General features: G+C 54.6%; 35 protein-coding genes, 1 tRNA gene and 2 pseudogenes. 19 read left to right on the top strand and 19 right to left on the bottom strand.

The window, feature by feature from the left end:
- Positions 1-4: 4 nt before the first annotated feature.
- Positions 5-91: transfer RNA gene (locus AYI87_RS19585), tRNA-Leu, on the top strand.
- A gap of 237 nt (positions 92-328) precedes the next feature.
- Here the strand turns inward: AYI87_RS19585 and AYI87_RS19590 are convergent.
- Positions 329-1,006, bottom strand: coding sequence for a TorF family putative porin (locus AYI87_RS19590; protein ID WP_144204313.1), 678 nt, complete (start codon positions 1,004-1,006; stop codon positions 329-331).
- Between the two features lie 556 nt (positions 1,007-1,562).
- Between AYI87_RS19590 and nrfD the strand changes: the two genes are divergently transcribed.
- From nrfD to AYI87_RS19605, 3 genes are read left to right on the top strand one after another with little or no spacing between them, the layout of a single operon-like run.
- Positions 1,563-2,459, top strand: coding sequence for an NrfD/PsrC family molybdoenzyme membrane anchor subunit (nrfD, locus tag AYI87_RS19595; RefSeq protein WP_144204314.1), 897 nt, complete (start codon positions 1,563-1,565; stop codon positions 2,457-2,459).
- Between the two features lie 9 nt (positions 2,460-2,468).
- On the top strand, positions 2,469-3,185 hold the full coding sequence (locus AYI87_RS19600) for a 4Fe-4S dicluster domain-containing protein (RefSeq protein WP_144204315.1): 717 nt from the start codon (positions 2,469-2,471) through the stop codon (positions 3,183-3,185).
- Between the two features lie 4 nt (positions 3,186-3,189).
- The gene (locus AYI87_RS19605; protein ID WP_144204316.1) at positions 3,190-6,264 is read left to right on the top strand and encodes a molybdopterin dinucleotide binding domain-containing protein; all 3,075 of its coding nucleotides are present in this window, start codon (positions 3,190-3,192) and stop codon (positions 6,262-6,264) included.
- Between the two features lie 174 nt (positions 6,265-6,438).
- Here the strand turns inward: AYI87_RS19605 and AYI87_RS19610 are convergent, their stop codons facing one another.
- Both AYI87_RS19610 and AYI87_RS19615 read right to left on the bottom strand, forming a co-directional pair.
- Complete coding sequence (locus AYI87_RS19610) at positions 6,439-7,404, bottom strand: LysR family transcriptional regulator (protein ID WP_144204317.1); 966 nt, start codon at positions 7,402-7,404, stop codon at positions 6,439-6,441.
- Between the two features lie 378 nt (positions 7,405-7,782).
- Complete coding sequence (locus AYI87_RS19615) at positions 7,783-9,621, bottom strand: TonB-dependent receptor plug domain-containing protein (RefSeq protein ID WP_186300682.1); 1,839 nt, start codon at positions 9,619-9,621, stop codon at positions 7,783-7,785.
- Positions 9,622-9,881: 260 nt separating this feature from the next.
- On the opposite strand from AYI87_RS19615, the gene AYI87_RS19620 reads away from it, so the two are divergent.
- The 7 genes from AYI87_RS19620 to AYI87_RS19650 all read left to right on the top strand — a co-directional run bounded on the left by AYI87_RS19620 (position 9,882) and on the right by AYI87_RS19650 (position 23,900).
- The gene (locus AYI87_RS19620) at positions 9,882-10,505 is read left to right on the top strand and encodes a response regulator transcription factor (protein ID WP_144204319.1); all 624 of its coding nucleotides are present in this window, start codon (positions 9,882-9,884) and stop codon (positions 10,503-10,505) included.
- A 398-nt stretch (positions 10,506-10,903) separates the two neighbouring features.
- Positions 10,904-15,511, top strand: a complete 4,608-nt coding sequence (locus AYI87_RS19625) for a Calx-beta domain-containing protein (protein WP_144204320.1) — start codon at positions 10,904-10,906, stop codon at positions 15,509-15,511.
- 69 nt (positions 15,512-15,580) lie between these two features.
- A complete protein-coding gene (locus AYI87_RS19630; protein WP_144204321.1) occupies positions 15,581-16,195 on the top strand; it encodes a hypothetical protein in 615 nt (204 codons plus the stop codon).
- Positions 16,196-16,377: 182 nt separating this feature from the next.
- Positions 16,378-20,916: a Calx-beta domain-containing protein gene (locus AYI87_RS19635; protein WP_144204322.1), complete on the top strand. Its 4,539-nt coding sequence runs from the start codon at positions 16,378-16,380 to the stop codon at positions 20,914-20,916.
- Between the two features lie 53 nt (positions 20,917-20,969).
- Positions 20,970-21,410, top strand: coding sequence for a hypothetical protein (locus AYI87_RS19640; RefSeq protein ID WP_144204323.1), 441 nt, complete (start codon positions 20,970-20,972; stop codon positions 21,408-21,410).
- 157 nt (positions 21,411-21,567) lie between these two features.
- Positions 21,568-23,064, top strand: coding sequence for an ATP-binding protein (locus AYI87_RS19645; protein WP_144204324.1), 1,497 nt, complete (start codon positions 21,568-21,570; stop codon positions 23,062-23,064).
- Positions 23,061-23,900 carry a LamG domain-containing protein gene (locus tag AYI87_RS19650; RefSeq protein ID WP_144204325.1) on the top strand — a complete coding sequence of 280 codons (840 nt, stop codon included), beginning with the start codon at positions 23,061-23,063 and terminating at the stop codon, positions 23,898-23,900. Before AYI87_RS19645 ends, AYI87_RS19650 begins: the two co-directional genes overlap by 4 nt.
- A 174-nt stretch (positions 23,901-24,074) precedes the next feature.
- Here AYI87_RS19650 and AYI87_RS19655 read toward each other — a convergent pair whose 3' ends face one another.
- From AYI87_RS19655 to AYI87_RS19670, 4 genes are all read right to left on the bottom strand, one after another.
- Positions 24,075-24,845 carry a Crp/Fnr family transcriptional regulator gene (locus AYI87_RS19655; protein ID WP_144204326.1) on the bottom strand — a complete coding sequence of 257 codons (771 nt, stop codon included), beginning with the start codon at positions 24,843-24,845 and terminating at the stop codon, positions 24,075-24,077.
- A 410-nt stretch (positions 24,846-25,255) separates the two neighbouring features.
- Complete coding sequence (locus AYI87_RS19660; protein WP_260865191.1) at positions 25,256-26,302, bottom strand: site-2 protease family protein; 1,047 nt, start codon at positions 26,300-26,302, stop codon at positions 25,256-25,258.
- A gap of 169 nt (positions 26,303-26,471) precedes the next feature.
- A complete protein-coding gene (locus tag AYI87_RS19665) occupies positions 26,472-28,142 on the bottom strand; it encodes a DUF342 domain-containing protein (RefSeq protein ID WP_144204328.1) in 1,671 nt (556 codons plus the stop codon).
- Positions 28,143-28,327: 185 nt separating this feature from the next.
- On the bottom strand, positions 28,328-29,356 hold the full coding sequence (locus tag AYI87_RS19670) for a class I SAM-dependent methyltransferase (protein ID WP_144204329.1): 1,029 nt from the start codon (positions 29,354-29,356) through the stop codon (positions 28,328-28,330).
- Positions 29,357-29,538: 182 nt separating this feature from the next.
- Between AYI87_RS19670 and AYI87_RS19675 the strand changes: the two genes are divergently transcribed.
- From AYI87_RS19675 to AYI87_RS19685, 3 genes are read left to right on the top strand one after another with little or no spacing between them, the layout of a single operon-like run.
- Positions 29,539-29,979, top strand: coding sequence for a hypothetical protein (locus tag AYI87_RS19675; RefSeq protein WP_144204330.1), 441 nt, complete (start codon positions 29,539-29,541; stop codon positions 29,977-29,979).
- On the top strand, positions 29,963-31,159 hold the full coding sequence (locus tag AYI87_RS19680; protein WP_144204331.1) for a hypothetical protein: 1,197 nt from the start codon (positions 29,963-29,965) through the stop codon (positions 31,157-31,159). Before AYI87_RS19675 ends, AYI87_RS19680 begins: the two co-directional genes overlap by 17 nt.
- A gap of 4 nt (positions 31,160-31,163) precedes the next feature.
- Positions 31,164-33,641, top strand: coding sequence for a putative bifunctional diguanylate cyclase/phosphodiesterase (locus AYI87_RS19685; protein WP_144204332.1), 2,478 nt, complete (start codon positions 31,164-31,166; stop codon positions 33,639-33,641).
- 418 nt (positions 33,642-34,059) lie between these two features.
- Here the strand turns inward: AYI87_RS19685 and AYI87_RS19690 are convergent.
- From AYI87_RS19690 to AYI87_RS19715, 6 genes and pseudogenes are all read right to left on the bottom strand, one after another.
- Positions 34,060-35,376, bottom strand: a pseudogene (locus tag AYI87_RS19690) (alkaline phosphatase); the annotation flags it as partial.
- Positions 35,377-35,388: 12 nt separating this feature from the next.
- On the bottom strand, positions 35,389-36,336 hold the full coding sequence (gshB, locus tag AYI87_RS19695) for a glutathione synthase (RefSeq protein WP_144204334.1): 948 nt from the start codon (positions 36,334-36,336) through the stop codon (positions 35,389-35,391).
- Between the two features lie 38 nt (positions 36,337-36,374).
- Entirely contained in the window at positions 36,375-37,106 is a 732-nt protein-coding gene (rsmE, locus tag AYI87_RS19700) for a 16S rRNA (uracil(1498)-N(3))-methyltransferase (RefSeq protein ID WP_144204335.1), read from the bottom strand.
- A gap of 3 nt (positions 37,107-37,109) precedes the next feature.
- The gene (locus AYI87_RS19705) at positions 37,110-37,844 is read right to left on the bottom strand and encodes an endonuclease (RefSeq protein ID WP_409928983.1); all 735 of its coding nucleotides are present in this window, start codon (positions 37,842-37,844) and stop codon (positions 37,110-37,112) included.
- 197 nt (positions 37,845-38,041) lie between these two features.
- Positions 38,042-38,653, bottom strand: a complete 612-nt coding sequence (locus AYI87_RS19710) for a SprT family zinc-dependent metalloprotease (RefSeq protein WP_144204337.1) — start codon at positions 38,651-38,653, stop codon at positions 38,042-38,044.
- A 72-nt stretch (positions 38,654-38,725) separates the two neighbouring features.
- A complete protein-coding gene (locus tag AYI87_RS19715) occupies positions 38,726-39,886 on the bottom strand; it encodes a hypothetical protein (RefSeq protein WP_144204338.1) in 1,161 nt (386 codons plus the stop codon).
- Positions 39,887-40,286: 400 nt separating this feature from the next.
- Here AYI87_RS19715 and blaOXA point away from each other — a divergent pair, with 400 nt between their 5' ends.
- Complete coding sequence (blaOXA, locus tag AYI87_RS19720) at positions 40,287-41,114, top strand: class D beta-lactamase (RefSeq protein WP_409928984.1); 828 nt, start codon at positions 40,287-40,289, stop codon at positions 41,112-41,114.
- A 43-nt stretch (positions 41,115-41,157) separates the two neighbouring features.
- Here blaOXA and AYI87_RS19725 read toward each other — a convergent pair whose 3' ends face one another.
- Positions 41,158-42,069 (bottom strand): LysR family transcriptional regulator, encoded by a 912-nt coding sequence (locus AYI87_RS19725; protein ID WP_144204339.1) that lies wholly within the window; start codon positions 42,067-42,069, stop codon positions 41,158-41,160.
- A 120-nt stretch (positions 42,070-42,189) separates the two neighbouring features.
- Here AYI87_RS19725 and AYI87_RS19730 point away from each other — a divergent pair, with 120 nt between their 5' ends.
- Positions 42,190-46,740 (top strand): biotin carboxylase N-terminal domain-containing protein, encoded by a 4,551-nt coding sequence (locus AYI87_RS19730; RefSeq protein WP_144204340.1) that lies wholly within the window; start codon positions 42,190-42,192, stop codon positions 46,738-46,740.
- Positions 46,741-46,815: 75 nt separating this feature from the next.
- Here the strand turns inward: AYI87_RS19730 and AYI87_RS19735 are convergent, their stop codons facing one another.
- The gene (locus AYI87_RS19735; protein WP_144204341.1) at positions 46,816-48,009 is read right to left on the bottom strand and encodes a cation:proton antiporter; all 1,194 of its coding nucleotides are present in this window, start codon (positions 48,007-48,009) and stop codon (positions 46,816-46,818) included.
- Between the two features lie 122 nt (positions 48,010-48,131).
- On the opposite strand from AYI87_RS19735, the gene AYI87_RS19740 reads away from it, so the two are divergent.
- Positions 48,132-49,004, top strand: a complete 873-nt coding sequence (locus tag AYI87_RS19740; RefSeq protein ID WP_144204342.1) for a universal stress protein — start codon at positions 48,132-48,134, stop codon at positions 49,002-49,004.
- Here the strand turns inward: AYI87_RS19740 and AYI87_RS19745 are convergent.
- Positions 48,970-51,576 (bottom strand): cation-translocating P-type ATPase, encoded by a 2,607-nt coding sequence (locus AYI87_RS19745; RefSeq protein WP_144204343.1) that lies wholly within the window; start codon positions 51,574-51,576, stop codon positions 48,970-48,972. The genes AYI87_RS19740 and AYI87_RS19745 overlap by 35 nt on opposite strands.
- A 121-nt stretch (positions 51,577-51,697) precedes the next feature.
- On the bottom strand, positions 51,698-51,958 hold the full coding sequence (locus tag AYI87_RS19750; protein WP_011867010.1) for a DUF5062 family protein: 261 nt from the start codon (positions 51,956-51,958) through the stop codon (positions 51,698-51,700).
- A 146-nt stretch (positions 51,959-52,104) separates the two neighbouring features.
- Here AYI87_RS19750 and AYI87_RS19755 point away from each other — a divergent pair, with 146 nt between their 5' ends.
- Positions 52,105-52,509 (top strand): VOC family protein, encoded by a 405-nt coding sequence (locus AYI87_RS19755; RefSeq protein ID WP_144204344.1) that lies wholly within the window; start codon positions 52,105-52,107, stop codon positions 52,507-52,509.
- A 153-nt stretch (positions 52,510-52,662) separates the two neighbouring features.
- Here AYI87_RS19755 and AYI87_RS19760 read toward each other — a convergent pair whose 3' ends face one another.
- Positions 52,663-54,630, bottom strand: a complete 1,968-nt coding sequence (locus AYI87_RS19760) for a hypothetical protein (protein ID WP_144204345.1) — start codon at positions 54,628-54,630, stop codon at positions 52,663-52,665.
- A 472-nt stretch (positions 54,631-55,102) separates the two neighbouring features.
- On the opposite strand from AYI87_RS19760, the gene AYI87_RS19765 reads away from it, so the two are divergent.
- Positions 55,103-55,507 carry a cation transporting ATPase C-terminal domain-containing protein gene (locus AYI87_RS19765; RefSeq protein WP_144204346.1) on the top strand — a complete coding sequence of 135 codons (405 nt, stop codon included), beginning with the start codon at positions 55,103-55,105 and terminating at the stop codon, positions 55,505-55,507.
- Between the two features lie 685 nt (positions 55,508-56,192).
- Here AYI87_RS19765 and AYI87_RS21475 read toward each other — a convergent pair.
- Positions 56,193-56,315 (bottom strand): annotated as a pseudogene (locus tag AYI87_RS21475) (IS110 family transposase); the annotation flags it as partial.

Here is a 56,315-nt window from a genome sequence, read left to right on the forward strand (position 1 = left end):
AGATGCAGATGTGGTGGAATTGGTAGACACGCTAGCTTCAGGTGCTAGTGGCTTAACGGCCGTGCGAGTTCAAGTCTCGCCATCTGTACCAACTTGTTGATGCACTCCTCTCTAGAAGAGATAATAACCTGCTTAATAGCAGGTTTTTTTATGTCTGAAATTTGTCTGTGTTTAATAATCTCGGCAGCATCTCCCCTTAATTGCCAGCTCTTAACAGCCTCCGCTGAGTTGCTAGTAATAGCAAGAAGTCGCAAGTCTCTAGCCTAAACAGCTGGAGCGCCTTCGGCGCCCCATCTCTTGCTTATTTTAACTCTGTGTATGACTGCAACTAGAAGTTGTAGGCGAGACCTATCATATAGTGGTCGTGTTCGAACTCCTGGTAGCTGGCCTCTAGCATGAGATCCAACTGAGATAGCAGTGGGTAGCGATAGCGCAATCCCACATCGTAAATGCTATCGGCCACCTTGCCATTGTCGAGATAGCCATAGTTTTCCGCATCGGTAAACAGGCCCACGTGCGCGACCAGTTGACTCTCGTTAAACAGATCTAAGCCATAGTTGACCTCTGTATACCAGGCTTCCACATCCTGATCGTAGTTCACCGTCAGATTGAGGGTCTTGTAGTCGATGCTTACTGCATACTCGACGCTGTAGCCACCGGCCCCATAGGTGTATTTCATGGCATTGAAACCCAGGCCCAGATCCTCGGTGACCATCTGGTAGTAGCCGCCGTAGTAATCGATCTCATAATCGTTGTAGATACTGCCTTCGTCTTCATATCGATAGGTCTCGAATGAGGTCCCTAGATAGAAGCCGCTTTCATGTTCCACCATGAGGTCGCCCTGCAGGGTGGGCTTGTTGTCGCTGATGGTTTGGCCGCGCCACAGGTAGTTGCTGAGGCCCATGAGTACGCCTGAGGCGGCGAATTGACTTTCTTCGGCCGCTAGAGGTTGGCTCATGGTGCAGGCGATGGCTAAGGCGCAAGAGGAGAGTATTAACTTATTCATTATCAACCCTTAAACTATTTTTAGTCTGTTCTAATAAACCTTGATATTAAACTTGTCTTAATTTATTTGATTGCCACTTTTATTGTGGTGCTTAGATTGTAATAAATAGATCTAAATAAAATAATCACCCTTTATTAAAATATTGTTTATTTGTGATTGAATGACTTTTTTCTATTTTGGTAAAAATGCAATTTGCATCTTGCAGGAGAATGATGAGGATAATAAATGTTCAATGGGTTATTGTTATATTGTTGATTTTAATTGCTTAAAGTATTGTTTGTGATGCTTGCGTACTTTGTGGGTTAGTCATAAAATGATTTCTCGGAAAGTGAAAATAACCACTTTCTTCAAATTCTCATCATAGAATAAACACGCTGAATAGTTAGTGTGATCTGGCTCCTTATTTATTTTATTTTGCTTTGTATGATTTTAATAAGGGTGAATAAATCTATTTCTCCCGTTTGGTCTGTTATACATCGTCTTAAATTTCTTTATGTCTACGCCAATAAATTAATCGGCTGGAATAAAGAGGTAAATAGAATAATAAGGAATGTCTATGAGCGAAGTGCATTGGGGGCTGTTGGTGGCAGCCTATCTGTTCTTGGCCGGTGCGGGAGCGGGGGCCTTGTTTATCAGTGGCGCCCTGGTTCTGTCCGAAAAGGTGGTTCACGCCCACCACTGGTCGACGGCGAAGTTTAGTGCCATCGCGGGTTTGTTACTCTTGATGCTGGGCACAGGGATGATCGTCTTCGATCTGACCTCGTTCCAGTACGGCATCTTCAATGGCGACATGAGTAAGCTGCTGCGCTTCTATCGTCTGTTTATGACCTTCGAGCCTAGCTCAATGATGAGTATAGGTACCTGGCTGCTGACCCTGGCGATCATCTTCGCGCTGCTGTTTTGCTTCTCCTTTAAGCGGCGTAATCAGGAGACCTTTACCAGCCGTGGCTATGCGCTGATCAATCTGATCCTCGCGGTCTGCGTTGCCTCCTATACTGCGCTGCTGATCGGTGACATCAAGCACAACATAGTTTGGTCTAATAGCATCTTGGTAGTGATCTTCCTGGTGTCTGCCATCTCCTCCGGCGCCGCCGTGGTGCTGATCGTCAAGACCTGGCTAAAGCAGAGCGACCCACATCATCACTTCGCCAAGGCAGATTCCATGGTGATGCTCATCGAGCTGTTTGTACTGGGTATCTTCGTTTACGCCATCGCCAATGTGAGCAAGTTCTATGGCTTAGATAACCTGCTGGGGATGGCGACATCGGCCGGTAAGATCTGGTGGCTCGGCGCCGTAGTGGTTGGCCTGTTGCTGCCACTGTTACTCAACCTTACCTCCATCATGGGCAGAGTCGGCGTGTCTCATGCTAAGGAGTATGGCATCGCCGCACTCACCTTAGTCGGCGCCTTCTGTTTACGTTATTCGGTGTTACTGGCCGGTCAGTCTTATTAGGAGCTAAAGATGTTAGATAGAAGAAGAACAATCAAACTCCTGGCTGGCGGCGCCATCGCAACCACAGGCATGATGTTTATCCCCGCCGATCCTGTGATCGCCGATATTCGTCGTCAGGGTAAGAAGCGTCTGGCTATGGTGATCGATCTCGGTCGTTGCAATGGCTGCAAGGCCTGCGTGGTCTCCTGTGGTATAGAAAACGGCAACCTGCCTGACGAGCACAGAACCCAGGTGCCGCAACACAGCGTGGATCTGAATGGTAAGCAGTATGTGTTTAACATGCCGGTCCTCTGCAACAACTGCGACAAGCCCTCCTGCGTGTCTGTCTGCCCGACGGGCGCCACCTTCAAGCGCGAGCAGGATGGCATAGTGGTGGTGGACTCAGAGCTGTGTATCGGTTGTAACTACTGCATCCAGGCCTGCCCCTACGATGGGGTGCGTTTCACCCACTCGGCCACGGGCACAGTGGATAAATGTAACTTCTGTATTCAGCGAACCAGCCGCGGCTTGCTGCCTGCCTGTGTCGAGACTTGTACCGGTGGTGCCCGTGTCTTTGGTGACATTAACGATCCCGAGAGCGAGGTCTCCAGGCTGATATGTCAGCACAGGCCGTTGGTGTTGCAGGCCGGTAAGCAAACCTCCCCCAATGTGTTCTATATCGGCTTGACCCAAGACGAGAGCAACAGGGCATACAGTATCAATTCTCCTCAAACCTGGCAGAGGTAGTAGCATGGATCGTAGAGATTTTTTAAAGGCGGGTTCGGTTGCCGCCGTGATGACAACTGGCGCGCTGGGCGTCAAGGCCGCAACAAAGGCGAGCACGAGCGACGCCGAGATCAGCCGCTATGCCCCGACCTCGCTGACTCCTGAGTACTATTTTGATCAGGACAAGCAACTGGTGGAAAACCCTGAGCAGCGTTTCGCCTTCTCCAAGTGTTTCGGCTGCTTTAACGTCTGCGGCGCTCGGGTCAGCATAGACAACAAGACAGACAAGGTGCTACGCGCCGTGGGTAATCCCTATACCCTGACCAATAACGCAGGCCAGCCCTTTACCATGGAGACGCCGCCTAAGGAGGCGATGTTACAACTCTCCGCCGTCAGCGGCCTGAGCCAAAGCAATCGCGCTACTCTGTGTGGCCGCGGTAATGCGGTGCCTGATGCGTTCGAGGATAAGCACCGTATCACCCAGTGCCTCAAGCGGGTGGGCAAGCGAGGTGAGAATCGTTGGCAGAGCATCTCCTATGAGCAGCTGCTCAAGGAGGTGATTGAGGGCGGCGATCTGTTCGGCGAGGGCAAGGTCGAGGGGCTGAGGGCGATTCATGATAATCCTGCGCTGGCCAATCCGCGTTATCCAGATTTTGGTCCGGTGAAGAATCAACTGCTGGTCTCTACCTCCTCTGAGCAGGGGGCTCGGGCCGATTTTTTACACCGCTTCGTCAAGGAGTCCTGGGGCACACCCAACATAGGCAATAAAGACTCCTACTGTGGTCACCAACAGGTGGCGGGTTGCGCCCTGGGCTGTTTTGATGCCGTCGACGAGATGGCCTTGCCTCAGGTGGACTATGAAGAGACCAAGTTTGCCATCTTCATCGGCACCAACCCTGGGCTCAGTGGCAACGGTCTCAACGTGGGCTCGCGCCGTCTGGCCAAGGCCCGTAGCGATCGCCCCGACTTTAAGTATGTGGTGGTGGATCCCATCTTGCGCTCCTTAACCTCTGAGGTGGATAACGGCCAAGGCGAGTGGTTGCCCATTATCTCGGGTGGCGATACCGCGCTGATGTTTGCCATGATGCAGTACATCATCAATCATGATCGCTATCGCCGCGCTTATCTTGAGGCGCCCAGCCAGGCCTGCGCCGACGCCATCGGCGAGATCAACTACACCAATGCCACCTATCTGGTGGTGAAAGAGCCTGGTCATCCCCTCTATAACCAGTTCCTCACCGCGGAAGCCTGTGGCGTGGGCGAGGCCGAGGTCAAGATGGTGATCGACAAGGCCACGGGTCAGCTGGTGACAGGCGAGAGCGAACAACCCGCCGAGCTCTTCTACAAGGGTAAGCTGGCGATCGGTAATGGCGTCGAGCTGCAGGTGGAGACAGCCTTCTCGCTGCTTAAGCAGAGGGTAAACGGCTATCCGATGCGCCTGCTCTCCGAGCGCTGCGGTATCTCGATAGTCAAGATAGAGGAACTCGCCAAGGAGTTCACCTCCCATGGGCGTAGTGTGGCTATTGAGACCTGTACCGGCTGTAATGCCTCAGACGGCGGTCAGTTTACCTTCGCCATGATCATGCTGGGAACCCTGGTTGGCGCCCATAACGCAAAGGGCGGCATGATGCACATGGGGGGCGTGGGTTACGCCGCCATGTATGACATCTACGATGGCCCTCTCTATAACCTGATGGATTTTGAGCACACCTCGCTGACTGGCTTTAACGCCGAGCGCTCCGGCGATTATGAGCTGAGCCATGAGTATCAACAGAAGCTGGCCAAGGGGATAAACCCTTACCCGGCGGAGCAGCCCTGGAACAATACCTTCGTGCAGGACAACAGCGGCGAGCTGCTGGTGGCCCATGCCAACAAGAATCCGTTCCAGTTCAAGGCCTGGATTACCTGGGCGACCAACCCTATCTATGGCTGCTCAGGCTTGCAGGATCAGGTGGAGGACTCCATCAGAGATCCTAAGCAGCTGGGGCTGATCATCGCCCTGGATCCCTACATCAACGAGACCAATGTGTTCGCCGATTACATTGTGCCGGACTCACTGCAGTATGAGCAGTGGGCCAACTCACGCATGTGGGGCAGCGAGTTTGTCGGCGATGTGGCCTGTGTGCCCGTGGTGGCTTCACGTAACGTCAAGACAGCCCTGGGCCAAGAGGTCAACATGGAGCAGTTCCTGATCGATATTAGCAAGGCGATAGGCTTGCCAGGCTTTGGTGAGAAGGCGTTTAAGGACGTCGAGGGACGCGACTTGCCGATTCATGAGCCGGCCGACTTCTATGTGCCGCTGTTTGCCAATATCGCCCATACAGGATCTGTGCTGCCATCGCCTACGGAGGAAGATATCGCCTTTACCAGCGTGGATCGCGTGCTGCCGCTGTTCAAGGCCAGACTCAAGCCCGAGGAGGTGGGGCCGACCGCCTATATGCTGACCCGTGGGGGGCGTTACGAGCGGGTGGATGAGCGTTACGAAGGGGAGTTTTTCAACCCCATGATGCGCATGGACACTCAGTTCCAGGTGTACAACGAGTCCCTGGCCCGGGTGAAAGACTCCTACAGTGGCGAGTATAACGACGGCCAACCCGTTTATGATGTGGACCGCTTCTGGGACGGCTCGGCGGTGCGTGCGCTGTGGAAGGTGAATGAGTATCCCTTCAACCTGTCGACCTTCAAGTTGCATCTTCGTAGCCCTTATTCTGTGGCGCTGCCGCGCATCACTGCCCTGGGTGAGACCAACTATATCCATCTGCATGAGGATGATGCCGCCAAGTTTGACATCAAGGATGGCGATAGGGCGCAGGTGTTGTCTCCTAAGGGGAAACATATCGAGGGGATAGTGCAGGCCGACAAGACGGTGGCCCGCAATACCATAGTGGTGGGCATGGGCTACGGCCACTGGTGCTTCGGCGCCAGCGATCTGGAGGTCGATGGTCAGTTGATCCCTGGCGTTCCATCGAGAGGAACGGGGGTCTGTCCTAACCCCTTCAACATAGTGGATCCTAGCCGTAAGGGCGCTAGCCTCTACCGTGACCGTACCTTTGGTTCGACCGCCAGACATGGTGTGCCTGTGGCGATCCGTAAGGTGTGACCCAAAGAAAGCGCCGCGTCATTTCGACGCGGCGCATCTTATTACGCTGTTGTTAGGCCGCCTTTGTCGTCAATCACTCGGATAGGACACTCTTGCCCCCATCTCCTGTCTTAGCGACCGAGGTTTTACCTAGATACTCTATTTATCCTTAGCTTTGATAGATAGAGTTTTTTCTTATTTGCGGCCCATGGCCAGATACCATTCATCACGTATGCCATTGAATAGCTGCTGCTTGAGCCAGTGGTGGGTGGGAGATTGGTTGATCTCCGAGTAGATGAGGTAATTGCCGACCGTCCGACCGACTGTGATCTGCTTGAGTAGGCGTTCGGTGAGCTCGCTCGGTAGTGTGGCGGTTCGTATTCCTTTGATCAGCGAATAAAACTCGCGGGTGAAGACGTTACAGCTCATGGAGATGGCGCGTCCATCGAGAATATGACGGCTCAGGGCGGCGATATTGTCTGTGGCACCGAGCACGTTAACCGCCTTGCCTTCAGTCTTACCCAGTTGTTCCAGTAGCGGCATGGACAGATCGTTATAATTATCCAGGGCGAAATAATCATATTGGCATAAGTTGGCCAATGTAAATTCGTCCTCAAATACCGCATGTCCCTCCTTGGCGATTAAAAACAGCTCCTCGGTGGGGGAAAACATCTCACAGATGATCTTGTGATCTTTAAATCTTTCGTAGACGACGGCAAAGTCAATCTCGCCATGTTCTATGGCGCGGCTGCAATCGCTGGAGAGGGTGCGCACCTCGAAGGTTAAATTAGGTGCCTGAGGCAATATATATTGATGAATCACCTTGTTGATCACATAGGTGAACTCGTTGTAGGCATAGATCTTAAAGTGGCCCCGGGCGGTGAGCGGATTGAAATGAATATGGTTGTGTTTGATCACCTGATAGTCATGGAGCAACTGTTTGATGTAAGGCAGTAGCTGTATGGCTTTGTCTGATAAGACAAAACCTTGTGCCCGACGGATGAAGAGTACGTCCTTAAAGATATCGCGCAGTATGCCAAGGTGACGGCTGACTGAAGAGATGCTCATCCCCAGCTCATTGGCGACCAGGCCTGCATTCAAGTGACGACTGATGGATTCGAAAATGATCAGCGAATGATAATCGAGTTTATCAATATTCATGAGGAGAGCAATTCACGGTTTTTATTGGTTAATTTTTACCATTTTACCTAGGCATCAAACAAATTTGCCTGGCAATTCTGTGTGTCAGGTTGGCTTTTATCGACTAAAGCCTAATGGCCCGGACAAGCTTATTTCTCAAAGGCGATAATGGCGCTCAAACTTAAATCATAAACATTTGTAATAGCTGAATATTTAATAGATGAGTACTTAATTAAAAAGGTCTCCAAAATAGCCGGTGGAAACGCCGGAGATAAGGGCGAGCTAATGGACTTGACTAGCAAGAACTAAAAAAAGAAGCATCCATGCTTTGGGAGTATAGCTAAGGTTAAAAGAGGTGGGTGCCCGTCTCTTGACGCCGACCTCAGGGGTTAACTCTGCTTACTGAAATTGATAGCTCAGGGTGATGCCAAACTGCCTGCCCCGAGCCAGGGTGGCCAACTCGTCGCTGCTATAGAAGTAGCTCTCGTTGGTGAGGTTCTCGCTCCACACCTTTGCCGACAGGTTCGGGGTGATCTGATAGCGCATCGCGGCCTCGACCAGGTTGGCGGCCTCGCGGGTCAGCTCGCCCGAGGCGGGCTCCTTCACCGGTGCCAGGTAGCGATAGCCTGTGCTGAAGCTAAAGTCAGACCATCTATATTCCATGTTGACGCCAAGCTCGTTGCGACCGGCATCGGCCAGGCGATCGCCCTCGTCGCTGACGGCGTCTATCCACTGGCCCGTACTGCCCAGGGTAAACTGCTCGCTAGGGCGCCAGTCGATGCGATATTCCAGCCCCTTGATGCTGCCGCTGTCGACGTTGCGATAGCTAAGCGTCTCCTCGGCGATGCTGACGCGCTCGATATAGTCGCTGACGCGTGAGTAGTAGGCCGCCAGCTGCCAGGCGAAGTCGCCATAGACATCGGTCAGGGTCAGCTCGGCGGTGGTGGACGTCTCAGGCACCAGATCGCTGTTGGCCACTATGGTGCCACGTCCCGTGCTACCGCTGTAGTAGTGTTCGGTCAGCGAAGGGAAGCGGTAGGCGTTGCCCAGATTGAGTTTCCACTCCTGCTGCTCGCCGCGGGTATAGACGGCGCCGATAAATCCGGTGACGGCGGTATCAGAATGATCCTCAGCCCCCTCGCCAGACTGTTGATAACGCGCGGCGCGCATGCCCGCCACCAGTTGCCAGTTATCCAGTTGAGTGCTGGCGTCGGCAAACAGGGCGTATTCATCCTGGCTGGCATCGATATTCTGCTGCAGACTGGTGCTGTCGTTTTTTAGCGAGTGCTGGAATTCATTGGCCTTAACGCCGCGACGGGCGATATAGTCGGCGCCCCAGCGGCCATTAAAGTCGCCGACTTGCCACTCCTTGACCCAGTGACCACCAAGATCCAGCGACTCGTTGCTGACGGTGTTGACCCGCTTTGCCGGGCGTATGGTCTCAGTCTCCAGGCTTTGATCGTGGGCGAACAGGCTCAGGCTCCAGTCATGAGGCCGCGTCAAACGCCATTGCAGCAGGTGGTGCTGCTCATCCGGATAGGAGACGATCTTCTTGTTGGGATAGTCCTTGCTAGACTTACCTATGTCGTCGCCATTGCTGTAGAGGTAGAAGGTGTCGCTCTCCAGGCCATTGTCGAATGCCCAGTGGTGAGCGATCAGCGCAGATTGCTGGTCGAAATGATCATAAAGGGTGTTGCCCTGCACATCTTCGCTATTGCCAGCGTGTTGTCTCGATAGCGCCACCGACCACTGCTCGTTACCGGCTTCCAGGGTTTGTTGATCATACTTGGCATCGGTCAGGGTCAGGCTGGCCGCCACATTGTGGGCGTGCTTGGGGTTGAGCTGCACCAGACCACCCAGGGCGCCAGAGCCATAGTAGGTGGAGGAGGGCCCCTTGATCACATTGACCGATTCGAGAAATTGCGGCGGTATAAATGAAGCTGTCGTTCCGGCCCGGCGTTCTGTGTAGAGCGGAATGTCACCGATAAAGGTTGGCACTCGCCAACGGGACATCCCCCTGAGTCCGACGGTTTGAAAAAGCCCTCCCTGGCCGACAAAACTAATTCCGGGAACGGAATGCAACAAACGTGCTAGGTTAGTCGGGGTCGAATCGCTGTCGTCCGGGTTAAGGGTATTGACGTTCGCCGTCGTGACCACAGGACTCTGAGTAGCATTCCTGTTGCCATTGATGGTGATACGTTCAATCGACTGCGCGGCCAACCCCGATGAAGAGGTCAACACGAGGAGCGATGTGAGTATCGATGAAGTGATTCTGTTCAAAGATAAATACATAAGGCGTACTCCAGTGTGCTTAGGGGCATACCTTAGCAAGGCGCTGGCCCGGCAAACTGATAAAGATCAGTTGGCCAAAACTATTTTTCCTGGCCGGTTAAATGGGCCTTAGGGGTGGGGCGGCGGATGAGCGGGAAAATTAGATTGAATTCACCTAGTTCGATGCAATACCCTAGATAGATAACAAAACGAGACCCTATGAGCCGATGGCGCAACAAATAGAGCAAACCGTATATATTGTCGATAACGACGAGGCGATCCGTGAGGCGATGGCCTTCCTGATGGAGTCAGTAGGCCTGCCCTGCAAGCTGTACTGCTCGGCGCAGGAGTTTCTCGACGACTATTCGCCGCAGATGAGCGGCTGTCTGGTGCTGGACGTGCGCATGCCTAAGATGAGCGGCATGGAGCTACAGCAGAAGTTAAACGAGCGTCAGGTCGCACTACCTATCATCTTCATCAGTGGTCACGGCGACGTGCCTATGGCGGTCAAGGCGATGCGTCAGGGGGCCTTCGACTTCATCCCTAAGCCGTTTCGCGATCAGGAGCTGTTGGATCGCATCAATCTGGCGCTGGAGCAGGAGGCGCAGCTGCGTCTGGTGCATCAGCAGCTGAGTCAGATAAAAGAACGCCTGGCTACCCTCACCGGACGTGAGCGGGAGATCCTCGACAATATCGTCATGGGGAAATCCAACAAGCTGATCGCCATCGAGCTGGAACTGAGTCAGCGCACGGTGGAGATCCACCGCGCCAGGGTGATGGAGAAGATGGCCTGCGACTCACTGGCCGAACTGGTACATGACATCACGCTGATCAAGTCTGCAGACGCCTGACCCTAGGGCGTCCGATTCACCACACATTCATTCGCTAACTGTCTTGGCTTTTAAGCTAAGACAGTTTTCGTGACACCTATTTCCCCATTTTTATCTTCTATCTCGACCTTCTGTCGCGAACTTCTAGCTCAATTTTTTTGCCTGCTCGGTCAGCCGCTGATTCACGCCAATCGGCTCTGACGACGGCTTTTCTGCATGCCGAGCCGAGTGAGCCGGCGCTTTTTCTCGCCAAACTGATCTTTGTCAGTTGGCTATTTATTTCTGCCTGTAGTGTGAAACAGCTTGTGTATACGAACCAACCACACTCAAACGACAAAAATTCGCATCGATGCTAAGTGGGTAACACGGACTTAAGGTGCAATTTTGGTAGTAATAAAATAACTAGGAGGCTTTTGACTATGTTCAAAAAGTCAACATTATACAACAGCCTGTGTCTCGGCTTTGTCAGCCTGATGGCGGTGAATCACGCCCAGGCCGCTGCGTCAGCACCTGTGGTTAGTAAGTCTGTTAATAACGTCACTATCCCTGCGCTGCGCGATATTGCGCTCAACTTGAGCAAAGATACCAAGGCACGTCTCGTGCGCGGTAAGATGGATTCGGCGTCCGGTGAAACCACCCGTAAGACCAGCGAAATCATCCAAAACTTCGAACTTCCCTTCGTTGGCGGCATGGGTAAGAGCGCCTCTGGTCTGAGTAAATCCAGTAAGACGATGGGCGTCCTGGCCCTGGACGCAGCCGATCCCGTGCAGCGTGACTTCCTCGGCGACAACATGCCAGCGCCGCTGATGAGTTTCGACGGCATCGACAATATCAACCGTGTTGCCCCGCCCGATACCACAGGCGATGTCGGCCCGAATCACTATGTGCAGATGGTTAACGTCTCTTTCGCCATCTGGGACAAGCAGGGCAATCAGCTGATCCCGCCAACGCCGACCAATGCGATTTGGAAGAGCCTGGGGGGCATCTGTGCCCAGAACAACGATGGTGACCCTATCGTGCTCTACGATCCCCTCGCGGATCGCTGGATGATGAGCCAGTTCGCCATCAACCAGTCGGACTACCACGAGTGTATCGCCGTGTCTAAGACGCCGGATCCTACCGGTGAATGGCACCTGTATGACTTTAAGATCAGCGACATCAAGATGAACGACTACCCGCACTTCGGTGTGTGGCCAGACGGTTACTATATGTCGGTGAACCAATTCTACCTCGATGGTCGTGAAGATCAGTGGGGCGGCGCCGGCGCCGTGGTGTTCGAGCGTGAGAAGATGCTGCGCGGTGAACCTGCCCGCATGGTCTACTTCGACGATCCTGCACCAGAGCTGGGCGGTATGCTACCGGCCGACCTCGATGGTCTGACGCCGCCACCGGAAGGGGCGCCTAACTACTTCGTGCAACCTATCGATGACAGCCAGGGGCCTGCCACCGATGAGCTGCATATCTGGGCCTTCAAGACAGATTGGCAAAATCCAGAGCTATCTACTTTCGAGCAGATCGCCATGTTGCCGGTAACCGGCATGGAGTTCAGTGGCTGTAAGGGCGGCTGTATTCCTCAGCCTGACGTGAGCAGCGAAGATTATCTGGACCGCATTCCATATCGTCTCATGTTCCGTCTCGCCTATCGTAACTATGGCGATCACGAGGCCATGGTGCTCAACCATACAGTGTTTACCGGCGACGCCGATACCAATCGCTGGAGCCCACGCTGGTACGAGATCCGCAACCCAAGCACCACGCCTGTGGTTCATCAGCAGAGCAGCTACGCGCCTGATAGCGATACCCGCTGGATGGGCAGTGTCGCCATGGACGCCGTGGGCAACATCGCCCTGGGTTACACGGTTTCTGGCCCTAACACCTATCCGTCGGTACGTTATACCGGCCGTCTGGCATCGGATCCCCTAAATACCATGCCACAGGGTGAAAACGAGTTGGTGGCTGGTGGCAGTTCACAGCGCGGCGCCAATGGTCGCTGGGGTGACTACAGCACCATGAGCGTGGACCCGGTAGACGACTGTACCTTCTGGTATACCCAGGAATACTATGGCGATCTTAACGCCGGTGACATCGACTGGATGACACGCATCGGCTCCTTCAAGTTCCCTAACTGTACCACTGGTCCTCAGGGCACCCTGGTTGGCACGGTGACTGGCGTCGAAGGTAAGCCACTGGCCAACGCCATGGTGAAAGCCGGCGCGGTGACCGCCTTTACTGACGAGAACGGCCACTATGAAGTGACCATGCCTGTCGGCAGCTATGACGTGAGTGTTCGCGCCTATGGCTACCAAGAAGCCAAGCACGCGGATCTGGCGATTGCCGAAGATAGCGAGCAGACGCTGAGTGATTCACTGTCGCCACTGCCACTGGTTACCCTAAGCGGTAAGGTGGTGGACAACAGTGGTCATGGCTGGCCATTGGCGGCCAAGCTGGCCCTTGCTGGCGAACTGGCGCCAAACCTTGAGTTGATGAACGACCCGGCAACCGGCGAGTTCAGCGTCGAGGTCTATCAGGGCTGGGGCTATAAGATCACTGCCTCGACTGCGCTGAGCGGCTATCACGAGAAGTCGCTTGACTTCGTGGCGAGCGATACTCAGATCGCCAACGGTGTGACCATAGCGCTGGATGTAAACAACAGCGTCTGTAGCGCGCCAGGTTACAAGGCCTACGGTATCGTCGAAGACTTCGACGGTGAGACCTTTCCACCTGCGGGCTGGACCGTGGTTAATGATGCAACTGGTGATGATATCGAGTGGCGTACTAATACCGCTTGGGATCGTCCTAACTTTACCGGCGGTAGCGGTAAGGCTGCGGCGGTAGATAACGACCGTTACGGCTGGGGTAAGTATGACACCAGCCTGGTATCACCAAGCATTCAGGTCAGCGCCCTGGAAGAGAGCACGGCACTGCAGTTCAAGTTGGACTTCGTGGGTGGCATCTTCGGCGGTTCTATGGTTGATCTCGACATCAGTGTCGACGGCGGCGCCTGGAAGACGCTGCTGAGCTATCCAGATACCGCCAGAGAGCGTCTGGTTGACTACGATCTGGCCGCTGAGGTGCTAGGTGCGAGCGAGTTCCGTCTGCGTTGGCATTATCACCACATCTATGGTGACAACAAGCAGTGGGATAACTGGGCTCAGGTAGATGATATCTCTATCGCCCGTGGTTGTAGCTCGCTAGAGGGTGGCCTGGTGGCTGGTACCATTACCGACTTCAACACTCAACTGCCGGTAGCCAACGTCGAGATCATCGACGGTCTGGGTAACAAGGCGATGAGCGATAACCAGGGTCAGTATGTGATCTTCTCGGCCCAGGGCGAGCAGCAGCTTAACCTGCATCAGGCCGGCTATGCCGACGTGAAAGAGAATGTCAGCGTGGCTGCCGATGAAGTGACTGCCAAGGACTTCAGCGTTAAGGCGGGTCGTCTCAGCTCTGAAACTGAAACCATCGAGCTGGCTGTGACCAGCGGTCGTAACCTGAGCGAAAGCTTTGAGATCCAAAACTCGGGCAGCAACGATCTTACCTTCAAGCTAGGCGAGATCAATGCACCGCAGGCCGCGCCTGTCGAAGGGCCTAAGCTGGCTATCGGCGGTCGTAAGTTTGGACCTAAGAACCTGTGGGATCTGACGACCCGTAACATCCGCGTGCCTTTCATTCTGCCACAGGCTGATCTCGAAGAGAGCCAGGTGGTACAGAGCTGGGCAGTAGATCTAGTAGCCTCTAACGGCGTGGTCTTCGACCAGTCAACGGGCGATCTCTGGATCAACAACCTGGGTGTGTTCGGTGGTGACGATAAGGTCTATCGCTTCAAGCAAGATGGTACCAAGACCGAAGACAAGATCGACCTGCATCCGCTGATGACCACACGTGGTGCCCACGCTGGCATGACCTATAACAGTCGCAGTGGCAAGTTCTGGCAGATCATGGTGGGCGGTGAGCGTTGTATCTACGAGCTGGATCCAGTTGAGAAGCAGGCTACTGGCAAGCGTCTATGTCCTGACGTGACTACCTCGCAGCGTGGCCTGGCCTATGACGCGGTGAACGATCAGTTCTTCTCGGGTTCATTCATCGACGGTCTGATCCATCGTTTCAGCAGCGACGGTACTCTGCTTGAGTCGACCGATGTGGGTCTGCCTATCTCAGGCCTGGCCTTCAACCCAACATCGCAGCACCTGTTTGTGGCGACCAACAGCTTCAAGCCTATGGATATCGATATCTACATCCTGGATGTGGCGAACGATTACCAGGTGATCGGCGGTTACGCCATCGACGGCCGTGCCGACGGTGGTGGTTCGGGTCTGACTATCGATTGTCAGGGCCATCTGTGGGCGCTGGATATCGAAGCGCAGAAGCTGTTCGAGATCGAGTCTGGCGAGACTGGCGTGTGTGACTTCCAGGATGTGAACTGGTTATCGCTTAACCCTAATGTCGGTGAACTGAGTGTCGCGGGTAACCAGCAGGTGACCCTGGATGTGGACGCCGCCAACATGGCGCCTGGCGAGTATGAGGTTCAGGTGCTGCTCAACAGCAACAGCCCATACAAGATGCAGTCTATTCCGGTGAAACTGACCGTGAATGAGCGTGTCCCTGGCGTACTTGGTTTTGCCGTGACTCACTATGAGGCTAACGAGGCCGATGGCACTGTGACCCTGACGGTTTCACGTCAAGGTGGCAGCGACAATGCCTTGACCCTGGAGTACCGCACTCTGGATGCAACGGCCAAGGCGGGTGAAGACTTCGAAGCCGCCTGGGGCGTCATCAAGTGGGAGGACATGGACATGGCCGACAAGACCATCAGCATCAAGCTGCTGAGCGATGATGTCGAGGAGTCTATGGAGTCCTTCAGTGTGGCCCTGTCACAACCGACTGGTGGTGCGACCCTGAACGCGGCAACCATAGCCACGGTTGAGCTGGAAGACAAGAAGTCCAGCGGTGGTAGCTTAGGCCCAGTCCTACTGCTGCTACTGGGTGTTGGCTCACTGTTTAGCCGTCGCCAAGCGCGTCGTTCATAAGTGTAATTAAGCCAGCGCGAAGCCTCGCGCTGGCTTTCTACCTTTAGCATTCAAATTGGAGAAATCGATATGTCACGTTTCCTCTCTGTTTTTGCCATCTCTATCGCCTTGCTGGCCAGCGGCGCCCAAGCCGAAACGGTAGGCTGGCGCGATCTGGCCCATGCCCGCAAGGTGGCCAGCGATCCCTATCATCAACTCAATCAGGATCAATCACAGCTGATGCTGGATTTTATGGCCATCTCGGCTCATTTCGCCAAGGTGCAGCGCGATAACTATCTGCCGGGACTCAACGCGCTGTCGCCGCTAACCTCGGCAGATTTCAGCCAGGGCAGCTATCCCTACGCTGAACGGCTAAACGCCTATCTCGAGCAGGCGAGCGAGGTCAACGCCAAGCTGAGTGCCGCCATCGAAGCCGAGCAAGACCCAGCCAAGCTGGCCCAGGTGATTCAGGCCACCAATAAGTCTCTGGACGCCATGGCGGCGCTGTCACCGCGTCTTGAGCAGTTCAAGCATGGCTGCGACAAGTATCTGGATAAGAAAGAGCGTATCAAGCAGCCCAAGTATGCCGCCGCCTTCACCGTGGGCAGCACGTTAGTGGATGCCGTGCCTGCCTATCAGGCCCAGCAGCAGGCGCTACTGGCGAAGGCCAAACAGCTAAAGGCGCTGTTAGCGCACAATCTTTGAGCCCAACTGATCTTTGTCAGTTGGCCGCGCGCAATAACGGGTAGTTTGTATCACTGGTATACACACAAGCATCGAATAACGGCAAATCACGTCAACTTTAGTGGCGACTTTAGATAAGAGTGTGTCTTAGGGCGCCCAATGACGACGTGAGCCAAGGTAAACCTATAATAAGGAGACTTTTGATGGGTATCAAAAAGTCAACATGGCAAGGCTGCAGCTCTGTGGGGCTAGCGGGATTATTGGCGACGGTCAGCGCCTTTTCTTGTGCAGCCAGCTCTCCGATCGTCGGGGAGTCATTGAACCAAGCGTCGTCGACACCTTTGGTGAAACTCGCCAACAAGATGCTGGTGAGTAATAAACTAAAATTCCAACCGACAGCTCAGACCAAGCTGGCCAAACCTAGCATCTCGGCCTCGAATCAGGCGCTGATGGAAGCTCAATACCAGGAGCAGATGGCTTCGGCCGTTGCACTGGAGCAGTACAGCGATACCGTGGTGCAAGCCGAGCCTGGCACTGGCGCCATGCCAGCCCCCGAGCTGAACTTCGATGGCCTAACCCGTAGCGGTTTCAATGAGGCTGCAATGCCTGATGTGGCGGGTGATGTCGGCCGCGACCACTATGTTCAGGTGGTCAACATGGCATTTGCCGTGTGGGATAAAGAGGGCAACCTGCTGGTTGACCGCACCCCGATGACAGAGTTCTGGAAGCGTCTGGGCGGTGTCTGTGGCGACCCTAATGCCAACCCGGCTCCGGCTAAACCCTGGGAGAGCCCGACCACTGAGCGTGAGCCTATCGTACTTTACGATCAGCTCGCCGACCGCTGGGTAGTGACCCAACACGCCTATGTCTCCGGAAAGGAGAGCCGTCAATGTTTCGCCGTCTCTAAGACCAGCGATCCTACCGGCGACTGGCATCTATATGAATTTGAATTAAACGGCGACAAGTGGCACAACGGCGCCCAGCTCGGCGTATGGAGCGACGGTTATTATCTGTCGGCCAATCAACACAACAAGAGCGATAACAGCAAAGCCGGTAACGCCGCCGTGGTGTTTGAGCGTGACAAGATGCTCTACGGCGTACCTGCACGTTCTATCTATTTCGATGCGCCGCTGACAGCAAACCTGCTGCCGGTGGATCTCGACGGTAAGCGCGCGCCTGCCGCCGGTACACCTAACTATTTCCTCAGCCTGCAGGACGACAAGGTCCATGGCAGTGCTCAGGATGAGATCCAGGTTTGGGCCTTCAAGACCGACTGGAACAACCCGCAAAACAGTCAGTTCAGCCAGGTTGCTGCGCTGGCGACCGAGCCATTTGATATCAACCAGGCCTGTGGCAATACCTGTATCGAGCAGGACTCCTGGGGTGGCGATTCTTACAACGCCCTGAAAGCCTACCAAGAGAAGCTGATGTACCGCGCCGCCTTTAGACAGTTTGGCGATCACCAGAGCCTGGTGGTTAACCATACGGTTGACGTGGGCGAGCAACACTTCGGTGTACGTTGGTATGAGATCCGCAACCTGGGTGCAGGCGCCGAGATCTATCAGCAGGGCAGCTATGCCCCGGACGCCAACCACCGCTGGCTGGCGAGTATGGCGATGGATGCCACGGGCAACATAGGCATGGGTTACGCCATCTCGGGTGAAGAGATGCTGCCTTCTGTACGCTATACCGGCCGTTTGAACGGCGATCCTCTGGGTCAGATCTCATTGGCTGAGCAGGTGCTGGTGGATGCCGAGGCGGCCCAGGTGAACTCCTTCGATGGTCACTATGGTAAGCGCAGCATGATGACAATCGACCCGACGGACGATTGTAGCTTCTGGTATACCCAGGAGTATGGCGCCGATCACGACTTCGAGTCTATGTGGGCTACTCGCATCGGCAAGTTCAGCTTCCCTAACTGTGTGGCCGATCCTACCGGTATGCTTCACGGTGTGGTGACCGACAGCGTCACTGGCTTGCCACTGGCGAACGCCGAAGTGGTTGCCGGCCCTTACAGCACTGTGGCCGACGCTGAAGGTAAGTATCAGCTGCAACTGCCTGTGGGCGATTATCAGGTGTCGGCCCGTGCCTACGGTCATACCAAGGCGAGCCAGGGCAGTGTCTCTGTGGCCAAGGACTCTGATTTGGAGCGCAACGTGGTCTTGACCGAGATGCCTCAGGTGACGATTTCGGGCAAGATCAACGACGGTTCAGGTCACGGCTGGGGCGTACCCGGTGCGATCGGCCAGAACGGTGAGCTGATCCCGACTACGCCGATCGCTACCGATGCGATCGATGGCAGCTTTAGCGTCGTGGGTTATGAAGGCTGGCCTGTGGCGATCACCGCCCGTGCACCTGGCTATCTGCCAGAGACCATGGATCTGGTGCCAGGCGGCGATGGCGTGAGTGGTCTTGCCTTTAACCTGGCGGTAGACAAGCAGGTGTGTAGCGCCCTGGGTTACCGCAAGATAGATACCAACACAGCATCACTGGTGAACTTCGAGTCGCCAGATTTCCCGCCTCAAGGCTGGACAGTCGTCGATGCCGCAGGTACCGGCGTTATCTGGAAGACCAACGAGCAGTGGGAACGTCCTAACAACACTACGGGTGAGGGGCTTGCGGCCTCTATCGACAGTGATAAGGGTGGCCGTAAGGCGTATGACTCCTCACTGCTAACGCCTATCATGTCAGTTGCCGAGTTGGGTGGTTTCACCACGGTTCGTTTCAAGGAGGGCTTCCGCCCATCCGGCGACTCGGCCTTGGATATGGACATCAGCGTCGATGGCGGCGAGTGGCAGACCCTGCACTCGGCTAATGCCAGCGAACAAGGTACAGTGGTAAACGTGGATATTGGCGAAGCCTTAGTGGGCGGTAGCAACTTCCGTCTGCGTTGGCGCTACCATAATGCCAACGAATTTGCCTGGGATTGGTGGGCGCAGATCGACGACGTCGAGTTTGGTCTGGGTTGTGCCATGGAGCAGGGTGGTTTGGCCGTGGGTAACATCACAGATGCCAACACCCAAGCGCCTATCGCACAGGCCAAGGTATGGCTGGGCGATACTCAGGTATCGAGCAACACCGAGGGGCAATATCGTCTGTTCGAAAGCGCAGGCAGCCAGATTGTCTCGGCGACCCAGAGCGGCTATGGCGTGAGTAACAGCCAGTTGACCGTTACCGACAACAAGATTGCCGTGCAGCACCTTAGCCTTAAGGCGGGTATGCTGGAGGTGGATCAGCCAGAGCTTGCGGCAACCGTGCGCAGCGGTAAGCAGAGTGAGCTGAGCCTGACGGTCAAGAACGTGGGTAGCCGAGAGGTGAATTACCGACTGGGTGAATTGGCCGCGACCGTCGAGGGCGAGCTGGAAAATCCGATGGCGGAGGCTGAGTTAGGCTTTGGTGAGTCAGTCGAGAAATCGAGTCTTGGCTTGGCCGTTCCTTATAGCGCCACCATGGATCGCAGCAGCGGCTCTTTGTGGGTGAACAACGTTAAGATATTTGGCGGTGACAACAAGTTGTATCGCTATGACGCAGAAGGCAAGCCAGGTGGCGAAGTGATCGACTTAGATGCCATGCTGCCTGAAGGCGGATTGTTAACCGACGGAGCCTATAACAGCCGCACCGGCATGTTGTGGCAGGCGACGCTGTTTGCCGACGACTGTATTCATGAGATTGACCCAAGCAAGCTGATGGTGACAGGCAAGCGTGTCTGTCCTGGTGTCGGCGCTATCTCTGGGCTGGCCTATGATCCAGTGTCTGGTGACTTCATTGGTGGTTCTGCCAGCGATATGACCATTAGTTACTTCGATGAGTCTGGCGAGGTGCACAAGACTGAGGAAGTGGGCGTGTCGGTATCTGGCATGGCTTACAACTCGGCCAGCGGTCACCTGTTTATCAGTACCAATGGTCCGGCAGATCCAGGTTCTGAGAAGGTCGACCAGGTATTGGATATCTACGTACTGGATAGCCGTGACGACTTCCGTATGGTTGGCGCGCTCAATGTCGATGGCATGAGCAACTTTGGCCAGACGGGTCTGGATATCGATTGTGACGGTAATCTGCGTCTGGTCGATATCGAAGGCAGCAAGATGTTCACCGTCTCTTCTGGTGAGACCGGCGTGTGTGACCATAAGGATGTGACCTGGCTTGACGTGTCACACACCAGCGGTCAGCTGAATGTCGCTGGCGAGCAAGAGGTGACCTTTGATGTCGATACCAGCGAGTTGGCGCCAGGCGTGCATCAGGTACAGCTGCTGCTGCAAAGCGATACCCCATACGGTACTCAGGCGATTCCGCTGTCGCTGACGGTAGAAGCCAAGGTGCCGGGTGCAGTGGGCTTTAAGGCCACAAACTATGAGGTGAACGAGGCCGATGGCAGCGTGACCCTGATGGTTGAGCGTCTCGGTGGTGTCGATGGTGAGGTGAGCGTTAACTACCGCGCCGTCGATGGTACCGCCACTGCCGGTGAAGACTTCACCCTGGCGCAAGGCACGCTGACCTGGGCCGACCAAGACGGTGCGGCCAAGGAGATAGTGGTTGCCATCAGTGCGGACGACAAGGAGGAGGCGACCGAGTCCTTCAGCCTGGCCCTGTCGAGCGATGATGAGCAAGTTGCCGTCTCTGACAACAGCATTGCCAATGTCAACATTGTCGATAACACCAGCTCGTCGAAAGGGGGCGCGGGTCTACAGCTATTGCTGGGTGCCTTGCTCGCCTTCGGATGGCGCAGAAGAGTGAATCGTTAAACGATAAAAGGTGCCTTCGGGCACCTTTTTTACCTGTAGAGAGGTAACAGACAATGAGTAATCACAATCTGGCAATCATCTTACTGACACTCCCCCTGCTAGGAGGCGCGATGGCCTGTGAACCCAATAGCGATGCCGAGAAGGCCAAAAACAAGCCTAAGGTGCAGCAGAGTGCGGCACAAGCGGGTTCAGAGCCTGTGCGCGAGATGTCGCCCGTCAAGGCAGATAACAGTCAGGGCGATCATATAGTGCCCAATCACAGACTGCCGTTCGAGCAGAAGCTGGACGAGAAGGGCAAAGCGGTAGAAGCGCAGTCAGAATCAGCGAGTGCTCCCTGCCAGGCGGATACCACAGAGCAGGCAGATCAGAGCGAATCGCCGCTAAAGAGTGAAGCGCAGGCTGAGCCAATCAAGCCGGGCGAGGCAGTAAAAGTGAGTGAGTCAGTAAAACCGGGTGAATCTAATCCCGAGTGCGACAAACCGCGACAAGAATAAGCTCATGAAAAAAGAGGATGCCTTATAAGAGATCGTTAGGGCAGTTTGATTAAGCCTTGTGGCAAGAGCGAGGCCCTGTGCCTATGGCCAACGGGCGCTGGCGGCGATGCTGGAGAAGTGTGCCCCAATATGACACTATGGGAAGTGATCACAGATTATGATAAGCAAATTCAATTTGGGCGCATTTACCGGTAGAACCGCTAAGCGGTTAATCTTATACATTATTCTATTCAGTGTGCTGATCACTATCCTGTCGTCGGCGCTGCAACTCTATGTGGAATACCAAGACGAGGTGGTCCAGATAGAGCAGCAGATCGAGCAGGTGCAAAATTCCCACCTCGACGGCATCGCCCACTACCTGGAGCAGAATAATCCCACCCAGCTACAGCTGCTGATCGATGGCCTGGTTAAGTTGCCGGATATCGAGCGCATCAGCATCATCGCCCGGGATCGCGTGTTACAGCGCACCGGTAAGGTGATGTCCGATAGGGTGATAGACACCAAGTTCCTGCTCTATCCCACGAAAAGTACGAACGCCAAGGAGCCGCTGGGCACATTGCATCTGGTGGCAGGGCTAGATCCCCTCTATGAGCGCCTCAAACAGAAGATCTGGTTTATCCTGGTTGCCACCGCGGTGAAGACCTTTCTTATCGCCGCCTTTATTCTGCTGCTGTTCCAGTACCTGGTAACCCGTCATCTGAATAAGATTAGCCAGTACGCCCACAACTTAACCCTTAACGGCCATGCGCCGGCCCTGACCCTGGACAGAATGCCAGCGCGCCGGGGCGAGGTGGATGAGTTAGATACTGTGGTAACGGCGCTCAACGAGATGCAGACCAGGCTAGCGCAGGAGCTAAGGCTTAGGGAAGAGGCGGAGTTTGACAGCCGCAGCAGCCGCGAGCAGCTGGCCCATATGGACAGGGTCACCAGCATGGAGGAGATCGCCAGCAGCATCGCCCACGAGATCAACCAGCCGCTGACGGCCATCGCCACCTATGCCCAGGCCGCGCTGCGCAGCAACAAGGGCGATGAGTGTGTGCCTGAGACGCTGATCAAGGCGCTGGAGAAGATCACCGAGCAGGCGCTGCGGGCTGGCGAGGTGATCCGCACCATACGTCAGTTCATCAGCAAGCAGGCCAGTAGTCGCAGCGAGATTGGGGTCAAGGCACTGCTGACCAGCACCAGCCATCTGCTGGAGACACTTGAGTCGCAATATAAGGTCAGTTTGGTGCAAGGGCTTGCCGACGAGCGGCTCACGGTTATCGGCGATCTGGTGCAGCTACAGCAGGTGTTGTTTAACCTGCTGCGCAACGCTATGGAGGCCAGCCCACCCGAGAGCATTATCGAGATCTGGGTTGAGGAGTGTGGCGATAAGGTGAGCATTCGCATTCGTGATCGTGGCTGTGGCATAGACGCCGAGGCGGCCAAGGAGATCTTTACCCCCTTCTTTACTACTAAGCAGGAGGGGATGGGCATGGGCCTGGCCATCTGTAAGACCATAATCGATGCCCACAACGGCGAACTGCTCTTTAGTATCAACGAGTTTGGCGGCTGCGACTTCACCATGCTGCTGCCCCAGGGGGACAAGCTAACAGCCGAGCCTGAAACACTATCGGAAAATAAGCCGCAGAGCGAGCAGGGGCCGGTATCATGAAGCATGGGCCTCTGATTAAACTCGCTGGCGCCCTGTCTCTGATCCTTATCGGCTTCATTGGCGTCACCCTGTGGCAGTATGAGCCGCTGCATTCGGGGGCCGGGGAGGGCGATCCCCTGCTTAAGGTGGTGGAGGTCAATATCTATGGTCACTCATCCTTGATGTCTTTCGAGGAGCAGAACGAGGACGTTACCGACACCTTCGGCTCCGTATGGACTGGCACCCTGGTGGGCGGCAAGCGGGTGCCCGGCATCAAGGGCCAAGGGATAGATTTTTCCGCCAATGAGCAGGCCTATGTGGCGTTCGACATCTGTTGTAAGAGCGATGAGATGAAGCGGGCCAGAGGGCGGGAGATCACCTTCGATTTTGGCGGTATCAGCATGGGGATGTGGATAAAACCTTTAGCGATTAACGAGCAGGATATCTACCCTTTGCTTGGCGGCTGGTATGGCGATGTGCAGAGCAACAAGCTGAGGATCAATAAGGGGCATCTGGAGCTGCTGATCTATGACGCCTCAGGTTTCTCCCCCGAGGTGGCGGTGCGCTCCCGCACTCTGCTCAGCAACGATCGCTGGTATCACATCGCCCTGGTACACGACGGTCATCAGGCCAACCTCTATATTGACGGTGAGCTGGATGCCAGCGATATCCTGGATCGTAAGGTTGGCTCCATCATGAACGATATCTTTATCGGCGGGATCCCCGGCGACTATCCTAACTTCGGTCAGGCGCGTTTTCCCGGGATCATCGATGAGGTTGTGATGTCTGAGCGGATCTTCTCCGCCAAGGATGTCAGAGCTATCTATGGCCTAGTGCCGAAAGGCAATTTAGATTAGCGCCGAGAGGCACTTTAAATTAGCGCCGAAAGGCAATTTAGATTAGCCCCGAAAGGCACTTTAAATTAGCGCCGAGAGGCGTTTTAAATTAACTGCGAAAGGCAATTGAAATTAACTAAAATGAAGCATTGAAAGGCACCCAGATGGGTGCCTTAGTTTTTGATGAATGATTGCTTAGTAGCAATCTCCGCCAGCCGCTTGCTGTAGCTGGGGAAGATCGTTGATGACGATATGCTTACGGTTGACCGACAGCAGCCCCTGCTTCTGCAGGCGGGTGAACTCGCGGCAGACGGTCTCCGAGGCGACTCCCAACAGGTTGGCGATATCCACCCGGCTCATGGGCAGGGTGATCTGGGTCGCCGTCAGGCGGTTGGCGATGTTGAGGATCAGCGAGGCGATGGCCGCCTTGACCTGCTTAAGCTGGATCAGTCTCAGGCTCTGATCCGCCTGCATCTCCTGGCTGAGTAGCTTGAGCATCAGCTGCTGCACTATCGGCTCCATGGCGGATTGTTGCAGCAACTTGGCGAAGGGGATCTCATACAGGCTCGAAGGTTCTAGCGCCACCACAGAGTAGAAGTGTTTGTGGTTACCCAGGCCGCCGGCGCCTATGACGTCGCCCTCCATATAGAAGCCAGTCACTATCTCCTCGCCTTCCGGGGTCAGGCGATAGCTCTTGAGGGCGCCCTTCTTGACCACAAACAGCGAGTCAAACTGGTCCTGTTGGCGTAGCAGATATTGCTCCGCCTTGAGGTGACGAAATCGCTTGGTCACGCTGGTCAGTTGCTGCAGCAAACTGCTTGAACATCCACTTTCGGCAATGCTGAGTGCATCGGAGAATGGGCTTGAGGTGCCGGTATCGGCCAGTAACGCAGCGCCGAACATCTGTTTTTCAACTGGGCTGAAATTACCCTGCTGTGTTCTACCTGTCGATATGGACTTAATCATGTTGCACCTCAAAAAACTATCTGTTTTTAAATAAAATTTTATCTATTTGCTCTTGGTCATCCTCTGATGATGTATCGATTGTAACGTTATTGTAACTTTTAAAAATATCCGCAAATGTCCCTAGATGGGGATCGGAAAATACCTATATTTGCTGTTTTTTTGACTAAAAACAGCCTGATAATGGTTAGTTTTTGTTTGTTTATTTATATGTTTTATTTGAATAAATATATTTATTGTTTATTCGGCAACGAGATGGCGAGAAAATGTGAAAAATTTTACCTTTTGTTCACCTTGTTTGGGCTGGGACTGTAGAGGGAGAAGGAGCAGGTTTTTGAGGAAGGCTGCTTTGTTGAGAGGCGTCTCGCCCTCAGAGGAGGGCGAGACGACAGAGGGTGAGCTTCTTAGATGACTTAGCTCTGCAGTATCTTGAGCGGCAGCCCAAGCACGTCATCGCCGCTACCGGCCAGGTACCAGATGATGGCGACCAGGGCGCCGACGGTCAGCAGATACCAGATGGTTGAGAAGATCTGACCGTATCTGTCCAGCGGCAGCAGATGGCTCTGGTGACGGCTCTTCCACTCGAAGACGATTTCCAGGCTGCCGATCAGCAGCAGGAAGCCCAGCAACGCCAGCCCCAGACTATAGCTGATGAAGACGCCGATGGCGGCGCCGGCCACACAGGCGACAAGTCCCATCAGGCTGTTCATGGAGAAGCTGATGCTCTTGAGGATATGACCGCCATCCAGCGGCAATATGGGCAGCAGGTTGAACAGGTTCAGCAGGGCGTTGAAGGCGGCAAGTCCGGCAAACAGCGGGTTATCTGTGATCCAGTAGGCGACCAGGGCCGCTATCGACATCAGGAGGCCGAAGGTAGGCCCCATGATGGAGATCACCACATCCTGCCAGCGGGTGTTGATCTTCTCATCGCTGAGCGCCAGGCCACCCATGAAGGGGATCAGGTAGATCCCCTTGGTCTTCATGCCGAAATATTTCATGGCGCGAATATGGCCATACTCGTGGAACATGAGACAGGCGATCAGCGCCAGGGCAAACTGGAAGGAGAAGAGCCAGGAGTAGGCGGCCACGCTGGCACCGGCCAGCACCACCTTGATCACCTTGGCGCTCTTGAGCAGCTTAAAGCCTAAGGAGGCCAGGCCCACTAGGCTCAGTTTCTGTGGTGCCTTTACCGGGGTGACCGGCGTCTGGCGCTCGATATCCTTGGCGTTGCGGCTGCCCTCGCTCAGCACGGCGTCTTCGCTCAGCAGGCGATAGTTAAGCGTGAAGGGTTGCCAGATGAGGTCCACCTCCAGGGTGAGGGGGATCTTCTGCACCGTCTCTTGCTGTGGGTCGTGGCGGCTTAACTCAAACTCGTGGTTTCTCAGCCCCTGATTATCGGCACTGGCTTCCTTGACCGACACCAGCTGATTGTCCCAGAAGAGTTGTTGCCAGCCGGCCATTGAGCCTTCGAGGCGCAACTCTTTGCCTAAACAGTCTATTCTCAGTAGTTCCACGTGTTTTCCGTTATCCGTTACCGCTATCTGGCGGGGATTATGCCTGTAAAGCCATGGCAAAGAAAAGAGGCCCGACAATTTTGCCGGGCCTCGTTAGTCGTCTAATCAATTGAGATCACTTACGATTGCTATAGTCGAAGCTGATCTCCTGGGCTTCGTTGACCACTATGCAGGGGCCGTGTTCGCGCTGGGTACGGTTAAAGGCCGGGCCGATATGTAGCTCGACGTTGGCGAAGATATGCTTGCAGGCCTCGATGCGGTACTCCTGATAATAGTGTTCCACTTCCTGCTTGATGGCGTTGAACTCCTGCTCCTCCCGGGACCACTCCTCGGTGATGCGGCGCTTCTCCTCCAGCATCCCCTTGACCTGCTCCACCATGAGGGCATCGTCCTGCCATTCGGCCTTGGGGGGCAGCTTGTTGAGGCTGGCCTCTATGTTGAGCTTGGCTACCACCATGTGTTTGATCCCATGATCCAGCTGCTTGAGCTCCTCTTTCAGCTCGCCGCACTTCATGGCGCAGAATACCTCGGTGCGGGTACCGGCCGTGGCGCCTATGATCACCGCCTTGACCCCCTTATCGGCCTGGGCCACGCCGCCCACCAGGTCGCCGCGGCGGCCGTTGGCGTCGCTGACGATTAGTTTCCCCGCCGTCTGGGTGTGGCTGTGCAGTAGCTGCTTGGTAACTAGGATGTCGCCCTCGGCCTGCAGCTCCGAATACTGCACGAATTGGGCGGAGATCTGCCCCTTGGCAGATAGCTTGGTAGAGAGTTGATCTTCCTTGAGCTGGCGGCCGATCACCCCCTTGCTGACTGTGATGTCACCATCTGCGATCAGCTGGGCCGAGTCGACGAAGCCCATCACGGTAATGTCGCCGGTGGACTTGACCACCATGCCTTCATGCACGTCGCCCGTAACCAGGACACTGCCCTTGAAGTCGACGTTGCCGTAGCCGATATCCACATCCTTAATCTGCAGCACGTCATCGACCTGCATGCCTGTCTTGGTCTCCACCGGCTGGCCGGCGACCGTGGCGACTAACACATTGGGATCGGATTCCAGCAGCTCGGCGCCCGTGCCTGCGGTAAGTTTAAGATCTTTGCCGGCGATCGGCAGTAGCGGCTCACCCTGAACGTTGTAGCCCTTAGTGCCTTCGGTGGCGGGGAGCTTAACCATCAACTTGTCTTTGGGTTTGACCATGATGATCTCGCCGAGGTTACGCATGTCCACCGTACCGTCGGCGCGCTCCTGGGGCTGCAGCAGACGCTCCCTCGCCAGGGGCACCTTACGCTCGACGATGGCATTGGTGCCATTGATGGCAGGCTTGCCGTGGGCAATCACCTCGCTGCAACTCTCGCCTGGGGCCAAGGTCGGCAGCTTGGCCAGCAGGGCCTCTATCTTGACCTTACTCAGCCCCATGCTGATCTGTTCGGCCTTGAGGGCCCTTAAGATATCTTGCAGTGTCAGTGACTTGCCACCCCAGGGGGCGGTGAGCGTCATCTCGGCGCTCATCTTGTCGTCGCTGAGGGTGATGGCTATCTCGGCGTCGCGGCGCTCGGCGATCTCGAAGAAGAGTTCATACTGACCATCGTCCTGACCTATAACCTTGTTGACCTGGGCGACGGCCTTTTCGATAACATTCTTACGGGGGAAAAGCTGGCAAAATTCGGGGAGGGTGAGCAGTTCAAGAATGGCATCCACCGTCAGTGGGCCATGGGTATTGGGAATGACTTTTAATTCGGCTAAGTTTCCGTCACTACTCAGTTCTATCAGTCCAGGATCCAGCATAGAGATTTCCGCAGGTTAATTATTATTTTAGTTAGTATTCTCCCGAGTATAACAGCATAAAGTTTGACCTATGAAGCCCTATTTTATGATGTAGATGAAGCGCATGATTGAAATGAGATCTCGTGCGAAAAAAGCCGGGTGACCCCGGCGTTAAATAACAGATTAAACAGTGTTTTTTTAGCGAGTTACGCCTTGCGGTTGGCGTAGATCTTGTATTTGTTGTTCTCGGCAGCCACATTCACGGTTTTGAAGAATTTGGCTATGGTGTCACTGTAGGGCAGGTGGCGGTTGGCCACGATCTGAAAAATACCGCCAGACTTAAGCTTCGCCTCACTCTCCTGCACGAAGCGGGTCGCTATCTCTGTGGTGCTGTCCAGGCCATCGTGAAACGGTGGGTTGGAGATGATGGCGTCGAACAATCCCTGGGTTTGCGTCAGGCCGTCCGAGGCATAGACCTTGGCCTGCATGCCGTTGGCCGCCAGGGTCAGCTCGCAGGAGGCCAGGGCCATGGCGTTGATGTCGACGCACTCGAGTTCGAGATCTGGGTTGGCCTTGAGCAACGCGGCGGTGATCACCCCGGCGCCGCAGCCAAAGTCGAGCACGCGCCCCTTAAGTGTGGGCAGGTGCTCTAGCAGCAGCTCTGTGCCCTCGTCGAGTCGTTTCTCGCTAAAGACGCCCACCAGGTTGCAGATGGTCAGCTCCCCCTGCGGCGTGCTCAGCACGTAGTCTTTGACCCAGTCGCTGAGTTTGATCTCCGGCGCCTCGCTTTGCAGGCTGCTGCTGTAGAGCATGCAGTGACGGGCGTTATCCAGCTTGATACCGGCATCGAAGTAGTCAGGCAGCTGCTTGGTGATAGAACGAATGCCGCCCTTCTTCTCACCGACGATCACCAGCTCGCCACCCGGGATTAGATGGCGCCCCGCCAGGTTGATCAGGTAGGGTGCCAGGCTCTTAGACTTGGGGTAGAAGAGCACCACGGCATCGAAAGTTTGCGCCGATGGCAGCTGATGACCGAAATGGCACTGCAGACGGGCATTTTCATGGCTTTTGATGCGCTGAAAATGGTTGAAATCCAGGGCCAGAGTCGTGACTTTTGCGGCATCTTCCAACAGGGCCGTCGCCAGAAGATCGCACTCATGATTGATGAGCAAAACATTCTTTGATTCAAACAGTTCGATATTTCTTAGGACGACTTGAGAAGGATTAGATAACACGCGCAACCACAGGCCAAAGGGGAATTTGCGGCAATTATAGCCCAAGCCACTATATTATCAGTAACATTTATTATGCCAGTTTGCCGATTCTTGCCTAAGCTATATCTCATTAGAGGATAAATATCCTTTGTTATGTGAGATTTGGCGCATAACTGAGGTCTATAGGAGATAGAGGAGCGAGGATGCGGCAATTGTCGACATGGATGTGCCTACTGGGCCTTTGTTGCGCTAACGTTTTCGCCGCTCAGGTGATCGTCAACTCTTCTGTGGAGATCGCCGACATCACCCCGAAAGATCTCAAGCTGATCTTCGCCATGCAGAAGCTCTATTGGTCCGACGGTCAGAAGATCCATGTCTTCGTCCTCCCCAGCAACTCCCCCATACATGAAGAATTTTGCTATCAGCAGCTGGAAATGATGCCCTATGTGCTGCGTCATCGCTGGGACCGCCTGGTGTTTTCCGGCGTCGGCGAGCGGCCGGTTACCCTGGATTCCGAGGCGCAGATGCGCGAGAAGGTGGCCAGCACGCCCGGGGCGATAGGCTATGTGTCTGGCGGTGGCGGCGAGCTCGCCGTCGAGGCAGGTATCGAGCGTCAAGGAGGACAAGATGAAGCCGAGCACTAGTCGCTTAATCCTTTTGGCAGGCATCTTAGGTTTGCAGCTGGCCCTCTGCCTGCCTCTTGCTGCGCAGGCCAAGAGCAACCAATGGCAGGTCAATGGCTTTATCGGTCAGGGCTATATTTCAGCCGATGGCAGCGAGTTTATCGTTGGCGAGTCGGGAGACACTTTCGATGTCACCGAGGCGGCGCTGCACCTCTCTTGGATGCCGGATGAACACTTCCGTGTGGCGGGGGCCGCCCGTTATCGCCAATGGGGGAACCTGGATGAGTCAGGTCTCTCCGCCGACTATCTGTTCGCCGAGTATAAGTTCATCTTAGATCAGGGGTATGTGGGGGCCAGGGGCGGCCTGTTTAAGAGTGAGGCCGGCTTCTACACCAGTACCCGGGATGTCTCCTTTACCCGGCCGGGGATCTTGTTGCCCCAGTCTGTCTATAGCGACTATCTTCGCGATGCCCTGCTGCATATCACTGGCGGCGAGCTGTTTGGTGGCCATCCCGTGCTGGACGGCTCACTGGAATGGCACCTCACCCTGGGGGATGCACAAACCTCCGACGACCTGACCCGTAACGTGGTGGGCTCAAAGGAGTTTGGCCGCTTCGATGCCGATGGCTATTGGGGGGCGGATCTCGAGTATCAGGACGACAGCCTGAGGCTAGGACTCACCTATTTCGACGCCAAGAGTCGTTATCAGTCCCACTTGGGGGGGCCTTTTGCTGATGGCAGCCTGCGATCCAAGCACTGGATAGTGTCGGCCCAGTACCGGATTAACTTCCTCGAATTTACCGGCGAATATCTGCACTGGGATCGCTACGTAGGCGGGGTGTTTGTGCCGCCGGAGCTGGGCATCTATGAGGTGAGGGGCTACGGCTACTATCTGGATGTGCGCGGCTATCTGCCGGGGGATGTCGAGGTGTTTGTTCGTTACGATCATCAGGTACAGGATGAGAAGGACCCAGATGGCGACAAGCTGGCCGAACGAGGACTGCCCGGCTACTTCGGCTACGCCCACGACTGGACCATTGGGACCCGCTGGCTGCCCGCGAAAGATTGGATGGTGGCGGCGGAATACCACAAGGTACGCGGCGCCGCCTGGGTGACGCCTATCCTGCTGCCGAATCCGGCGGTGCAGGACAAGGACTGGTCGCTGTTTGCCATCGAAATATCCTATAAGTTCCAGTGGTGATCCCATGATAGTGAATCACCCCAATCGCTTCTTGAGTATCAAATGGAAACTCCTTATCGCGGTGATTCTGATCTTGACCCTGGTGGGTGGGGTGATCTGTACCTTGGCCTACCAGCAGCTACTTAACCAGCAGAAGATGTTACTGGAGGCCCAGCGGGACAAGCTGGCCCAGAGTCTCTCCTTCTCCATGAGTACGGCGGTGGAACATTCACTGCAGGCGGCGATGCAGCTTGGGTTTGTGGCCAATGCCAAGGGGGATGATGGCGCCGAGGGCTATCAGCTACTGCTGAGCGAGAACTGGCCCGACGTACAGCTCTATTGGGATCTCAAGGGCTTTGGCCTGTATCAGCTAAACGGTGAACGACTGGCCCATGCGGGCGAGCCACACTCTCAGGATGATCTTCAGTGGCTGATGCAGAGCGAGGCCTCTTTCGAACTCACCTCAAGGGTGGTGTGTGTCGAGGACTGCGTGATCCAGGTGCTGGTACCGACCCTGGTGAACAGCAAGCCTCATCTGTTCTTCTTCGAGTCGGCACTCACGGAGGTGATCAGCCACTTTCGTACCGACAAGTCGATCGAGCTGGCGGTATTAGGCGCCCAGTCTCGCGGCGCCGAGCCAGGTCCCCTGTGGGGGCGTCATCTTTATAGTATCAGCAACCGCCCCAGCAGCTTCGCCCTGCTGAGTCACATGGCCGACAGTTACTCCTGGCAGCAGATCTCCCTCGGAGAAGGCATCTACAGCTATCAGAACAGCCACTGGGCGGTGTGGTCCTTTCCCTTGGATAAGGTGGAAAACGCCCCGGCGATCGTGGTGTTGATGAGTCTGGAGCAGTGGCAGCAGATGCTATCTACCTTCCAGCTGGGGATGGTGGGCACACTGCTGGTAGGACTGATCTTGGCCGCCGGTCTGGTGCTGTTAGTGGCCTGGTCGCCGGTGATAAGCCTGGCGCGCCACGCCAGCCTCTTGCCCCTGCTGGCGGACCACGACTTTGGCAGCGTACGCACCAGCCTGCCGAGCAAGCCATCCTTGTTTCCCGACGAGGTGGATCTGATCCATCTGGCGACCCGACAGCTGGCCGATAACATGCAGGGGATGGAAAATGAGGTGGACGAGTACACCCATGAGCTGGAACGGCTCGCCATGCTGGATACCCTGACGGGCCTGCCCAACAAGGCGATGCTGCATCATGAGCTGCAGACCGCCATCGCCTGTATCGCCAGCGAGGAAGATTGTGTGGTGCTCATGTTCCTGGATCTCGACGAGTTTAAGCGGATCAACGATACCCTGGGTCATATTCAGGGGGACGAGCTACTCAAAATTGTGGCCGCCAGGCTGACCAACAGCGTGCGCGAGATGGATACCGTGTTCCGTCAGGGGGGCGATGAGTTTCTTATCTTGCTCAGGCAGGTGCGCGACGAGCAGGAGGTGAGCAATGTGATCCACAGGATCTTCTCGGCCCTGCAGCATCCCGTGGTGCTGGGCAGCCACAAGCTGATCGTCACCACAAGTATCGGCCTGGCCTACTGCAACACCTCGCAGCTCAGGGCGGAGGAGCTTATTCAGCATGCGGATCTGGCCATGTATCAGGCCAAGAGCGCCGGTCGCAGCAACTACCGGGTGTTCAGCGAAGAGATGCTGCATCAGGCCAACAACCGTCTCATGATAGAGCAGAGCATAGGCGCGGCTATCAACGAGGAGCAGTTGGTGCTCTTCCTGCAGCCCATAGTCGAACTGCCCTCTGGCAGGCTGCGCGGCTTCGAGGCGCTGATCCGCTGGTTCCATCCCGAGCGTGGCCTCATCATGCCGGGGGATTTCATTCCCGATATCGAGCATAGCGAGGCGATCATCGAGGTGGGTAACTATGTGATCCGTAAGGCCTCGGAGTTAGTCGCCCAGCTCAAGTCGGCCGGCTGGCCCGAGCTCTATATCGCGGTCAACCTGTCGGCCAAACACTTCCTGGCGACCGATCTACTCAACGTGGTGCGTCAGGAGGTGGAGGCGCAGCAGATCTCGGCCCAATCCCTGCTGCTTGAGGTGACCGAGGAGAGCGTGATCGAGCAGGTAGAGCAGGCCATGGCGGCCATGGCGGCGCTCAAGGCGCTGGGGGTGAGGATCGCCATCGACGACTTCGGCACCGGCTACTCTTCGCTGAGCTATCTCAAGCAGTTACCCTTCGATCTCTTGAAGATAGATCGCTGTTTCACCGCCAATGTGCTCGATGGTGAGGCCGATGCCCATATCATCACCACAGTGATCGAGCTGGCTCATAATCTGGGGCGTCAGGTGGTGGCAGAGGGGATTGAGACTCAGCAGCAGGCGGAGTGCCTAAGCTGTCAGCGCTGCGAGCTGGGTCAAGGCTATTACTTCTCGCGGCCACTGGACGTGGCGTCTGTATTTAAGGTGTTGCAGGAGATAGAGGAGACTCGCCTGTGGCCCATCAGCCAGGCTCCCCAGCCTAAGTTGGCTAGGCAGGGGAGCTAGTGAGACAGGCTAGCGCCTGATGCTAGTAACAGTAGCTAGTGAAAGATATGGCTTATTCTTGATTGTCTACCTGAGACACGGGGGCGGCAGACTGGCTCTCGGCGCCCTCGCTAAGTAGATCTTCTGCCTGTTGCAGCGCCTGCTTAGCGTCCATCTCCTTAGCGTTAGAGTCGCTGGCGGCAGACTGTCCCTCGGCGGCCGGTTTGGCCTCGACGGCCGACTTCACATCTTCTTTCGGCAATACCTGTGAGTCGATGAGATCCTTTGCCTTGCTCTCAACCTCAGCTTCAATCTCAGCTTTAACCTTCACCTCAGTTTTCTGCTGCGCCGCTTCAGGCTCAGCATCTAGTGGCAGAGCTTCTACAGGCTTAGCTGACTTTGGCTTTAGAGGCTTAGCTGGAGCCTGTTTAGCTTCTGGCTTAGCTTTAGCCGCTTTAGGTAGCAGGCTGATCAGCTTATGGGCGATATCCGTGTTGTCCTGATGGCCGGCAAACAGGGATGAGGCCGGGCCGGCGGCAAACACCTGTACGTCCACTCCCGTATGACCGCCCGTGGTCCAGCCTGTGTTGGAGCGCTGGTCAATTAGCTTCTTAAGCTGGGTGGTCAGCACCTGCTCGCCCTGCATTCTGGCGTTATCCAGTGCGCTAAACTCGTCATCGCTCGGGGTAAAACCTAGGGCGCCGCTCACGCCGCTTCGCCACTCGTCCTGGGCCAATGCCTGCTTAGCGATTTGTGTCGGGCTGGCGCTTATCTGGCGCAGCATCTGGCTGTCCCAGCGGTACTCGCCTCGGGTGCCGATTGAGAGACCGCCGGTGTTATGGTCGGCGGTGACGACTAAGAGAGTGTCTTGATGCTGACGCACATACTGCTCGACCACCTCGATGGCGCTGGCAAATTCATGCATCTCGGCCATGGCGGTGGCGATATCATTGTTGTGGCCGGCCCAGTCGATCAGGCTGCCTTCCACCAATAACACGAAGCCTTGGTCGTTCTGGGAGAGTAGTTCCAGCGCCTTGGCGGTCATGGTACTCAGGCGTCTGGCCTCTGGCTCATCGATCGCCCAGGGAAGCTGCACGTCGGCGAACAGACCCATCACCTTAGGATGGGTTACACCCTCCAGCAGGGCTGAATCCTTGAGTACCCGATACCCCTTGGCCTCGAACTGCTTGATCAGTTTATCGGAGAAGTATTTCTGACCGCCGCCGAGCATGACGTCGGCATCTGTGGTCAGGTAATTCTGGGCCAGAGCCTCATAGTTACGGCGGCTCTCGTTGTGGCTTAAGAAGGCGGCCGGGGTGGCGTGGTTGATCTGGCTGGTCACTGTCACGCCTGTGTTCATGCCGCGCTTCTTGGCAAGTTCCAGCAGGGTGGGGACGGGGCGCTTGTCGACATCGACTGACACGGCGCCGTTATAGGTCTTCACCCCAGTGGCCAGGGCGGTGGCGGCCGCGGCCGAGTCGGTGACATAGCCGCTGACGGGCGCCGGATAGGTGCTGGCGTTGCCCATCAAGAGGCGGTCAAATACCGTCTGCTCTATCTCCTGGGTGTTGGGATTGTCCTGATAGTAGCGATAGGCGCTGGTGTAGGCTGGGCCCATGCCATCGCCTACCATGATGACGATATTCTTGGGACGGCTCGGCGCCGTCTGCGGGCCGAGCAGGTTGTCGGCCCAGAGGCTGCCCGATACCAGCGCGGCACCCAGGCAGAGGAGGGAACATAAGCGGGTTAGTTTCATCTTGGCTCCAGATTAACGACCGACACGCGCTTCGATGGCGTCCATCAGCATGCCTGTGATATCCACGTCGAAGGCGGCCTCGATCTCTCTGATACAGGTCGGGCTGGTGACGTTGATCTCGGTGAGCTTGTCACCGATCACATCCAGGCCGACGAAGATCAGGCCACGCTTCTTCAGCTCGGGGCCGATGGCGTTGGCGATGGCCCAATCGCTCTCAGACAGGGGCTGAGCGACGCCGCGACCACCGGCGGCCAGGTTACCCCGGGTCTCGCCCTTCTGGGGAATGCGCGCCAGGCTGTATGGAACCGGTACGCCATCTACCACCAGGATGCGCTTGTCGCCGGCGGTGATATCCGGAATGAAGGCCTGGGCCATCGCATATTGCTGACCATGGTTGGTGAGGGTCTCGATGATCACCCCTAGGTTAGGATCCTGCGCCTTAACCCGGAAGATAGAGCTGCCGCCCATGCCATCCAGCGGCTTGAGGATGATATCGCCCTTCTCCTGATAGAAGGCGCGGATGCGCTGGGCATCGCGGGTCACTAACGTGTCTGGGGTAAATTCGCTGAACCAGGCGGTAAACAGTTTCTCGTTGGCGTCGCGGAGGCTCTGGGGCTTGTTGACTATAAGCGTGCCTTGCTCCTCGGCGCGCTCCAGCATATAGGTGGCGTAGACGAACTCGGTATCGAATGGCGGGTCCTTACGCATCAGGATCACGTCGAGATCCGCCAGCGGCGTATCGACGGCCTCTTCCAGTTGGTACCAGGATTGGGGATCTTGCTTCACCGTGAGGCGACGCATGTTACCCATGGCCACGCCGTTCACCATGGCCAGATCTTGCATCTCCATGTAATAGAGCTGATAGCCTCGCGACTGCGCCGCCATCAACATGGCGAAGCTGGAGTCTTTCTTGATGTTAATGTCGCTGATGGGATCCATCACTATGCCAAGCTTTATCATCTCATCTTTCCTTTTGTTAATACTAAGGGCCGAGCCTTTTAGCTCAGGTCGCCAAACTTAAGTTGCAGTGCGCTGATGGCCGTCAGGGCAGCGGTCTCGGTGCGCAGTACGCGGGGGCCGAGCAGCACGTCGGTGAAGGCATGGGTTTCTGTCATGGCGATCTCCTGGGGCGACAAGCCGCCTTCGGGGCCGATCAGCAGACGCACCCTTGGAGTCTCCATCACCAGGCCATTGATACCATGGTCGGCCCTGGGGTGCAGATTGAGCTTGAGGGCCTGGGTGGCTTCACCGCACCAGTCGTCGAGCTGCATCGCTGGTCTCACCTCTGGTACCGTGCTGCGGCCAGACTGTTCACAGGCGCTGATCACTATCTTCTGCCACTGCTGGATCTTCTTCTCCAGACGCTCGCCGGTCAGCTTGACACCGCAGCGCTCGGAAAACAGCGGGGTAATCGTATTGACTCCCAGCTCGACCGATTTTTGCAGGGTGAAGTCCATGCGATCGCCGCGGGAGATCACCTGGCCCAGATGCAGGTTCAGAGGCGACTCGTTGTCGTTCGCCTCCTTGGATAGGACCCGCACTTCGACATTTTTCTTGCTGGCGGCGACGATCTCGGTCAGGTAGTTGTGGCCATCGCCGTTGAACAGCTCGAGCTGCTCGCCGGCGCCCATGCGCAATACGCGCCCGACGTGGCCGGCGGCTTCCTCGTCCAGCATCAACTGCTGGTTAAGGTCATAGTTGCCGGGCTGATAGATCCTTGGAATTCTCATGCATTACTCCGCGATACGCTGGGTATCTGTCCGCTTTTGGCACTGGGCCTGGACAAAGGGGTTGTGGTTGCCCTGTTTGGCCGCGATGGCGGCGTCTCTCTGGCACTCAATAGTATCAACTGGATAGCTTTTATCCCATGCCTGAAACAGTTTTAGCTGACTTTTGGCGATCTTGAGGCCATAGGCCTGTTGCATATAGAGATAGGTGCGGGCTATCTGGCCGCGGGTCTGGCTGGGAGGCTCCACCTTTCTGCCCTTGAAGTCGACCACCATGGCACACTGGCCATATTGCTCAGCCTTGGCGTTCCACTGGCTGAAGCGGAAGTTACTGCGATCGCCATTAACCTCGCCGATGGCGGGCACCAGGTTATGCAGGTCGCTCTCCATCTTCTTAAATTGTTTGTCTATCTTGCCGCAGTTTTTACGGCCGCCCTCTTGCCAGCATTGACGCTGGTGGCCAAATTCCCAGGCGGGGACTATGTGTTCCCACTCGATGCGTTTGGCGCGCTTCTCCTGTTTACGTACCTGATAGCCGCAGCGCTTGAAGTCGGGCTGCCACAACTTGCCCGAGATGCTGATGTCGCAGCCGCAGTAGAAGCTCTTGGCTGGTAGCGCCTCGCTGTAGATGCTGCGTGCGACCTGCTTGGCCTGATTAAAACTGGTGGGATGGGAGGCGAGCGCGCCCGTGGTAAAGCCGAGCGCCAGCAACGCCAAGGCGCCGCGCAGCAGCGGCCTCAAACTCAATGAGGTAGTTAGCACATCTATTCCCTAAAAATAAAAATTCGTCGCCTATCTCTGCCGCGCTCTCTATTTGGCCGGCTTGGTGGCGACTCTTGTGTTGGTGCCCACTCAATCTTGTATCGCTGAATATGGCGCCGTAATTCAAGCCGATTCTACGGGAATCGACTCAGTTCAGGCAAGTTAAGCCGGATTCATCATGCCTCGCCGCCCGTGCCATCCAAGGGGGTGAGAGTCTCCTGGCAGCGGCGGCAGCGATACTGGGTCTCTTGGCGCTGTACCTTGTTGTGTCTGCGAATGCTCAGTGGCACGACGCCGCAGCGGCAGCGATAGTCGAAGGTTCGGCCGGCGACCGAGTCGATATTCAGGCTGTGGGTGGTGCTGGGTGTCAGGCCATAGAGTTTCACCATCAAGGCCTGCCACTCCTTGCCGTGGGGCTTGACCCGGCCATAGAGCTGATAGGCGAGCAGGTGACAGATCTCGTGGGGCACCACCTGCCGGACAAACTCATCCAGGTTTTCCTCTAACAACACAGGGTTGAACCTCAGCTTATTGAGCTGCAGATGGGCGGTGCCGGCGCTCTTGCCCCTGAGTTTGAAGTTCACTTCGGGGCGCGGAAAGTTGCGCTTAAGTTGCCCCTCTGCCGTTTGATAGCAAGATTCAACGGCCTCGAGAATAAGCTGCTGGTGTTCGTTAAGCTCGGTACTATTTGCTGGAGGCTTAGACGTTTTTGATTTTGACGCTTTGGAGCTAAGCCTGGATGATTCTGGCGTAGGCGTGTGAAACAGGGATTGCAATCGTCGAAACATGAAAGGTCAACAGGCCCTAGGCGTTAGGTGATAGACGCCCGCCAAGAGGGCGGGCGTTTTCAGGAGGAGTGATTATAGCCGGGTTGCCGCGGCTTTGACCATCTCCTTGACCTGATCCACGATCGCCATCTCCGTCTCTGCCTCATAGGCCTTCACCCTTGGGGTGTGGATATGGCCGACCTTGATGCCGCTGTTGAAACGCTGGCCCAGGAGCACCGCGCGGTAGGAGATCTCGTTGGACAGGTAGCCGCCGCCCGAGCCGTTGACTGAGCCATTGACCTGAGTCGTGTTTTGCAGCTCGCTCAGGGAGCTGGCGTCGAACTCGCCTCTCGATAGCGTGGTCACTGTGTGGTTGTCATTGATCTTCCACTTACCCTTGACCGACTGCATGGCACCGACAGGTAGGGAGAACTCGACAAACTCAGGGCCATAGAGTGGCTTACCATCGAACATGGGGGCCTGTGGTGACTGGGCCGTGGCGCCGGTCAACACATTGAGGTTATCGGGCGCTGCCGCGCTGCGGTTACGGCCGGGGAAGCGCTCCAGATCGAAGTCGTCACGGCCCATGCTGACGGTGAAGATGGCGTTGACGCTGTTTTCACGATAGACAGGGGTGAGGAGTGACTCGATGATCCCCTGATCGAAGTCGGCGAAGCGCACCGGGATCATTACCGTCTCTATCTGGGCCTTCTTGCCGTCGACGCTAAACTTGTAGCCGTCCAGCGCCAGCGCGGTTAAGCCAGATGGGTTGCTCTGATCTATGTTGCGATCCAGAAAGAAGGGATCGAAGCCGGTGAGCAGAATACGGATCTGGCTGTCGTCATCGAAGTGGATGTCGCTGAAGCCGCGGGAAGATTTCTCTACCGCCTTGAGTAATATGCTGCGCTGCCAGTCGGCCATGTTAAAGGCGGGCTTAGACTCTTTAAGGGTCTTCTTCATCGCCAGGCGACTCCAGTAGAGGGGTCTGTCGTCCTGACCGCCAGATTGCACGTCTCTCACGGCCTGTTGCCATAGGCGCTCGCCTTGGTGGGCCACCATCTGTGTCATGATGAGTTCATCTTTTTGCTGACGATACTTGTCGTCCAGGCTATCGACCAGGGCTTGATAGCGGTTGACGACGTCGGGCATGGCCTGGGTTGCCTTGGGAAGGCGCAGTTCTTCGAGATCCAGAGCGGCGAAGGCGCTGCTACTCAGCAAGCTGGTCATCGCCAGGGCTATGGCTGTTTTACGCATGACATGGTTCCTTTGCAAAAACCTCTTACCCTTACACTCAGCCTAAGGCTGATGTTGGGCAATGATGGCTCAGGGCGGTTATCAATTTGAATTTATTATAGTCAACAACTGAGTATGCACGACATCTGCCTGCAAATAAAGACTTGAGATGGCTTGATAAAATGCCAGATTCTTGACACAAATCATCATGAGTTTGCCCCCACGGCGCAGGGGCAAGTTGCTAGACTCGAAGCAGGGATTTTATACGGCTTAGTGGGGTGTGAAGATGAAAATGCGGGTTAGCTCGGAGTCTGGTCTTAGTTGTGGCTTTCGTTCCAGTTTTAGTTCTGGTCTAGGCTCTGGTATTAGTGCTGGTTTTAGTGCTGGCTTAGGTTACCGGCTGCTTTGTTCGTTGGGGTATCTGGGGCTGCTCAGCCTGGCTCTGTTAAGTTGGGCTGGCGGCGCGGCGGCAGCACCTCAAACTGGGCCTGATAAACCGGCGGCCGAGCAAGAGTCGGCCGGGCCGCTCAGGCTAGATGGCGAGATACAGGCGGCATTCGATGCCGTGGGCGCGAAAGGTGTCATGGTGCTGTTAGATGACAAACAGGGAAAACTGCTGACTAACGACGCCGCCCGCAGCCGGCATCCTTATATTCCTGCCTCGACCTTTAAGATCCCCCACAGTTTATTGCTACTCGAGGCGGGCATAGTAGAAGATGAGCACAGCCGGTTTGTTTGGGACGGCGTTGAGCGCGCCTACAGCAGGTGGAATCGCGACCATAACTTTGTTGGTGCGATGAAGTATTCTGTGGTGCCCATCTACCAGAAACTGGCGTTGCAGCTGGGGGCCGAGCGTATGGCCCGCGGCCTGACAAATCTCGATTATGGTAACGTCAATATTGGCGGCGGGCTGGACAGCTTCTGGCTCGATGGTGACTTGGCGATATCGGCCCTCGAGCAGGTGAACTTCTTAAGGCGTCTGTATCACAATCAACTGCGTGTGTCCGAGCGCAGCCAGCGTATCGTCAAGACCATGATGCTTAACGAGGCCAGCGGCGATTGGGTACTAAGGGCAAAGACGGGCTATGGCGTGCGCAAGGGGCAGAAACTGGGATGGTGGGTCGGCTGGCTCGAGCGCGAGGAGAACACCTATTTCTTCGCCATGAATATGGATATCACCTCAGATAAAGATCTGGTACTGCGTAAGCGGGTGGTGAAGCATCTCTTAAAAGCCAAGGGCTGGATGTGAGAACCTACATCTAACGGAGACGGCCTACATCAGTAGAGGTTAGCTACATGAGTAGAGATTGTAGCGACTCGTGGCTGTTGAAGCGCTTGGTGAAGAAATCCAGGAACACGCTGATGTTGGTGGCCAGCTGTCGGCGACTGGAATAGACGCCATAGACCTTGAAAGGCTCCATCGGCCACTCCTGCAGTAGCGGCACTAGGCTGCCACCGGCCAGCTCGTTCTTACATACTGAATTAGAGAGCATGGCGATGCCGAAATCGTCCAGCACCAGCTGTTTAACCATGATGGCGCTGTTCACCCTCACCTTACGCTTGAAGTTGACCATGGTCTTGCGTTCGCCCTTGCCCAAGGGCCATATGGGGGCCGATCGCGAGGTCCCCAGCAGTATGCCGCTGTGTTCTTTGAGATCCTGGGGGGTCGCCGGGGTACCCTTGGCCTTGAGGTAACCAGGGCTGGCCACCAGTATGGGTTGGCGTTCAAACAGCAGGCGGGCGACTAAGTCGGAAGATTGCAGCGGCCCATACTTGATGGCGATATCATAGCCTTCGCCTACCAGGCCCACATCACTGTCGGTAAATTGGACGTCGAGATCCACGTTGGGGTAGAGCCGCATGAAGCTGCTACAGAGGCTGGCGATAAGCTCCTGGCTGAAGGAAACCGGAATGGCGATGCGCAGTGAACCAAATACATCATTATGCGTATTTTCTATGGTTGCCTTGGCAGCCTCGATTTCATCGCTAATACTACTGCAATGCTGGTAAAAAAGCGCTCCAACCTGAGTCAGGCTGAGATTGCGGGTATCGCGTTGCAACAGGCGCACGCCTAGCTGCTCTTCGAGCTGAGCCACCTTACGACTAATGGTTGATTTTGGCATGCCCGTATTACGAGCAGCCTGGGAGAAACCCTTGGCGCGAACGACGGCCGCAAAGAGCATCATACCGTTTAAATCTGGCATTATTTATCACTGTCTCAAATATGGAACAAAGCGTCTAAGCCAGTTTAATAGCATTTGACCCTATAACAAAGCTATATTTATGGGCTAAAAATTTTAGAGGCTAAAGCAGAGGATCTATTGATGACCAGCAACAATCAGCCCACAAACACGACTCAGGTTCAAACAGCCGATCCGCTTTTTCTTCAAGCTGAACATTTGGCACAGGATTTTTCTCTGTTTCCTAAGCATAGTAAGCAGAGCCTTTCACAGCAGATCAAGGGTCTGCTCAGCGACGATGAAATTCAAGCTAACTTAAAAGAGTTAGAACAGTTGGATGTTGACGGCTACGTGGCCAAAGTCATTCAACCTACCTTAGACAAGAGCCGCCCAGGCGCCAAGCGCGTGATTGCGGATCTGAAAGGCAAGTTAATTGTCGAAAAACATATGGGGCCTTTTTATAGTGCCGAGATCGAACTGAATTTTGGATCTCGTACTCGCCGCATCGGTTTTATCGCCCAGGAACGTACCACGAGCAATGGTGCCTGGATGCCAGAGCATCACCTGGCGGCCTGCACGGCCATTCGTCATTTTGCCGAGCTTTCAATGCCTATCGTTTACCTCATCGACACTCCGGGTGCCGATGCGGGTGAGATAGCCAACAGCCAAAACCAGGCGCACACCATCTCTAAGGCGATTGCCGAGAGTGCTAACGTCGACGTACCTACCGTAGGTATCGTTATCGGTGCCGGTTACTCTGGTGGTGCTATTCCGCTGGCTGCTGCCAACATTCTATTGTCGCTACGTGACGGTATCTTCAACACCATCCAGCCACAGGGTCTACAGAGCATTGCGCGTAAGTACAACCTCTCTTGGCAGGAGTGTGCTAAGTCGGTAGGTGTGTCGCCAGAAGAGCTGTACACCTCAGGTTGTATCGATGGCATCATCGACTTCTCGCCATCTGACAAGGATGAGCGTCAGCACAACCTACGCCGCGCCATCATCAGCAGCATCGAGGCCGTTGAGCATGCGGCGGTACAGTTTGTACGCGAATCTAAGGATCTGCGCGAGCACTACGACCGCAGTCTCCACCGTTTCCTTGAGCCTTCAAAGAACCTGGAAGCGCTTGAGCACCACGCCGAACTGTCGGTGGCTAACAACCCCACCATGCACCTCAACCTGTTTGGTAGCTCATACCGTTACCTGCGTTACCTGACGCTGCGTAGCCGTATCCATTCGATCTCACAGGAGCAATATGGTCGCCTGTCTAAGGTGAGTGTGCCAGAGGGTGATCTGCTGGCGCGTATTCAGCAGGAGCAGGACAAGGTGTTCCAATCTTGGCTGTCTAGCCCAGATAAGCTGGTATACGACGAAGAGCTGAACAAGCTGTGGAGCAACTTCACCGCCAAGCGCGACGAAGTCTCTACCGAGCGTAACATGCTGACTCGTCTCATCCTGGGTGAGCCGAAGCAAAACTATAAGAAGGCCCGTAAGGCGCTATTGTTCAACATCGGTTGGTCGCTGTACCACAGATGGAAGAGCAACGCCGAGAACAACTTCAAGGGATTGATCCACTATCTAGAGAGCCTTCCAGACGAGGTAACTCAGGCAGATTGGCCTGAGCTGAACCAGCTGACGGTTCTGGATGTGATCGTGCACGAAGAGCTGCGCGAAGACTTCATCTGGCAATGTTATAACATCCTGATCTTCAACGCGCTGTATGACAACGTCGTGGGTAACCTTGCCTCTATCGCGAAAGAAGCCATGATGTCTAAGAGCCTGTCGCGCGCCTCGGTTGACGGCCTGCTACATGACTCTATTGACCGCGCTATCTCTAAGCAGGATACCGCTAACGATAAGAACAAGTTCTACAAGTGGCTGAAGTACTTCATGTCTCAGTCTAACCGCGCCGATCTGCTGACCAAGACTGAGCAGTGGAAGAGTGTTGGTTTCCCTCAGCTTAACGACTCTCTGTTCGTTATCCTGACCTACTTCTTCGAGCGTCTGCTGCCTGAATACTTCGCCAGCGAAGAGGAGAGCAGCGAGTACACGGGTGCCATTAACCCGGTTCGTATCGGTCGTCGTAAAGACTTCTGGAACCGTCTGACCATGGGTTATCAGGATCTGCTGATCCAGAAGGTACTGCGTGACGAGAAGCGCGCCGGTAAGATGAGCTGGGAAAATGTGATTGCCAAGTTCTTCACCGAGTTTGAAGAGCTAAACGGCGACAAGATGTCGGCTAACCTGCTGAACTTCCCTGGCTTCCGTCTCTCTATCGAAGACGCGCTAGACAAGGGGATCCGTCCTTGTGGCCTGATCACAGGTACCGCGGACTTCGAGCACCATGGACAGACCATGCGCGTTGGTGTGGCCGTGTCTAACACCGCCTTCCAGGCCGGTGCCTTCGATATGGCTTCTGCCGAGAAGTTCTCAGCGCTCTTGATCGAGTGTGCCAAGCGTAAGCTGCCGGTGATCTGCTTTATCAGCTCTGGCGGTATGCAGACCAAAGAAGGTGCTGCGGCGCTCTTCTCTATGGCGGTAGTGAACGACCGTATTACCCGTTTCGTTCGTGATAACGAATTGCCGGTATTGATGTTTGGTTTCGGTGACTGTACCGGTGGTGCACAGGCGAGCTTCGTGACTCACCCGTTAGTACAGACTTACTACTTCTCGGGCACCAACATGCCGTTCGCCGGTCAGATGGTTGTCCCTGCGTATCTGCCTTCTACCTCGACCCTGTCGAACTATCTGTCTAAGGTACCTGGCGCCATGAACGCCCTGGTCACCAACCCATTTAGCGACACTATCGACGATCAGCTAAGCAGCATCGATCCGCTGATGCCTAAGCCAACGGCTAAGGTAGTGGATGTGATTGGTAACGCCATTTCGACCCTGGTGCCTGAGATGTTGATCACCGAGGAAGAACTGGTACAGGACGATCCGCGTCAGCTGATGAAGCCGATCGACAAGGTGCTGGTACACGCCCGTGGCTGTACTGCGGTGAAACTGATCCGCAAGGCACACGACAACAACATCAAGGTGGTACTGGTGGCGTCAGATCCTGACATGACCTCGGTACCAGCCGACATGCTGAACGAAAACGACAAGCTGGTCTGTATCGGTGGTAACACCTCAGACGAGAGTTACCTCAACGCCTACTCGGTATTGAAGGTTGCCGAGTATGAGCAGGTCGACGCACTGCACCCTGGTATCGGCTTCCTGTCGGAAAGCCCACAGTTTGCTGCCCTGTGTGTGAACAACGGCGTTAACTTCGTCGGCCCAAGTGTGCACTCAATGACGACTATGGGTAACAAGTCGAACGCGATTAAGACCTCGCAGTCGCAAAATGTGCCTGTAGTGCCTGGTAGCCACGGTATTCTGACCAACGCCGAGCAGGCGGTGAACGTGGCCAACGAGATCGGCTACCCAGTGCTGCTTAAGGCGGTACAAGGTGGTGGCGGTAAGGGTATCCAGGTCGTTCAGCGTCCAGAAGATATGATCTCTCTGTTCCAGAAGACCTCTACCGAAGCGGCTGCGGCCTTCGGCAACGGCGACCTCTACCTAGAGAAGTATGTGACCTCACTGCGTCACATCGAAGTACAGTTGCTGCGTGACAAGTTTGGTAATACCAAGGTACTGGGTCTACGTGACTGTTCGGTACAGCGTAACAACCAGAAGGTGATCGAAGAGTCTGGTTCTACCATGCTGCCAGAAGAGCTGAAGCAGAAGGTGATGGAATATACCCGTGCCCTCGGCGACGCCACAGACTACATGGGCGCAGGTACCGTAGAGTTCATCTACAACCTGGATGCCAACGAAGTCTACTTCATGGAGATGAACACGCGTCTGCAGGTTGAACACCCTGTGACCGAGGCGACCTCAGGTATTGATATCGTGAGCGCAGGCTTCGACATCGCCGCCGGTCGTTCAATAGAAGATCTTGAGCCACAAGAGATCGGTTACGCCATCGAGGTTCGTGTGACTGCCGAGAAGGCCGCACTGGACAGCAACGGCGTGCTACAGCTGCTGCCACATCCTGGCATGATCACCGAGTGTGTGATCCCAGAGCGTGACGATATCGAGATCATCTCTATCGCCGGTGAAGGCAAAGAGGTTTCACCATACTACGACAGCCTGATCGCTCAGATCATCTGCCGTGGTGAGAGCCGTGAAGATGTGATCAACAAGCTGCATGACTACCTGGCGAACCAAGTAGTGATCAAGGGCATCGCGACTAACATTCCATTGTTAACGCGCATCCTGAAAGATGGCACCTTCAACGAAGGCGTGTACGACACCAACTACCTGCCACGCTTCATGGCCGAGCTGGATATTCCAGCGCTGATCGCCGAGATGGAAGCCGCCGCAGAGACTGTAGGTGTGGATACCGAGTCGCTACGTGTGGGTGAGAGTAACGAGCTTAAGGTTCTGGCTCAAGGTGCAGGTATCTTCTATACCTCTCCGGCGCCGGGTGAAGCCGACTTCGTTAAGGAAGGCGACATAGTGACTGTGGATCAGACACTGGCGTTGACCGAAGCGATGAAGATGTTCTCTCAGGTGACACTGGCTGGCTTCAACCGTCAGGGTGCCGTGCTCTATCCAGAGGATAAGCAGTACCGCATCGAGCGTATCCTGAACAGCAATGGTCAGCAGGTTTCACAGGGCGAGCTACTCTTCGTGGTCTCTCCTGTCTAATCTAAGACGCTAGCTGCTAAATACCCGCCTGATGGCGGGTATTTTTTTGCCTAAGGCTTACCCTCTACTTACTGTCTATTTATCGTCTGTCGCCAGCGTCCACTTGAGTAGCAGAGGCCCTGCAATTGTAGTGATGGCGATGATCAGCACCAGCTCGGTAAACAGCTTTGGCGAGATGATCTCCATCTGCAGCCCCATCTCGGCAAACACCAAGCCTACCTCGCCCCTCGGCACCATGGCGCTGCCGACAATTGCCTTGGTGCGCAGGTGACCTGGCACCCTGAGCCCCGCCATCATCTTAGTGATAATCGCCAGCAAGGAGAGCATCAGCAGGGTGAACAGACCGCTCCAGCCGAGATCTATCTGGCTGAGATCTAAGCTTATTCCCACGTAGACGAAGAAGATGGGGGCGAAGATATCTACCAGGGGCTTAGATTCGACCTCCATCTCGTGGGTGAAGGCGAAGGGGTTTTGCAGGTAGCGATTCAGCGGCGAGATAAATTGGCGACTGAGCGCCAGGCCGACGGCGAAGCCGCCGAGCAGGGCCGGGGCATGGAGGGCATGGGCCAGCCAGGCAAACAGGCAGATGAGGATCATGGTGACTATCGCCTCATAACCCGTCTCCTCCTCTCTGGGTTTGACGGCGCGAAACAGATACAGCAGCAGGCGCGCCATGGGCGGTGCCAGCAGCAGGAAGCCGACTATCTTGAGGATCAACAGGCCGCTGGGGATCAGCCCCACCTCACCCGAGCTGGCAAAGTTAAACAACAGGCTCAGTAGGATCACCCCGGCGATATCGTCAATCACCGCCGCGCCGAGGATGATGTGTCCCTCCTGGCTCTGTGATTGATTGGCCTGGGCCATCACCCGCACCGATATGCCTATGCTGGTGGCGGTAAGGGCGCAGCCCAGGTAGAGGGCGGTAAAGCCGGGCAGTTCCAGGTAGAGAAGGCACACCAAGCCGATGACCACGGCGGGCAGGGCGATACCCAGCAGGGCAACCCCGGCGGCGCTGTTGCCCGCCTGAAACAGGTGCTTGATGGAGGTTTCGCAGCCAATGGAAAAGAGCAGCAGGATCACCCCCAGCTCGGCCATTACCGCCAGGGTCTCATGGGGGGCTATCCAGCCCAGTAGGCTAGGGCCGATAAGGATCCCCGCCAGGATCTCGCCGACCACGGCCGGGAGTTGCAGCCGTTTAAAGACCTCGCCCAGCACCCGGCCGAAGAGCAGGATCAAACACAGGGACAAGACAAAGTTATCTATGGCCATAGCAGGCGCGACTCCCCGAGAGTGGTGATAATGTGATCTTGATCATTTTGATGACCGAGATCAAGGCGTAACCCATGGAGTGTGACTAAGCTCAAATGGAAACTTGCCGACAGGAGGTAACCATGGACAAGGTGTTTATTATTTCCCAGAAAGCCGAGCAGCAGGCCGATGCCATAGAGACGGGGATCGCCTTGGCCAGGGAACTGGAGAAGGAGGCTGAGGTGTTTGCCTACAGCTACGAATCCTTTGCGGGTAAGGAGTACTACAACCCCAGGCTGGGTGCGGCGGCCAAGGTGGCCCTGATGAATCAGCGCAGCGAGGAGATCGCCGCCAAGCTCAAGGCGCTCAAGGCGGAAGACGTGGCCGTGCATAGCGTGTGGACCAAAGATCTGTTCGAACATGCCTGTCATCACTCCATTCGTCATGGGTTCGACCTCATGGTAAAGGCGGTGCATCACAAGACCCATTATCTGCCGATGGACTGGCAGCTGATCCGCCATGTGCGCATCCCGCTGATGATGCTGTGCGACAACCCCTTGCAGCGCGCCCGCAGCGTGTTGATGGCGGTGGATCTGGGCAGCGACAACCCCATTAAGCAGAAACTCAACCAGTGCGTCATTCAGCATGGTCGCCAGCTGGCCGAGGCCCTCGATTGCCAGCTGCATCTGGCCTATATCATACGTGTGCCTAAGATCTTGCGAGACATGGATCTTATCGACACCCGCACCCTGGTGAAGGACGCCTATCACAGGTATCAGCCTCAGCTGGACGAGATCGGCCTGCATCAGGAGCATGTCCACTTCCTGGCGGGCGACCCCGATCTCTGCCTCTACGAGCTCTCTTGTCGCCTCAAGGCCGCCTATCTGGTGATGGGCGCTCGCCAACGCAAGGGGCTGATGGGCATGGTCATAGGCAATACCGCCGAGGCCATGTTGACCCGCATCCGCAGCAATGTGTTGATCATTCCAGCTGACGATCAGCTGTTGCCTGCCTAACCTTAGGTTTGTGCTGCTGACGCCAGAGACGCTTGTGATATTCATCGATGAACAACAAGGTCGAGGCGGCGCTCAGCAGCATCAACCACTGTCCTAGCCCGATAGGGCTAATGCCTAGCGCCTGACTCAATCCAGGGGTATAGCTGGCGCCTATGTGAATGCCCTGAGCCAGTATGATGCCAAACAGCAGCAGCGGATTGCTCAGCACGGGCATGCGCAGCAGCGAGTTACGCTCCGAGCGGCTGTTGAGGGCGTGCACGTTTTCAAACAACACCATTAACATCAGGGTGAGGTTACGGGCGTCGTTCTCGCTGCTGCCCATGGCCAGCACCAGAGAGAAGAGGCCGAAGGCCACTATGCCCATCCACAGAGCGCTGACGATCAGCCGCTCCAGCATGAGGCGATCGAAGATGGGCTCGCTGGGGCGGCGCGGCGGCTGATCTATCTCGTGGCCTTCGCCGGGTTCGAAGGCCAGCGCCACATCCTGCACGCCGTTGGTGACCAGGTTAAGCCAGAGGATTTGCAGCGGAAACAGTGGGATAGGCTGAGCAAACAGCACGCTTAAGATAAACAGCAGCAGCTCGGCGGCCCCTGTGCTGATCAGCAGGTAGATCACCTTACGGATATTGTTGTAGACGATGCGCCCCTCGATGATCCCCTTGACGATAGAGCTAAAGCGGTCGTCGGTTAGAACAAGATCGGCGCTCTCGCGGGCCACATCCGTGCCCTTGAGCCCCATGGCAATGCCCACATGGGCATGCTTCAGCGCCGGGGCGTCGTTGACCCCGTCACCCGTCATGGCGACAAATTCGCCCTGGCGGATCAAGGACTCGGTGATCTCCATCTTCTGCCTGGGCTGTACCCGTGCAAATACCCTGTGGCTGGCGATGAGATGGTCGAACTCGGCCAGACTCTGCTGCTGGGCCTGGGTGAGCTGCTCGCCGGTGATCACCCCATCTTGGTCGTTGGCCAGCTTGAGCTGACGCGCCAGCGCCAGGGCGGTCACAGGGTGGTCGCCGGTGATCATCGCTACCTTGATCTGTGCCTGCTGACATAGGGCCACCGCCTCGATGGCATCTTCCCGCAGGGGATCGCTCATGGCCACTAATCCTAGAAAATCCAAACCTGCCAGTGGATGGTGTGGGTCGCAGACCTCGCCGCTGGCGAGCGCCAACACCCGGTAGCCGTGGCGCGCTAGCCAGTGGGTCTCATCCAACACAGCCTGAGTCTGCTGCGCATCCAGCTGGCACATGGTGAGCAGCTTCTCCACCGCGCCCTTGACCGAGATGACGGAGCGCCCCTCTATCAGGTTGATGCTGGCGCTGAACTGGTTCTCCGACTCGTAGGCAAATAGCTGCTCCTGTGGTGGCTGCTTGGCTTTGTCCATCTCGAGATTGAGCTTATAGCCGAGGGCCAGGAAGGCGAGATCTACCCCGTCGCCGTCTGCATGCATCTGATCCGCATGGTTCTGTTCGGCCTCGAAGCTGAGGTGAGCCTCGTTGGCCAGCACGCCGGTGAGGGCAAGACGGTACAGCTCGGGGTCCCGCGCGGTCGACACTGGCACCCCATGGCCATGCTTGTGCACTAGGCCAGTGGGCGTCAGCCCTGTGCCCGCCACATGATAGCGCTCGCCCGTCAGCAGGCTGATCTGGCTGATGGTCATCTCGTTGACCGTCAGGGTGCCCGTCTTATCCGAGGCGATATAGGTGCAGGAGCCGAGAGACTCCACCGCCACCAGCTTGCGCACTATCACATTGGCCTGGGACATGCGTTTCATGCCTATGGCCAGGGCGACCGTGATGGCCGCAGGTAGCCCCTCGGGAATGGCGGAGACCGCCAGGGCGACCCCCAGCAGGAACACCTGGGAGAGATCCGCGCCCCGCAGCAATGTCAGGCCGAAGATGAGGGCGATGATGATTAAGGTGGCTATGGCGATGATCAGGGTGAAGCGCTCGATACGCTGCATCAGCGGCGGCTTGGCGCTACCGCCCTGGCGAACCAGATCGGCTATCTGACCTATCTGGGTGCGGGCGCCGGTGGCGATCACCTCGCCCTCGGCCCGTCCATGGGTGACCAGGGTGCCGGCGAAGGCGAGATCTGTCTTGTTGACCGCCACAGACTCGCCGGTGAGGGCCGACTCGTCCACCTTAAATTGGTTATGCTTTTCGATTTTGATATCGGCGCCGATGCGATCGCCGTTGGTCAGCAGAATATAGTCACCGGGCACCAGACTCAGGCTGTCCACCATCTTGGGGTGGCCGTCGCGGATCACCTTGGTCTGGGAGGGCACCAACTTGCTCAGGGCATCGGCGGCCTGCTGGGCCGAGTATTCCTGCACCGTGCCTATGATGGCATTGAGCATGAGCACGGCGAAGATGAAGATGGCGTTGAGGATCTGGCCGAGCAGCAGACAGGCGATGAAGGCTGCGAGCAGCACATAGATGAAGGCGCTCTTAAACTGCAAAATAAACAGGCGGATTAAGCTGAGTCTTGCCGGCTTGGGCAGGCAATTGGGCCCATATTGTTCCAGCCGCTCGGCCGCCGCTTGACTCGATAGTCCTGGCCCGGCCACGAAAACTCCTTGTGCACTTAGGCTGAGGTGATGCTAGATCTATAGCTCATCTCGGCCCTAGCTGCCGGGAATCGGCCTAAGGCTTGATAGAGATCAATGGCTTCGGGCTTAGCGAGATATTTTACTCTTTGAGGGGATGCTCCTCGGGTAGTTGGCGGTGGATCCACAAAATCAGCTTGTGCTTCATGTTGGGGCCATCCTCCTTGTCGGTCGCCAGGGGCTGGATCAGCTTATCTTGCACCAGTAGGCGGTAGATGCACTCTACCTTGTCTTTGGGGGAGATCCCCTTATCGAAATCGGCGAAGCCACGTTTCTTGGCGTAACCAACGCCAATCTCCAGGGCCAGTTTTAACAGCTGTGCGTCGTGCTTACCGTGTTTCATCGATCAGGCTCCATTAGCGGCGATATCATCAAACTACCTTAGTTTCCAACGGGAACAAACCGTTAGTGGCGTAATTTTGCTGTCAATGTCATCTCTGCTGCGCATCTGGCTATAATTACAGCAAATTGAGCGCAACGAGGATAGTTATGATCCAGGTAAGGGGTATAGATCATTTGGTATTTCGTACCACCAAGTTAGACGCCATGCTGCACTTTTACACTCAGGTGCTGGGCTGTCCCATTGAGCGCGAACTGGCCGAGGAGGGGCTCACCCAATTAAGAGCCGGCAAGGCGTTGATCGATATCGTCACCTGCGACAGTCCTCTGGGGCGATTGGGCGGTAGACCGCCACAGCAAGATGGCCGCAACGTCGACCATATCTGCCTGCTCATCGAGTCCATGGAGGAGCAGACCCTGCTGGATTATCTCAGCGAGCAAGGCATAGCGACCGAAGGCTTTGCCAAAAGATACGGTGCCCAAGGGTTTGGGCGTTCCCTTTATATTAACGACCCCGAAGGGAATGTTGTGGAATTGAAGTTGGCGAAGGAGTAGACCTTAGTAGTCTAAGAGATAATTGTAGTAAGTGTAATAGTTCGGTTTTAATGATCCTATGGGTATTATGGTTGATTTGCATAAAAATCTCGTCGACCAATGCATATAAAAAACGGCAACAATAGTCGCCGTTTTTTCGTTGTGAAAGAGAGGTTAATTCAGCTTTGCCGATGAATTATATCGAATTAAACCCTTAAGTATCGGATTGACTGTCTCACAACTTTGTTGAAAGTTGACGGCGAGTTTTTCGACTTGGTTATTCGCATCATAAGTAAGCTCAAGTATTTCGAATTCACCTGAGCTTATATTGCAGCCTCTATGATCGCCAGTAAAGCTTAATCCTGGTGCTAAAGGTGCTTGAAACGGATAGCGTGTTGCATTTTCGTACTTTTTGGTAGAGAGCTTCTCACCTTGAGGAGCTGCCATGTCAAGTGTCCACCATGTATCACCGTCAACCCTAACTCCTAAATGATCTTCATTTTCCCATTCATTGCGGCTAATGGTGAAAAGAGCATTTGAGTCATCCATGGTAAGTATCTGTCCTGCGCCAATATAATCTCCGCTCGGACTCACAAAATGCATGATATTTAAAGTGGATGGCTGGTAAGTAATGCTAATGTCTGTGCTAATTTCATAGTCTTGACCATTATTTACAGACAATCTTACCGTCACGTCTTTTTTATGATTTTTAGGAACATTGAAGGATGTTGTGGCTGAGTTTTCATTTGAAAAATTGATGCCAATGTTATTAATGTCTATCCATTTAAAGTTAAGTTTTAAGCCTTTGTTCATAATTGTTTCAGAGGCATCAAGAACTGGAAAATCTTCTTCTCTATATATTCCAGTGCCAATATCGTAATTTACCACTAAAGAGTCATCTACAATGATTTGAGTACTATAAATCCAACTGGTTGCATCTTGTTCACTCATAACTTGGAATGTATCAAAGTTGTAAGTTTGTCCTGGATTAAGCGTTAATTGTGGCGTTAAAGATACTATGGCACCAGAGACCATTATCTCTGCTGGGATACTAGCATATGGCCATTGTTGAGATTTTAAGTAAACGGTTTCATAAGTATCAGCTTTGACAGGCCTAGACATTAGGAATTTTAAAGCACCTCCGCTCGCAGGAAAATTATCTAGGATTTCTTCATCTAACTTAGCGACTAGTTCAAAATTATCTGAACGATACGGCTTAATATTGTTTGAAGGGGCATCAGAATAAGACCATAAAGAGCCTTCAATTGCGTCTGACCAATTTCGAGCATAACGATATTTGCCTGCGTCAATGTTAAAAGATTCTGAATAGTTTACAAAATTACTACTGATTTCTACTTTATCTTTCTCGGTAGTAAATGCTTCGACTGTCCCTTGGTTAGGGTACTCTCCAAAATGGCCACTGAGTGGATCTGTAATTTTAAAAGAGTAGTTTATTTTTAAGTCGGGTATATCGATTTTCCCTAGACCTAGTACTGAATATGTTGCATTTGAAAAATCTTCAACTTTGCTGAAAGATATGTCTTTGAAGTTAACCGTTTGCTCAGAATACTCATTGGTTGTTAAAGATATTGAACCGATATTCTGGACCGATACAACTTTAGACATAGGTTGTTTCTTTTGTAAGAATCTAATTGTGCCTTTAAATTTTATTTCTCTATTATCATCAAAAATGACATTTGATAAATTTATTTCTCCAGAAGTGTCAGTAAGTTCTGCGTTAGAAGAGGTTAATTTTAATTCAATTTCCCCATTTAAGGTGCTGTCTAACACAGATACATAACACTCACGATATTCGACATTAATCACATCCATATTTGATAACAGATTGTTGTCGTCAACATCATTATACGTTTTAGTAATTACCCCCCCGTTACTACAACTCTTTTCTATTCCATGATCCGCAAAATTTGCTGATTTAACAATATCATTAGCCAGTGAACCCACTTGAAGAAAGCTTTCAATGGTGGATAGTGCCAATATTGATGAGTCTACCGGGTTATCTTGAACGCGAAAGCTCTCAACGGGAGGGGTAACTTCAGTAGATTCGCTGGAGTCTGAGCCTCCACAAGCTGATAATAAAGCCAATGCTGATAAAGCAAATCCTTTTATAACAAATTTCATGTAGATTAGTCCTTTAAAATAAAAACAACTGTGCTATCGAGGAGAGCATCTTACATGAGATTCAAATGTAAAAAAATAGTTTCCTTGAAACTTGCTTGTAACAATATTGGCCTGTGTAGGTATGAAAATAACGCTGAATAGTGAATTATTCGATGGGAGGTAGTAGATCATGCTTCACATGATGTTTTGTTTAGCATTTTGTATCCCCTTTAAATGTAATGTGATTGAATTACTTTAAGGGAATCGAGTTATAACTGTGTATCCTTGTTCTTTCAAATGAGTTGCTGATGTTTGTCTAAAGTGTCTTGAGCAGTTTGCTACAGACTTAGTTCGAACTAGCTCTCAATGTTGCGCTTACTTGATTAATGACGCCAAATTTTTCTATGCAACTTTTGCGAGTAATCAACTCATTAGTAGTGTCGCTATTAACTGTTCTCTGTTGCTTTTGGCATTTTTTTTACAGAGGTGAGTATTGATTAAATCTGAATTGGTTCGTTGTTTGTGGAGATCTGTATACGCCGCTATCTTCGTTGTCACTTACACATGGGCGAATGAATTTGGCGTTCCTGAACCTTTGTTGTCGGCACTTATCTTCGGAGCACTGTTTCACTTCGGTATAGGTAAAGTTATTGATTTAGGGAGTGACAACTTCTCTATTTGGAGCTTGGCGGGAAGAGGCCGCCTCTCGAATTTCCTTGTGTATTTGCTAGCACTGGCTGGGCTCATAGTTGGAGCCGCTATTGTTGCCGACCCTGTAGTTAACATGATTCGAGGGCTAGAAAGCATGCCAATAAGGGCGACAGTAGGTGTTATAGCGTTTAGTGTGGGAGTAGGCTTATTGGCCTATTGTCGAAATTTGAATGCTCAGGAAATTTAACAAACGACAAGGCTTTAAAAGTAATTATCTTCAATATCAGTTGGGTTTTATCTCTTCGAGTAGACCCAATGGGTAAGGACGTAGAAGCATTCCTTACCTTTGGTTTGGGATGAATTGCCTTGCTTTAGCGTTAACCTTTGTTGTGATCGATTGCCGACAGCAGGTGCAGTGCATGGATGCACCAATGCCGCGATTGCAGGGACGCAAAAGAGCGACCCTTATGTGCTTACACATTTGTGACAGATTGAATGAAGTGTTGCTTCATTTTGATGTTTTTGCATCTACCTGAATTAGGTACTTGGATGGGAGCTTTAAACCATAGCTTCATGGTTAATCAATTGCTTGGCATTAGGTGTAGTGCATGGATGCACCAATGTCGCGATTGCTGGGACGCAAAAGAGCGACCCTTATGTGCAAACATTCTTTTGGCACGCAGCGAGTCCATATATGGACACCTCGATAGATTCAATAGCTAATTTGTTAGTAACAAAAGATATTACTGCATCCGTATATCCGACCTGTTTATGAGCAATTAGAGGCTCTGGCCTTAATGAGAACCGCGCCTCTACGCCTTAACCGTCCCTCCGAACTCTTAGGTTCATGGACTCTCTCAGGTGTTGTAGAGGCCGGTATTACCTGTTGTTACATTACTTTTTAGCAGTACATGGTTTGTTTTACTTACAGGTCAAACCGCTCTGAACTCCGTTTTCTTAAATAGAATAGCCCAAACAATTCTTGCTAACTTGTTAGCCAGTGCGACTGCAGACTTGTGACTGCCTCGCCGTTCGATAAGCGTTTTAACCCAAAC

Origin of the sequence: Shewanella sp. KCT (assembly GCF_007636505.1) — a bacterium.
GTDB lineage: Bacteria > Pseudomonadota > Gammaproteobacteria > Enterobacterales > Shewanellaceae > Shewanella > Shewanella halotolerans.

Coding starts and splice junctions, on each gene's coding strand:
- AYI87_RS19590 (WP_144204313.1), bottom strand. CDS start 1,006: ATGAATAAGTTAATACTCTCCTCTTGCGCCTTAGCCATCGCCTGCACC.
- nrfD (WP_144204314.1), top strand. CDS start 1,563: ATGAGCGAAGTGCATTGGGGGCTGTTGGTGGCAGCCTATCTGTTCTTG.
- AYI87_RS19600 (WP_144204315.1), top strand. CDS start 2,469: ATGTTAGATAGAAGAAGAACAATCAAACTCCTGGCTGGCGGCGCCATC.
- AYI87_RS19605 (WP_144204316.1), top strand. CDS start 3,190: ATGGATCGTAGAGATTTTTTAAAGGCGGGTTCGGTTGCCGCCGTGATG.
- AYI87_RS19610 (WP_144204317.1), bottom strand. CDS start 7,404: ATGAATATTGATAAACTCGATTATCATTCGCTGATCATTTTCGAATCC.
- AYI87_RS19620 (WP_144204319.1), top strand. CDS start 9,882: ATGGCGCAACAAATAGAGCAAACCGTATATATTGTCGATAACGACGAG.
- AYI87_RS19625 (WP_144204320.1), top strand. CDS start 10,904: ATGTTCAAAAAGTCAACATTATACAACAGCCTGTGTCTCGGCTTTGTC.
- AYI87_RS19630 (WP_144204321.1), top strand. CDS start 15,581: ATGTCACGTTTCCTCTCTGTTTTTGCCATCTCTATCGCCTTGCTGGCC.
- AYI87_RS19635 (WP_144204322.1), top strand. CDS start 16,378: ATGGGTATCAAAAAGTCAACATGGCAAGGCTGCAGCTCTGTGGGGCTA.
- AYI87_RS19640 (WP_144204323.1), top strand. CDS start 20,970: ATGAGTAATCACAATCTGGCAATCATCTTACTGACACTCCCCCTGCTA.
- AYI87_RS19645 (WP_144204324.1), top strand. CDS start 21,568: ATGATAAGCAAATTCAATTTGGGCGCATTTACCGGTAGAACCGCTAAG.
- AYI87_RS19650 (WP_144204325.1), top strand. CDS start 23,061: ATGAAGCATGGGCCTCTGATTAAACTCGCTGGCGCCCTGTCTCTGATC.
- AYI87_RS19655 (WP_144204326.1), bottom strand. CDS start 24,845: ATGATTAAGTCCATATCGACAGGTAGAACACAGCAGGGTAATTTCAGC.
- AYI87_RS19660 (WP_260865191.1), bottom strand. CDS start 26,302: ATGGCCGGCTGGCAACAACTCTTCTGGGACAATCAGCTGGTGTCGGTC.
- AYI87_RS19665 (WP_144204328.1), bottom strand. CDS start 28,142: ATGCTGGATCCTGGACTGATAGAACTGAGTAGTGACGGAAACTTAGCC.
- AYI87_RS19675 (WP_144204330.1), top strand. CDS start 29,539: ATGCGGCAATTGTCGACATGGATGTGCCTACTGGGCCTTTGTTGCGCT.
- AYI87_RS19680 (WP_144204331.1), top strand. CDS start 29,963: ATGAAGCCGAGCACTAGTCGCTTAATCCTTTTGGCAGGCATCTTAGGT.
- AYI87_RS19685 (WP_144204332.1), top strand. CDS start 31,164: ATGATAGTGAATCACCCCAATCGCTTCTTGAGTATCAAATGGAAACTC.
- gshB (WP_144204334.1), bottom strand. CDS start 36,336: ATGATAAAGCTTGGCATAGTGATGGATCCCATCAGCGACATTAACATC.
- rsmE (WP_144204335.1), bottom strand. CDS start 37,106: ATGAGAATTCCAAGGATCTATCAGCCCGGCAACTATGACCTTAACCAG.
- AYI87_RS19710 (WP_144204337.1), bottom strand. CDS start 38,653: ATGTTTCGACGATTGCAATCCCTGTTTCACACGCCTACGCCAGAATCA.
- AYI87_RS19715 (WP_144204338.1), bottom strand. CDS start 39,886: ATGCGTAAAACAGCCATAGCCCTGGCGATGACCAGCTTGCTGAGTAGC.
- AYI87_RS19725 (WP_144204339.1), bottom strand. CDS start 42,069: ATGCCAGATTTAAACGGTATGATGCTCTTTGCGGCCGTCGTTCGCGCC.
- AYI87_RS19730 (WP_144204340.1), top strand. CDS start 42,190: ATGACCAGCAACAATCAGCCCACAAACACGACTCAGGTTCAAACAGCC.
- AYI87_RS19735 (WP_144204341.1), bottom strand. CDS start 48,009: ATGGCCATAGATAACTTTGTCTTGTCCCTGTGTTTGATCCTGCTCTTC.
- AYI87_RS19740 (WP_144204342.1), top strand. CDS start 48,132: ATGGACAAGGTGTTTATTATTTCCCAGAAAGCCGAGCAGCAGGCCGAT.
- AYI87_RS19750 (WP_011867010.1), bottom strand. CDS start 51,958: ATGAAACACGGTAAGCACGACGCACAGCTGTTAAAACTGGCCCTGGAG.
- AYI87_RS19755 (WP_144204344.1), top strand. CDS start 52,105: ATGATCCAGGTAAGGGGTATAGATCATTTGGTATTTCGTACCACCAAG.
- AYI87_RS19760 (WP_144204345.1), bottom strand. CDS start 54,630: ATGAAATTTGTTATAAAAGGATTTGCTTTATCAGCATTGGCTTTATTA.